General features: G+C 66.2%; 54 protein-coding genes and 2 tRNA genes (1 of these 56 cut by a window edge). 27 read left to right on the top strand and 29 right to left on the bottom strand.

The features are described from left to right. The 5 genes from AB4061_RS36650 to AB4061_RS36630 form a co-directional block, all read left to right on the top strand. A protein-coding gene (locus AB4061_RS36650) for a sterol desaturase family protein (RefSeq protein ID WP_441641021.1) crosses the window boundary here: on the top strand, nucleotides 1-587 show its 3' portion. It extends 322 nt beyond the left edge of the window; the window shows 587 of its 909 coding nt (coding positions 323-909); the start codon falls outside the window, past its left edge; its stop codon occupies nucleotides 585-587. 19 nt (nucleotides 588-606) lie between these two features. Beyond that, a complete protein-coding gene (locus tag AB4061_RS36645; protein ID WP_441641020.1) occupies nucleotides 607-1,695 on the top strand; it encodes a sensor histidine kinase in 1,089 nt (362 codons plus the stop codon). Between the two features lie 31 nt (nucleotides 1,696-1,726). Then, nucleotides 1,727-2,545: a LytR/AlgR family response regulator transcription factor gene (locus AB4061_RS36640; RefSeq protein ID WP_441641019.1), complete on the top strand. Its 819-nt coding sequence runs from the start codon at nucleotides 1,727-1,729 to the stop codon at nucleotides 2,543-2,545. A 219-nt stretch (nucleotides 2,546-2,764) separates the two neighbouring features. Continuing rightward, entirely contained in the window at nucleotides 2,765-3,040 is a 276-nt protein-coding gene (locus tag AB4061_RS36635) for a hypothetical protein (protein WP_441641018.1), read from the top strand. A gap of 79 nt (nucleotides 3,041-3,119) precedes the next feature. Then, nucleotides 3,120-3,359, top strand: coding sequence for a hypothetical protein (locus tag AB4061_RS36630; protein ID WP_441641017.1), 240 nt, complete (start codon nucleotides 3,120-3,122; stop codon nucleotides 3,357-3,359). Between the two features lie 53 nt (nucleotides 3,360-3,412). Here AB4061_RS36630 and AB4061_RS36625 read toward each other — a convergent pair whose 3' ends face one another. From AB4061_RS36625 to AB4061_RS36605, 5 genes are read right to left on the bottom strand one after another with little or no spacing between them, the layout of a single operon-like run. Further along, entirely contained in the window at nucleotides 3,413-3,997 is a 585-nt protein-coding gene (locus AB4061_RS36625; protein ID WP_441641016.1) for a glycerol-3-phosphate responsive antiterminator, read from the bottom strand. Nucleotides 3,998-4,002: 5 nt separating this feature from the next. Continuing rightward, nucleotides 4,003-5,565: an FAD-binding oxidoreductase gene (locus AB4061_RS36620; protein WP_441641015.1), complete on the bottom strand. Its 1,563-nt coding sequence runs from the start codon at nucleotides 5,563-5,565 to the stop codon at nucleotides 4,003-4,005. Beyond that, entirely contained in the window at nucleotides 5,562-7,241 is a 1,680-nt protein-coding gene (locus AB4061_RS36615; protein WP_441641014.1) for an FAD-dependent oxidoreductase, read from the bottom strand. The genes AB4061_RS36620 and AB4061_RS36615 overlap by 4 nt, the downstream gene beginning before the upstream one ends. 22 nt (nucleotides 7,242-7,263) lie before the next feature. Further along, nucleotides 7,264-8,787 carry an FGGY family carbohydrate kinase gene (locus AB4061_RS36610; protein WP_441641013.1) on the bottom strand — a complete coding sequence of 508 codons (1,524 nt, stop codon included), beginning with the start codon at nucleotides 8,785-8,787 and terminating at the stop codon, nucleotides 7,264-7,266. Further along, the gene (locus AB4061_RS36605; protein WP_441641012.1) at nucleotides 8,784-10,244 is read right to left on the bottom strand and encodes an MFS transporter; all 1,461 of its coding nucleotides are present in this window, start codon (nucleotides 10,242-10,244) and stop codon (nucleotides 8,784-8,786) included. Before AB4061_RS36605 ends, AB4061_RS36610 begins: the two co-directional genes overlap by 4 nt. Nucleotides 10,245-10,591: 347 nt before the next feature. On the opposite strand from AB4061_RS36605, the gene AB4061_RS36600 reads away from it, so the two are divergent. The 4 genes from AB4061_RS36600 to AB4061_RS36585 all read left to right on the top strand — a co-directional run bounded on the left by AB4061_RS36600 (nucleotide 10,592) and on the right by AB4061_RS36585 (nucleotide 14,099). Continuing rightward, on the top strand, nucleotides 10,592-11,728 hold the full coding sequence (locus tag AB4061_RS36600) for a zinc-binding dehydrogenase (RefSeq protein WP_441641011.1): 1,137 nt from the start codon (nucleotides 10,592-10,594) through the stop codon (nucleotides 11,726-11,728). 78 nt (nucleotides 11,729-11,806) lie between these two features. Then, on the top strand, nucleotides 11,807-11,947 hold the full coding sequence (locus AB4061_RS36595) for a hypothetical protein (protein ID WP_441641010.1): 141 nt from the start codon (nucleotides 11,807-11,809) through the stop codon (nucleotides 11,945-11,947). Nucleotides 11,948-12,047: 100 nt separating this feature from the next. Next, nucleotides 12,048-13,208, top strand: coding sequence for an ABC transporter substrate-binding protein (locus tag AB4061_RS36590; RefSeq protein ID WP_441641032.1), 1,161 nt, complete (start codon nucleotides 12,048-12,050; stop codon nucleotides 13,206-13,208). 21 nt (nucleotides 13,209-13,229) lie between these two features. Next, entirely contained in the window at nucleotides 13,230-14,099 is an 870-nt protein-coding gene (locus tag AB4061_RS36585; protein ID WP_441641009.1) for an NAD(P)-dependent oxidoreductase, read from the top strand. A 34-nt stretch (nucleotides 14,100-14,133) separates the two neighbouring features. Here the strand turns inward: AB4061_RS36585 and AB4061_RS36580 are convergent, their stop codons facing one another. Further along, entirely contained in the window at nucleotides 14,134-15,072 is a 939-nt protein-coding gene (locus AB4061_RS36580) for an alpha/beta hydrolase (RefSeq protein WP_441641008.1), read from the bottom strand. Nucleotides 15,073-15,424: 352 nt separating this feature from the next. On the opposite strand from AB4061_RS36580, the gene AB4061_RS36575 reads away from it, so the two are divergent. Next, nucleotides 15,425-15,509: transfer RNA gene (locus tag AB4061_RS36575), tRNA-Leu, on the top strand. 89 nt (nucleotides 15,510-15,598) lie between these two features. Here AB4061_RS36575 and AB4061_RS36570 read toward each other — a convergent pair. From AB4061_RS36570 to AB4061_RS36555, 4 genes are all read right to left on the bottom strand, one after another. Further along, on the bottom strand, nucleotides 15,599-16,504 hold the full coding sequence (locus AB4061_RS36570) for an adenylate/guanylate cyclase domain-containing protein (protein WP_441641031.1): 906 nt from the start codon (nucleotides 16,502-16,504) through the stop codon (nucleotides 15,599-15,601). 74 nt (nucleotides 16,505-16,578) lie between these two features. Continuing rightward, nucleotides 16,579-17,613, bottom strand: coding sequence for a patatin-like phospholipase family protein (locus AB4061_RS36565; protein ID WP_441641007.1), 1,035 nt, complete (start codon nucleotides 17,611-17,613; stop codon nucleotides 16,579-16,581). A gap of 257 nt (nucleotides 17,614-17,870) precedes the next feature. Beyond that, nucleotides 17,871-18,749, bottom strand: coding sequence for a LysR substrate-binding domain-containing protein (locus tag AB4061_RS36560; RefSeq protein WP_441641006.1), 879 nt, complete (start codon nucleotides 18,747-18,749; stop codon nucleotides 17,871-17,873). Between the two features lie 75 nt (nucleotides 18,750-18,824). Continuing rightward, on the bottom strand, nucleotides 18,825-19,085 hold the full coding sequence (locus tag AB4061_RS36555; RefSeq protein ID WP_441641005.1) for a hypothetical protein: 261 nt from the start codon (nucleotides 19,083-19,085) through the stop codon (nucleotides 18,825-18,827). Nucleotides 19,086-19,192: 107 nt separating this feature from the next. Between AB4061_RS36555 and AB4061_RS36550 the strand changes: the two genes are divergently transcribed. Both AB4061_RS36550 and cls read left to right on the top strand, forming a co-directional pair. Further along, nucleotides 19,193-19,357, top strand: coding sequence for a hypothetical protein (locus AB4061_RS36550; RefSeq protein ID WP_441641004.1), 165 nt, complete (start codon nucleotides 19,193-19,195; stop codon nucleotides 19,355-19,357). 110 nt (nucleotides 19,358-19,467) lie between these two features. Then, the gene (gene cls / locus AB4061_RS36545) at nucleotides 19,468-20,976 is read left to right on the top strand and encodes a cardiolipin synthase (RefSeq protein WP_441641003.1); all 1,509 of its coding nucleotides are present in this window, start codon (nucleotides 19,468-19,470) and stop codon (nucleotides 20,974-20,976) included. An 860-nt stretch (nucleotides 20,977-21,836) separates the two neighbouring features. On the opposite strand, the gene AB4061_RS36540 is transcribed toward cls, so the two are convergent. Both AB4061_RS36540 and AB4061_RS36535 read right to left on the bottom strand, forming a co-directional pair. Further along, nucleotides 21,837-22,463 (bottom strand): LysE family translocator, encoded by a 627-nt coding sequence (locus AB4061_RS36540; RefSeq protein ID WP_441641002.1) that lies wholly within the window; start codon nucleotides 22,461-22,463, stop codon nucleotides 21,837-21,839. 158 nt (nucleotides 22,464-22,621) lie between these two features. Further along, entirely contained in the window at nucleotides 22,622-23,398 is a 777-nt protein-coding gene (locus tag AB4061_RS36535) for an IclR family transcriptional regulator (protein ID WP_441641001.1), read from the bottom strand. A 97-nt stretch (nucleotides 23,399-23,495) separates the two neighbouring features. Here AB4061_RS36535 and AB4061_RS36530 point away from each other — a divergent pair, with 97 nt between their 5' ends. From AB4061_RS36530 to AB4061_RS36495, 8 genes are all read left to right on the top strand, one after another. After that, nucleotides 23,496-24,476: a tripartite tricarboxylate transporter substrate binding protein gene (locus AB4061_RS36530; RefSeq protein WP_441641000.1), complete on the top strand. Its 981-nt coding sequence runs from the start codon at nucleotides 23,496-23,498 to the stop codon at nucleotides 24,474-24,476. A gap of 106 nt (nucleotides 24,477-24,582) precedes the next feature. Then, nucleotides 24,583-25,266 (top strand): RraA family protein, encoded by a 684-nt coding sequence (locus tag AB4061_RS36525; protein WP_441640999.1) that lies wholly within the window; start codon nucleotides 24,583-24,585, stop codon nucleotides 25,264-25,266. Beyond that, nucleotides 25,263-26,198 carry an NAD(P)-dependent oxidoreductase gene (locus AB4061_RS36520; RefSeq protein ID WP_441640998.1) on the top strand — a complete coding sequence of 312 codons (936 nt, stop codon included), beginning with the start codon at nucleotides 25,263-25,265 and terminating at the stop codon, nucleotides 26,196-26,198. Before AB4061_RS36525 ends, AB4061_RS36520 begins: the two co-directional genes overlap by 4 nt. 88 nt (nucleotides 26,199-26,286) lie before the next feature. After that, the gene (locus tag AB4061_RS36515; protein ID WP_441640997.1) at nucleotides 26,287-27,270 is read left to right on the top strand and encodes a Bug family tripartite tricarboxylate transporter substrate binding protein; all 984 of its coding nucleotides are present in this window, start codon (nucleotides 26,287-26,289) and stop codon (nucleotides 27,268-27,270) included. Between the two features lies 1 nt (nucleotide 27,271). Continuing rightward, nucleotides 27,272-28,273, top strand: a complete 1,002-nt coding sequence (locus AB4061_RS36510; protein ID WP_441640996.1) for a Bug family tripartite tricarboxylate transporter substrate binding protein — start codon at nucleotides 27,272-27,274, stop codon at nucleotides 28,271-28,273. 36 nt (nucleotides 28,274-28,309) lie between these two features. Further along, entirely contained in the window at nucleotides 28,310-29,248 is a 939-nt protein-coding gene (locus AB4061_RS36505) for an SMP-30/gluconolactonase/LRE family protein (protein WP_441640995.1), read from the top strand. Continuing rightward, nucleotides 29,245-30,306, top strand: a complete 1,062-nt coding sequence (locus AB4061_RS36500; RefSeq protein ID WP_441640994.1) for a cyclase family protein — start codon at nucleotides 29,245-29,247, stop codon at nucleotides 30,304-30,306. Before AB4061_RS36505 ends, AB4061_RS36500 begins: the two co-directional genes overlap by 4 nt. Nucleotides 30,307-30,356: 50 nt before the next feature. Further along, on the top strand, nucleotides 30,357-31,337 hold the full coding sequence (locus AB4061_RS36495; RefSeq protein WP_441640993.1) for a tripartite tricarboxylate transporter substrate binding protein: 981 nt from the start codon (nucleotides 30,357-30,359) through the stop codon (nucleotides 31,335-31,337). A 131-nt stretch (nucleotides 31,338-31,468) separates the two neighbouring features. Here the strand turns inward: AB4061_RS36495 and AB4061_RS36490 are convergent. Together AB4061_RS36490 and AB4061_RS36485 are read right to left on the bottom strand one after the other, a co-directional pair. Next, a tRNA-Met gene (locus AB4061_RS36490) sits at nucleotides 31,469-31,544 on the bottom strand. Between the two features lie 269 nt (nucleotides 31,545-31,813). Further along, complete coding sequence (locus tag AB4061_RS36485; RefSeq protein WP_150986120.1) at nucleotides 31,814-32,053, bottom strand: hypothetical protein; 240 nt, start codon at nucleotides 32,051-32,053, stop codon at nucleotides 31,814-31,816. A 157-nt stretch (nucleotides 32,054-32,210) separates the two neighbouring features. On the opposite strand from AB4061_RS36485, the gene AB4061_RS36480 reads away from it, so the two are divergent. Then, complete coding sequence (locus AB4061_RS36480; RefSeq protein ID WP_441640992.1) at nucleotides 32,211-33,017, top strand: 5'-3' exonuclease; 807 nt, start codon at nucleotides 32,211-32,213, stop codon at nucleotides 33,015-33,017. A gap of 153 nt (nucleotides 33,018-33,170) precedes the next feature. Here the strand turns inward: AB4061_RS36480 and AB4061_RS36475 are convergent, their stop codons facing one another. Further along, on the bottom strand, nucleotides 33,171-34,394 hold the full coding sequence (locus AB4061_RS36475) for an MFS transporter (RefSeq protein WP_441640991.1): 1,224 nt from the start codon (nucleotides 34,392-34,394) through the stop codon (nucleotides 33,171-33,173). Beyond that, complete coding sequence (locus AB4061_RS36470) at nucleotides 34,391-35,548, bottom strand: serine hydrolase domain-containing protein (protein ID WP_441640990.1); 1,158 nt, start codon at nucleotides 35,546-35,548, stop codon at nucleotides 34,391-34,393. The genes AB4061_RS36475 and AB4061_RS36470 overlap by 4 nt, the downstream gene beginning before the upstream one ends. Before the next feature lie 150 nt (nucleotides 35,549-35,698). Between AB4061_RS36470 and AB4061_RS36465 the strand changes: the two genes are divergently transcribed. Continuing rightward, the gene (locus AB4061_RS36465; protein WP_441640989.1) at nucleotides 35,699-36,610 is read left to right on the top strand and encodes a LysR family transcriptional regulator; all 912 of its coding nucleotides are present in this window, start codon (nucleotides 35,699-35,701) and stop codon (nucleotides 36,608-36,610) included. A 39-nt stretch (nucleotides 36,611-36,649) separates the two neighbouring features. Here AB4061_RS36465 and AB4061_RS36460 read toward each other — a convergent pair whose 3' ends face one another. Further along, complete coding sequence (locus AB4061_RS36460; protein ID WP_441640988.1) at nucleotides 36,650-37,519, bottom strand: LysR family transcriptional regulator; 870 nt, start codon at nucleotides 37,517-37,519, stop codon at nucleotides 36,650-36,652. Between the two features lie 95 nt (nucleotides 37,520-37,614). On the opposite strand from AB4061_RS36460, the gene AB4061_RS36455 reads away from it, so the two are divergent. The 4 genes from AB4061_RS36455 (at nucleotide 37,615) to AB4061_RS36440 (ending at nucleotide 43,185) form a co-directional block, all read left to right on the top strand. Then, entirely contained in the window at nucleotides 37,615-38,496 is an 882-nt protein-coding gene (locus AB4061_RS36455) for an HpcH/HpaI aldolase/citrate lyase family protein (protein WP_441640987.1), read from the top strand. A 121-nt stretch (nucleotides 38,497-38,617) separates the two neighbouring features. Next, entirely contained in the window at nucleotides 38,618-39,586 is a 969-nt protein-coding gene (locus tag AB4061_RS36450; RefSeq protein ID WP_441641030.1) for a tripartite tricarboxylate transporter substrate binding protein, read from the top strand. A gap of 70 nt (nucleotides 39,587-39,656) precedes the next feature. Further along, nucleotides 39,657-40,850 carry a CaiB/BaiF CoA transferase family protein gene (locus AB4061_RS36445; RefSeq protein WP_441640986.1) on the top strand — a complete coding sequence of 398 codons (1,194 nt, stop codon included), beginning with the start codon at nucleotides 39,657-39,659 and terminating at the stop codon, nucleotides 40,848-40,850. 211 nt (nucleotides 40,851-41,061) lie between these two features. Continuing rightward, nucleotides 41,062-43,185 carry a TonB-dependent receptor gene (locus AB4061_RS36440; RefSeq protein ID WP_441640985.1) on the top strand — a complete coding sequence of 708 codons (2,124 nt, stop codon included), beginning with the start codon at nucleotides 41,062-41,064 and terminating at the stop codon, nucleotides 43,183-43,185. Here AB4061_RS36440 and AB4061_RS36435 read toward each other — a convergent pair. The 9 genes from AB4061_RS36435 to AB4061_RS36395 form a co-directional block, all read right to left on the bottom strand. Continuing rightward, nucleotides 43,169-44,608 carry a PepSY-associated TM helix domain-containing protein gene (locus tag AB4061_RS36435; RefSeq protein WP_441640984.1) on the bottom strand — a complete coding sequence of 480 codons (1,440 nt, stop codon included), beginning with the start codon at nucleotides 44,606-44,608 and terminating at the stop codon, nucleotides 43,169-43,171. The two genes, AB4061_RS36440 and AB4061_RS36435, sit on opposite strands and share 17 nt — an antisense overlap. 205 nt (nucleotides 44,609-44,813) lie before the next feature. Continuing rightward, nucleotides 44,814-45,188, bottom strand: a complete 375-nt coding sequence (locus AB4061_RS36430) for a DUF2946 domain-containing protein (protein WP_441640983.1) — start codon at nucleotides 45,186-45,188, stop codon at nucleotides 44,814-44,816. Nucleotides 45,189-45,561: 373 nt separating this feature from the next. Further along, nucleotides 45,562-46,014 (bottom strand): hypothetical protein, encoded by a 453-nt coding sequence (locus AB4061_RS36425; RefSeq protein WP_441640982.1) that lies wholly within the window; start codon nucleotides 46,012-46,014, stop codon nucleotides 45,562-45,564. 67 nt (nucleotides 46,015-46,081) lie between these two features. After that, nucleotides 46,082-46,453: a type II toxin-antitoxin system VapC family toxin gene (locus tag AB4061_RS36420; protein ID WP_441640981.1), complete on the bottom strand. Its 372-nt coding sequence runs from the start codon at nucleotides 46,451-46,453 to the stop codon at nucleotides 46,082-46,084. After that, entirely contained in the window at nucleotides 46,450-46,647 is a 198-nt protein-coding gene (locus AB4061_RS36415; RefSeq protein WP_150986132.1) for a type II toxin-antitoxin system VapB family antitoxin, read from the bottom strand. Before AB4061_RS36415 ends, AB4061_RS36420 begins: the two co-directional genes overlap by 4 nt. 225 nt (nucleotides 46,648-46,872) lie before the next feature. Beyond that, nucleotides 46,873-47,682, bottom strand: coding sequence for a YbaY family lipoprotein (locus tag AB4061_RS36410; RefSeq protein ID WP_441640980.1), 810 nt, complete (start codon nucleotides 47,680-47,682; stop codon nucleotides 46,873-46,875). Between the two features lie 77 nt (nucleotides 47,683-47,759). After that, nucleotides 47,760-48,383, bottom strand: a complete 624-nt coding sequence (locus AB4061_RS36405) for a DsbC family protein (RefSeq protein ID WP_441640979.1) — start codon at nucleotides 48,381-48,383, stop codon at nucleotides 47,760-47,762. A 19-nt stretch (nucleotides 48,384-48,402) separates the two neighbouring features. Continuing rightward, nucleotides 48,403-48,939 (bottom strand): DUF1697 domain-containing protein, encoded by a 537-nt coding sequence (locus AB4061_RS36400; RefSeq protein WP_441640978.1) that lies wholly within the window; start codon nucleotides 48,937-48,939, stop codon nucleotides 48,403-48,405. Nucleotides 48,940-49,092: 153 nt separating this feature from the next. After that, nucleotides 49,093-50,487, bottom strand: coding sequence for an aminotransferase-like domain-containing protein (locus AB4061_RS36395; protein WP_441640977.1), 1,395 nt, complete (start codon nucleotides 50,485-50,487; stop codon nucleotides 49,093-49,095). A gap of 93 nt (nucleotides 50,488-50,580) precedes the next feature. On the opposite strand from AB4061_RS36395, the gene AB4061_RS36390 reads away from it, so the two are divergent. Beyond that, complete coding sequence (locus tag AB4061_RS36390; RefSeq protein WP_441640976.1) at nucleotides 50,581-51,792, top strand: MFS transporter; 1,212 nt, start codon at nucleotides 50,581-50,583, stop codon at nucleotides 51,790-51,792. Nucleotides 51,793-51,851: 59 nt separating this feature from the next. Here the strand turns inward: AB4061_RS36390 and AB4061_RS36385 are convergent, their stop codons facing one another. The 3 genes from AB4061_RS36385 to AB4061_RS36375 form a co-directional block, all read right to left on the bottom strand. Then, complete coding sequence (locus AB4061_RS36385) at nucleotides 51,852-53,252, bottom strand: FAD-binding oxidoreductase (RefSeq protein WP_441641029.1); 1,401 nt, start codon at nucleotides 53,250-53,252, stop codon at nucleotides 51,852-51,854. Between the two features lie 112 nt (nucleotides 53,253-53,364). Beyond that, nucleotides 53,365-54,168: a 4-hydroxy-2-oxoheptanedioate aldolase gene (gene hpaI / locus AB4061_RS36380; protein ID WP_441640975.1), complete on the bottom strand. Its 804-nt coding sequence runs from the start codon at nucleotides 54,166-54,168 to the stop codon at nucleotides 53,365-53,367. Between the two features lie 46 nt (nucleotides 54,169-54,214). Further along, a complete protein-coding gene (locus AB4061_RS36375) occupies nucleotides 54,215-55,699 on the bottom strand; it encodes an NAD-dependent succinate-semialdehyde dehydrogenase (RefSeq protein WP_441640974.1) in 1,485 nt (494 codons plus the stop codon). Nucleotides 55,700-55,918: the final 219 nt, after the last annotated feature.

The raw sequence follows: 55,918 nt of genomic DNA, 5'->3' as shown, positions 1-55,918 counted from the left end.
GGAGCAACCACGCGGTGCACCACTCGCCGAACCAGCTGAACCTGTCGGCGGCGTTTCGCATCGGGGTTCTCGGCAAGCTGACCGGCACGGCACTGTTCTTCTTGCCGCTGGCCTGGATTGGCTTTGAGCCGCAAATCGTGTTTGCCGTGTTGTCGCTGAACCTGCTCTATCAGTTCTGGATTCATGCGACGTGGATTCCGCGCTTGGGCTGGCTGGAGGGGATCTTCAATACGCCTTCGGCGCACCGGGTGCATCACGCGTCCAACCTTGAGTACCTGGATGCGAACTATGGCGGTGTGCTGGTGGTGTTCGATCGCTTGTTTGGCACCTACGTGAAGGAGCGCGAGGACCTGCCCTGCCGGTATGGCCTTGTGCATCCGATCGAGAGCGCGAACCCGTTGCGGATCGAGTTCACGCAGTGGATGCATCTGCTGCGCGACCTGGCGGGGGCGCGCAGCTTGCGCGCGTTCCTTGGGTACTTGCTCATGCCGCCGGGCTGGACGCCGCATGGCGAGGGCAGCACCACGGCGGAACTGCGCGCGCGGCGCCCGCAGGCTGAGATGTCCCGGGGCGTTGCTGGTGGCTGAAATCCGGCCACAGCCCATCATGCGCCATCCCGCCAAGGCACTGGCCTGGCTGTTTCGCGAACTGCGGATTGGCGTGCCCGTGGCGCTCGGTGCCGCCGGCTTCTTCTCCGTCGTGTTCCGCGAGCCGTTTGGCATGAACCTGGCCTATGCCCTGTGCATCACGATGTTGATACAGGCGCTGGTGAAGCTGGGCCGCTATGGCCTCACGCGCCGGCTGCCCGATGGCTCGCCGGGCGCTTCCACCACGCAGCGGCGCTGGCCGGACTGGAAGTGGATGTTTCCGTGGATCGTCGTGTCCGGCGTAGCGGGCTATTTTGGCGGGCATGCGATTGCCGACCTGCTCACCGGTAGCCACGGCACGCCGTCGGATCTGATGCGCAATCCGCGCGCCCTGCTGCTTAGCATGACGGTGGCGCTGGTGCTGGCGCTCGGCATCTCTTACTTCCACTATGCACGCGGGCGCATGGCGGCTGCGGACGCGCGGGCGCAGGCGGCCATGCGCAGCGCCGCGGAGAATCAGCTGCGCTTGCTGGAGTCGCAGCTGGAGCCGCACATGCTGTTCAATACGCTGGGCAACCTGCGCGTGATGATCGGGCAGGATCCGCAGCGCGCGCAAGAGATGCTGAACCAGGTGATCTCGTTCTTGCGCGCCACGCTGCAGGCGTCGCGCTCCGGCTCGCATCCGCTGTCATGCGAGTTCGATCGCATCGCCGACTACCTGGCGCTGATGCAGGTGCGCATGGGCGCGCGGCTGCAGGTCGAGCTGGACCTGCCCGCCGGCCTGGCCAACCTGCCCGTGCCGCCGCTGCTGCTGCAGCCACTGGTTGAGAACGCCATCAAGCACGGGCTGGAGCCCATCGTCGCGGGCGGCTGGATCAAGGTGACAGCCCGCCGCGAAGGCAGCACGCTGGTGCTTGGCGTGCGCGACACCGGCGCGGGCTTGAGCGAGCTGCCGCCCGGCTCGGATTGCTTTGGCACATCGCAGGTGCGCGAACGGCTCGCCCAGCTCTACGGCAAAGCGGCAAGCTTCGAGCTGCTGCGTGCTGGCGATGACGGCGATGACAGCGGCGGCGGCACGCTGGCCGTCGTGCGCCTTCCGCTATCCTGATTCACTGCCGCCCCCTCCCCATATCGCCTCCATGCGAACCACTGCCCTGATCGCCGAAGACGAAGCGCTGCTGGCCGCGGACCTCCAGGCGGAGCTGGCCCGCTTGTGGCCGGCGCTGAACATCGTCGCGACGGTAGGCGACGGCGAGGCCGCCGTGGCACAGGCGCTCGCGTTGCAGCCCGATCTGCTGTTCCTGGATATCCGCATGCCGGGCATGAGCGGACTGGAGGCAGCGCAGACCCTGGCCGAGGACTGGCCCGACTCGGCCAAGCCGTTCCCGCTGATCGTCTTCGTGACGGCTTACGACAATTACGCCTTGCACGCATTCGAGCATGCGGCCGTCGACTACGTGCTAAAGCCCGTGCAGGCCGACCGCCTGGCAAAGACCTGCGCGCGCCTGCAAGCCACGTTGCAACAGCGTGCGGCCCCGCAGGCCGCCCCGCCATCGCTGGACGCCGCCATGGATCAGTTGCGCGCGCTGCTTGCCGTCGGCATGTCCGCGCCGCCAGCCGCGCCGGCGGCCAGCCCATTGCAGGTGATCCAGGCCAGCGCCGGCAATACCATCACGATGGTGCCGATTGACGAGGTGCTGTATTTCGAGGCCGCGGACAAGTATGTGCGGGTGGTCACCGCGCAGCGCGAGCACCTGATTCGCATGTCGCTGCGGGAGCTGCAGATGCGGATCGACCCGGCGTGCTTCTGGCAGGTCCACCGCAGCACCATCGTACGCTGCACGGCCATTGCCAGCGCGCTGCGCGATGACAGCGGCAAGCTCACCCTGACCTTGCGCGACCGGCCGGAAAAGCTGGGGGTCAGCCGGCTTTATGCGGACGCGTTCAAGGGGATGTAGGCGCCACGGTGTCGCGCAAGTCACGGGCAACAATCCTGCGCAGGTGTCTGCGCGCCGCCGACGCTTGCCCGGCGTGTTGGCGCGGCACCATCGTTTTCTACCGGATTTATGCCCGCCCGCGCACACTGCGCGGCACCGGGCCATGGCATGCCGTGTGCGTGGTGAAGGGGGAGCGTCGAGCCCGGCGCTCCTCCATCACACCCCACTCAGGAGAAGACCATGTCCACCCTATCCATCGGAAACCTGCCTCGCCTCAGCGAGCTTGAGCAGGCCACCCGGATTGCCATGACCGGCGGCACCGGTGTCTACCCCATGCCCATGATCATCCGCAGGGATCCCGGCTATGGCGAGTTTCCGAAGCTGCCCGGCATGCCGGAATTGCCGGAATTGCCGGAAATGCCCGCGATCCCGAACTCGTTCCCGTGCGGCTCGCCGATCTATCACGGGCCGGCAATAGGACCCGGCTCCGGCGAGCCGAAGATCTTTCCACTCTGACCCCGCCCCTTTTTCGTCACGAACGTCACGAGATCCAACGGCACGCAAGAGGCCGAACCTTGCTTTCAAGGAGCACGCCATGCACAACAAATTTGCCATTGCCACCCTCACCGCCGCCGCGCTTGCAGCGGCTTTGCTCGCCGGCGCCGCCCAGGCCGCGAGCCCACAGGACCATACCCTCTACGGTGACCGCTACGGCTACAACTTCCGGGCCGGCAAAGTGGACCCCTACACCGACGGTGGCCGCGCCGGCAAGTTCGACGCGTTCGGCGAAGGCGCTCGCCAGGTTGACCCGTACACCGACGGCGGCCGGGGCTGAGTGGCGCCCGGCGAGCGAAAGCACGCACAGGCGTGCTTTCGCTCGATCAGGCTTCAGGACTTCAGCTCAGAAGGCTTCAGGTTCCACAGCTTGCTGTCGCTGGTGGACACCGCCACGGCGCCTTCCCGGATCGCACTGCGGATGTCGTCCTTGTTGCAGACGAACCCCGAAGTGACGATGGGCGGCAGCGCCTTGCGGTCCTGGGTGGAAAGATGCGCGAGCATGGGCGCGGGCATCAGCTGCACCAGGTTGGGATCGCTCTGCTCCAGCGCCTTGACGCTGCGCGGCCAGGTCGAACGGTCGGTCACGAACACCTTCTGCATGGTGATCAGGCCGGCCCGGTTGGCGCGCTGGATGGTGGCCACCCGGGTCGAAACGAGACTGGTCACCCCGATATCGGCGAGATATTCGACGCCGCCCTTGTCCTGCGACAGCCCTTCGCAGCTGTCGATATTGACGATGACGTACTTGCCGGCCTTGGTCAGCGTGGCCACCACGGGCTGCAGCTTGCGCAGCTCCACGTTGGCAACGATGCAGACCTCGGCGTGGCTCTCGATCAGGATATCGGCCTGCTCGACACCGAAGAGCGTCGCGATGACCGGGTGCCGCGTCAGGCGTGCCCCGAGTGACTTATCCATGATGCTTACCGATCCGGGTCGTAGGGCAGCGCGTCCGTCAGGCCGAGCTTTCCGGGGTTGAGGATGTTCTTGGGATCCAGCGCTTGTTTGACCGCCATCAGCACCGCAAAGGCGCTGCCCAGCGATTCGCGCATATAAGGCGCGCGCAGCAGCCCGATGCCGTGGTGGTGGCTCAACGCGGCATTGTATTTGATCAACACCGCGTTGGCGGCATCCCAGGCCTGGCGATACCACTTCGCCCGGTTCTCCACCTCGACCTCGCCGCGCAGCGAGAAGTACAAGCAGGCGCCGTCCACATAGGCATGCGACTGGTGCGCCGAGCCAGCGAGCGTGCCAGGCACGGCGTTGATGGCGTTGACCACGTCCGTGTAGATGGCGGGCAGGTCGCTCCAGGGGCCGGACATCTCCAGCGTGTCGGCGACAAAGCCGGGGCTGCGCTTGAAGCCTTCCGCGCTCTTGCCGGTCAGGTAGCGCGTATCCAGCCAGCGCTCGAAGATCGCTTCGCTGTCCAGCGCACTACCGAGCGCCTTGCACACGCCTTCGCTGATGGCCATCACGGCATCGACCATCTCGCGCGCGCCTTCGTCGGCGATCAGCAGCACGTTGGTGTCGGGCAGGTTGAACTGCACGCGGCTCTCGAGCTCGTCGTACAGGCGCAGGGCTGCGGGATTGGCGCCGCGCTGCATGATCTCGCGGCAGGCTTGCAGGCCGATGGCGAAGGTCTTGAAGCCATAGGCGATGGCGCGGCCGTAGTCCGGCAGCCGATGCAGCTTGAGGCGCACGCGCACGATCACGCCGAGCGTGCCTTCCGAGCCGATGAACAGTTGCTGCAGGTCCGAGCCGAGCGCCGCGCGCGAGTAGCCGCCCACGCTGATCAGGCTGCCGTCGGCCAGCACCACATCCATGCCGAAGACCATGTCCTCGATCTTGCCGTAGCGCGTCGAAAGCTGCCCGGCGCCGCGGCACGCCACCCAGCCGCCCACGGTGCTGATGGCGAAGGACGACGGCCAGTGGCCCATGGTCATGCCATAGTCCTTCTGGATGGTCTGCTCGAACACGTCGCCGAACAGGCCGGCTTCCACCTCGACGATCTGGCTTTCCCTGTCGAAGTCCAGCACCTTGTTCAGCGCGCACACGTCCAGCACGATGCCACCGCGTACCGGCAGCGCGGCGCCGGTGACGTTGCTGCGGCCCGCCGACACCGTCAACGGGATCGCCGCCGCGTGCGCGATCCGCATGACGGCCTGGATCTGCCCGATCGTGGACACGCGCACGATGACGGCCTGCGGCGTGGCCGGCCGGCCGGCGGTCTCGGTCATCATGGAGCCGGCCCACCAGTCGCGCGTCCTGGCCACCACGCTGGCGGTATCGGTCAGCACCTCATCGGCCACGCCGCGCAGCGCATCGATGTGCGCGGCATCCACGGCGACGGCATTGCGCTGCAGGCCGGGCCCGCCGGGCATGGAGGAGGGTTCCTTGATGGTGGCCGCATAGGCCGGCGGCGTGTGCGCGCCGACGACGTAGTTGCCACGGTTGTAGCCGCGCTTGATGGCTTCCTTGCTGATCATTGTGCATCTCCCAGTAGAACGGATTTTTCATGTGCGACGGCAGCCAGGTAATCATTGACCTGCTGCGCCACCTCGGATTCGGACAGGCCGAGCTCGGCCTGCAGGATTGCGCCCACGCGGGACGCGGCGCGCGCCGAGGCATCGCGCGCCATTAGGCGGGCGCGGATGCGGCGCGAGAGCACGTCGTCCACGCTCCCCGCCAGCTCGTGGCGCGCGGCGTAGACGATCTCGGCTTCGGTATAGGGAAGCCCTTCGACAATCGGTGCCTGCAGGCGCGCATCGGCTTGCAGGATGTCGCTGACGAAACGGGCTTCCGTGCCATAACGCTCGCCCAGGTGGGCGGACAAGCCGCCGGAAGCCACGATGGCCTGCGCGTCGTATCCCGCGGCACCCAGCAGGTACGCGGATTTGGTTTGGCATCGGTTGCGCTGGCCAATCACTTTCTGGGCCGCGTCGACGGTTTGCTCCGCCATGTGCCGGGAGGTGGTCAGCTTGCCCCCGACGATGGTGACGAGGCCATCGGCGGCGGTGTGGATCTCATGGTTGCGCTTGATCTCCAGCGTCTTGCCCCCCGGCGGCGCCACCAGCGGCCTGCAGCCCGCGATGCTGCCCAGCACGTCTTCGGCCTGCAGGTCCGTCTTCAGCGCCCAGCGCGCGCCGTCCAGCAGGAAGTCGAGTTCCTCGCGGGTGCAGCAAACGTTGTCGAGATCGCCCTCGTAATCTTCGTCCGTGGTGCCCAGGTAGGAGACGTTGCCCCAGCGCGTGATGGTGGCGCGGCGGTTGCGCCCCGGCACGGGGATGGTCACGGTGCAGTCGTTGCGGACCTTGAGCCAGGGAATGGCCACATGCACGCCCTTGGCAGGGCGGATATGCAGCGTCTTTTCCTCGCCCTTCTTGCGGCCGGTCCAGTCACGCAGCCACACGCCAGTGGCCATGACGACGACGCCGGCCCTGGCGCGGATCTCTCGATCCCCGGCATGAATGATGGCGCCGTCGACCTTGCCGTGACCGTTGCGCGTGATCTCCACCACCTTCGCGTGGTTGGCCACTGCCGCGCCGTGAAAGGCCGCAGTGCGGGCGATGTTCAGCGTGAGCCGGGCATCGTCCACGCGCGCATCGAAGTACATGAAGCCGCCGAGCAGGTTCTCCTCGTTGAAGGTCGGGCAATGCGACAGCACCTCGGCCTTGGTGAGCTTTTGATGCAGGATGCCTTCGCGCCAGCCGCCGGCCAGGTCGTAGGTCCAGAGTAGGCTCTCGAATGCCTTGGCCAGGCGCTTGTCGAACACGCCGTCCTTCTCCATCACGGGAAACAGGAACGGCAGGCGCTGCACCAGATGCCGCGCATTCCTGCGCAGGCGTTGGCGCTCCAGCAGGGAATGGCGCACCAGGCCGAGATTGCCCTGCTCGATGTAACGCAACCCGCCATGCACCATCTTGGAGGACTTGGACGACGTACCGGAGGCGAAATCGTTCTTCTCCACCAAGGCAACGCGATAGCCGCGCAGGCTGGCATCCAGCGCGGCATAGGCGCCGGTCACGCCGCCGCCGACGATGAGGATGTCGAAGGTCTCGCTGCCGAGGCGATCGAGCTGCGCCTGGCGCACCAGGCGCAGCGGTTCGGTGGATGTCATCCGGGCGCGGTCCCGGCTGGGACTTCTGGATGGAAAAACCATCATGTTTCGGCGATCTCCTGGCAGGTCAGTGGTGATGGAAGGATTGCGCGTGGCGCAGCTCGGACGCCACCCGTGCGTGCCAGAGCGCGCGGCGCTCGCCACGCTGGTCGGCACCCAGGCGTGGCTCGAACACGGCATCGGTTTCATTGGTCGCGCGGGCGTCCTGCAGCGAGTCCCACAGCAGCCCCGACGAGCCCGCGAAGAAGGCGATGCCGCGCAAGCTGGCGCGATCGGTCTCGCGCATGCGCCGGATCGGCATGCCGGTCAGGTCCGCCTGGATCTGCAGCAGCGCGTCGCTGCCGGAGAGGCCGCCACCGACGATGAGTTCGGCCACGGGCACGCCGGCGACTTCCTCGTTGGCCTCCATGCAGGACGACACCGCATGCGCGATGCCTTCCAGGATGGCGTAGGCCACCTCGGCCTGCGTGCTTGCGATGGAGATGCCCGTCAGCGACGCGCGGGCTTCGGGCTGCATCTGCGGGACGCGCAGCCCGGTGAGCGCGGGCAGGAAGGTCACGCCGCGCGCGGAGCCGACGGTGGCGGCCAGCGCGCTGATCTGCTTCGCGCTCTCGAACCAGCGCAGCTTCTCGCAAACCCAATTCAGTGCGGAGCCCGTGGTGGCGACGAAGGTCTCCACGGAAAGATGCGACACATCGTGCTGCCGGCGCGCGGTCATGGTCAGGGTGCCGTCGTACAGGCCGGCCTTGGCCGGCGGCTGCGGCCCGATCACCAGGTCCACGAAGCTGCCGGTGCCGTGCACGCACATCGACTGCCCGCGCTCCAGGCATCCGAGCCCCGCGGCGCCGGCAAGCTGGTCGCCCGCGCAAGCGAGAATCGGCACGTCGATGCCCAGCAGCTCGGCGCGCGTGCGCCCGAAATCGTCGGCGTCCTGGCGCAGCGCGGGCAGCAGCGTGTGCGGGAATTCCAGCGCATCGAGCCAGCCAAGGTGATAGCGGTGCCCGGCCAGCACGTAGGCGCTGGCGGAGGTGGCGTTAGTCGGCGTGGTCACGCAGGCGCGCTCGGTCGACAGATGCCAGAGCAGCCAGGTGTCGATGGTGCCGAACGCCAGGCTGCCCGCGCGGAACGCCTCGGCCACCTCGGGCGTGTCCCGCAAATGGCGCGCGGCCCAGAGGTAGGGAGAACGCACGCCGACCGGGCGCCCGACCTGCTCGAGCAGCGTCTTGTCCCAGGCCGGCGCCAGCGCGCTGAGCTCGCTGACATAGCGCGTGTCCTGCCAGACCATGGCGGGCACGATCGCCCGCCCGCTGCGGGTATCCCACAGCACCGCGGTGGCACGCTGCGTGGCAATGCCCAGCGCGACAATGCGCAACTGCTCTTGCTGCGCGCGTGCGATGGTGGCGCGGCAGACGGCGATCGTCTTTTCCAGTATCGCGTTGGCATCTTGCTCGACCACGCCGGGCCGTGGCGCGTCCACCTGCAGCGTCGTGTATTCGAGGCACGAGACATGGCCGTCGGCGGCAACCACGGCCGCCCGCGTGCCGGACGTGCCTTCGTCGATGGCGAGTATGACGTTGCTGTTGGTCTTCATCGTTGGGATTTCTCTATCGCCGGGTTGAGGAACGCCGGGGCCGGCGCCTCGTCGCCGCTGAATTGCGGAGCGTCGGCTTCGTTGTCAGGATGGATGGCGGTGCGCGTCGGGTCCCACTTGATGGCAAAGCAGATGATGCTGGCCGTCAGCGGCACGATCGAGAGGATGAGAAAGGTCGTCTCCAGGCCGTATTTCTCCCGGAAGAGCGGGAAGATCAACAGGCCCAGTGCGGCGCCGGTTGAGCCCAGCGCGCCGATGATGCCGTTGGCCCCCGCGCGCAGTTCGCTGCGAAACGACAGCGACGAAAGGCTCTTGCCGTTGGCGCCGGGACCGCCTGAATGGAAAAGGATGAACAGCGACGGCACGATCACCGCCACCCAGATCGGCATCTTGCCGTTGAACAGGCCGAGGATCAGCAGCATGACAAAAACGGCGGCGAAACCAAAGGCGGAAGCACGGCGCAAACCCAGCTTGCGCCCGATCAGCGGCGACATGAAGCCACCAAGGATGCCAAAGACGTTGAAGACCAGCGCACCCACCGTGGCGTAGACAAAGTCCTTGCCGAACAGCGCCGCGCTGATCAGCGGCAGATACCAGCCGACCGCGAAGTACTGGATGGATTGCCCGATCTGCACCGTCGCCGCAAGAACGGTGCGCGGCAGATACACACCGCGAAAGATCAGCAGCACATTGGCCAGCCCGCGCTTTGCCTGGTTCAGCACGGGCAGGCGCTCTCCCACCGGCGCGGCGGCGAAGGGCCGGCCATAGATGCGCGTCATTGCCTTGGCGGCGTCGACCAGGCGCTCCTTGCGCGCCAGCCAGATCGGGCTCTCCACCAGGAACGCAAGCTGCAGCACCAGGATGCCAAGCCCGAAGATGGCGGTGGCGGCCACGGAGTAGCGCCAGATGGCGTCGCCCACATTCCACGAATGGAACAGCAACGCCAGCAGCAAATTGCTGCAGACCGCGGTGTACCACATGCCCTGCCAGGTATTGAGCCGGCTCTTCAGCCTGACCGGCGTGAACTCGGCCAGCACGGCCATGGCGATGGCAAAGTCGATGCCGTAGGCCGCGCCGACAAAGAAGCGCCCGACTAGGATCACTTCGAAGCCAGGCGCGAACACCACCAGCAGCGCGCCAATCACCGCCAGGAATTTCGCGATGATCAGCGGGCGAATGCGGCCCCACCGGTCCGCCATCCATCCGCCGATGGGATTGAAGGCGATAGCCACCCACGAAGCAAAGGATGTCAGCAGCGCAACCTGTGAAGCGGCAAGCTGCAGGTTGCGCGTCATGGGCCCGAGCCCGGCGCTCAATGCCGAATTGGAAAATGCGTCGAGGAACAGTCCTCCCAGCGCAAGCCACCAGATGAGGCCGGCTCTACCTTTTATGCTTGGGCAGGAATCAATAAATGCGATGACATCATCGATGCCACGGATCTTGATCGTGGATTGCACAGCGGTCTCCTTGTTTTATTTCTGTAAGAGGCCGCAGCAAGCTGCACGCAGGAAGAGACCATCTTACAGATGGTCTCTTATCTAGATCTGCAGGCAAACTTTAGGTTGAAAGATTCGGGGTGTCAAGCAGGGGAAGCGCGGGGCCGAGCACACATGGATCCGCCTCTATCAGCGCGATGCATGACGGTCTGTCGGCAGGCGCATGACCTGAGTATCCGGCCCAGTACGCGTTTCACAGGAACTTGCTACATTGCTGACTGCTCGGCAAGAGCGGCCCCACATTGCCGCCTGGCCCATCTCACACCGTACACCGCACACCGCACACCGACAGATCAAGGAGACATCGAATGCGCACCGGCCTTCAACTTCGTTCGCAAATCAAGAGCAGCGGTGAACTCGAGCTGTCGCTAGACAGCATCGACACGCCGCACCCCGGCCCGGATGAAGTCCTCATCCGCATTGAAGCCTCTCCCCTCAACCCGTCCGATCTCGGCCTGCTGTTCGGTGCGGCCGACATGAGCACGGCCAAGGCCAGCGGCACGGCAGAGCGCCCCGTGGTCACCGCGCGCGTCCCGGAAGGGGCGATGCGCAGCATGGCCGGCCGCATGGATGCGTCCATGCCGGTTGGCAATGAGGGCGCGGGCGTGGTCGTCGATGCAGGCTCGTCCCCTGCGGCGCAAGCGTTGCTGGGCAAGACCGTGGCTGCCATCGGCGGCGCGATGTACTCGCAGTACCGCTGCATTCCCGCGGACCAGTGCCTGGTCCTGCCCGAAGGCGCCACGCCCGCCGATGGCGCGTCGTCATTCGTCAACCCGCTCACCGCGCTGGGCATGGTCGAGACCATGCGGCGCGAAGGGCATAGCGCCCTGGTGCACACCGCCGCGGCCTCCAACCTGGGCCAGATGCTCAACCAGATCTGCCTCAAGGATGGCATCAAGCTGGTGAACATCGTGCGCAAGCAAGAGCAGGCGGACCTGCTCAAGGCACAAGGCGCGGTCTACGTCTGCAACGCCGCGTCGCCCACGTTCATGCAGGACCTCACCGAGGCACTCGTCGCTACCGGCGCAACGATCGCGTTCGACGCCACGGGCGGCGGCAAGCTCGCCGGCCAGATCCTCACCTGCATGGAAGCGGCCTTGAACAAGACCGCGCGCGAATACAGCCGCTATGGCTCGACCACCCACAAGCAGGTCTACCTCTACGGCGGCCTGGACACCAGCCCGACCGAGTTCACCCGCAGCTTCGGCATGGCGTGGGGCATGGGCGGCTGGCTGCTGTTCCCGTTCCTGCAGAAGATCGGGCGCGAGCGGGCCAACGAACTCAAGCAACGCGTGGTGGCGGAGCTGAAAACCACCTTCGCCAGCCATTACTCGAAGGAAATCTCGCTGGCCGAGGTGCTGGACCTGGACGTGATCGCCGTCTACAACAAGCGCGCGACGGGCGAGAAGTACCTGATCAACCCGAACAAGGGCCTGGCAGGGTAAGTCATCCCGGGGCGCCCTGCGCGCCCGCAGTGTCAAGTATCAGCCGCTGCGCCGCGGCCGGCGGCGCTGGTCGGCTGCATGGATCCTGGCAACTCGGCCACGGCTCTGTCCGGCGGCGCCAAGTACGGCTATCGCCTGCTGGCAGTCATGGCCGCGTCCAGTCTCGTCACCATGCTCCTACAATGGATCCCCGAGCGCGTTCAAGGCGTGGACCGGTAGTGCGCCGGGCGCGCATCGGCGAGTCGAGAGCGGTAGCTGGCCGCTGCCGATTTACACAACAAGAAACACAGAGGAGAGACAACCCGTGCCCCACCCGTTCGTGCGCACCGCCCTGCCGTGCGCCGCCCTTCTGCTCGCTTGCCTCAACGCCCTCCCCGCCCACGCCGACATCCGCGTGGGCATCGACGTTTCCACCACCGGCCCCGCCGCCTCCATCGGCATCCCGTCCAAGAACACCGTCATGATGTGGCCGCAGACCCTGGGCGGCCAGCGCGCGCAGTACGTGATCCTGGACGATGGCTCCGACCCGGCCGCGGCCGTGCGCAATGTGCGCAAGCTGATCTCCGAGGACAAGGTGGATGTGGTGGTGGGCCCCAACATCACGCCCACCGCCATTGCTGCGCTGGACGCCGTGGCGGAAGGCGAGACGCCGATGGTGGCCCTGGCTGCGTCGGCTGCCATCATCGAGCCGCAGTCGGACCCCAAGCGGCGCTGGGCGTTCAAGATGCCGCAAAACGATTCGCATATGGCTACGGTCCTTACCGAGTACATGAGCAACCACGGCATCAAGACTGTCGGCTTCATCGGTTTCAACGATGCCTACGGCGAGAGCTGGTGGCGCGAGTTCTCCAAGCTGGCGGACATGCGCAAGCTCAAGGTGGTGGCCAACGAGCGCTTCTCGCGCACCGATACTTCGGTAACCGGGCAGGTGCTCAAGCTGATGGCTGCCACCCCGGATGCGATCCTGATTGCCGGCGCGGGCACGCCGTCGGTATTGCCGCAGAAGACCCTTGCCGAGCGCGGCTACAAGGGCAAGGTGTATCAGACGCACGGCATCGCCACCTGGGATTTCCTGCGGGTAGGCGGCAAGGACGTGGAAGGCACGCTGTTCCCGACCGGGCCGGTGGTGGTGGCGCGGCAGTTGCCGGATGGCCATCCGGTAAAGAAGGTGGCGCTGGATTTCGTGACGCGCTATGAGACGAAGTACGGCGTGGACAGCATCACGCAATTCGCCGGCGATGCCTGGGGCGCGTGGATGCTGCTGGACGATGCTGCGCGCCGTGCCGGCAAGAGCGGCACGCAGCCGGGCACGCGCGAGTTCCGCCACGCCATGCGCGATGCACTGGAGACGACCACCAACCTGACCATTCCCAATGGGGTGATGAACCTGAGCGCGAAGGACCATCAAGGCTTTGACCAGCGCTCGCGCGTGATGGGCGTGATCCGCGACGGCAAGTTTGCCTACGCGTCAGACAAGTAAGGATATGCAAGGATATTTGAGATGAGCAATACAACGATTGGCTTTATCGGCCTTGGCGCCATGGGCACGCCGATGGTGCGCCACCTGCTCGCCGGCGGCCACGCCGTGCGCGCCTATGTACGCCGCCCCGAGGCCGCCGACGCGGCCCGCGCGCTTGGCGCCGTGCCCTGCACCACGCCGGCGCAAGCCGCGCGCGGCGCCTCGGTGGTGTTTACCAATGTCACGTCATCGGAAGACGTGCAGGCCGTGCTGCTGGGCGAGCACGGCGTGATCGAAGGTGCGGCGCCGGGCACCATCTGCATCGACCACAGCACCATCTCGCCCATCGTCACCCGCGAGATTGCCGCCAGGCTGGCCGAGCACGGCATCGAAGCGCTGGACTGCCCGGTCTCCGGCGGCACGATTGGCGCCGAGGCCGCCAGCCTCACCATCATGGTGGGCGGCAAGGCCGAGATGCTGGAGCGCGTGCGGCCGCTGCTCGCGCTGCTCGGCAAGACCATCACCCACATCGGCGATCACGGCGCAGGGCAAGTCGCCAAGCTGTGCAACCAGATCGCGCAGGTGGTCAATATCGAAGGCATCGCCGAAGCCATGCGCTTCGCGCAGGCGCAGCAGGTAGACAGCGGCCGCGTGCTGCAAGCCATGGCCACCGGCATGGCCGGCAGCCGCATGCTGGACATGATGGGACCGAAGATGGTCGCCCACGACTTTGCGCCCGGTATCGAAGCGCGGCTGCACGACAAGGACTTCGGCCTGGCCGCGGAGATTGCGCGCCAGCTCGGGCTGGAGCTGCCGGCCATGCAAGCCACCTCGCGCCAGCTCGGCACGCTGATGGAAAAGGGCTGGGGCAAGGACGATACGTCGTCGTTGCTGCGGGTGCTGGAGGGCTGAATGGCCGAAGAGTGGCCCCAAAAAAAAGGCGGGGCTAAGCCACCCCCATCATCCGCCGCACAGCCAGCAGCAACGGGCTGTCCCTGTCGGCGAAATCATCCATCACGTTGAAATGGTGCCTGGCGGGCATCGGCACATGCGCCGCACCGGGCGCCTGCGCGTTGGCGGGCCAGCCAGCGCGCAGCAGATCGGTCTGCCGATGGTATTCGCCCGGCTCCAGCCCGCCCACCGCGGTAACCAGCGGTGCATCCGTGGCCGGCGGCAGGAAGGCCGGCGAGAGCCGCTCAACATCACGCGCCGATAGCTTCAGGTCGACCTGCAGGAAGTCCGCCCGGCGCAGCGGCTCCAGGTCATGCAGCCCGCTGACCGAGACCACGCCCTTGACCAGGTCGGCGGGCAGATCGCCGCCTACGCGCGGCCATAGCGTGGTGAGCATCATCGCGGCCATGTGGCCGCCGACGGAATGCCCGGCCACGAAGATGCGCGACCTGTCATGGCCAAGCCGGCCGGACTCCCGGTACAGCCAGGCCACGCTGCGCACGGCCTGCAGCACGATGGTCTCCACCGTCACCGCCGGGCACAGCGAGTAATTGATCACCGCCACCGACACGCCGCAGTGCGGCAGCGCATTGGCCACCAGGCTGTGGTCGCGCTTGTCCAGCGCGCGCCAGTAGCCGCCGTGGAGGAACACCAGCAGCGGCGGCGGCCCATCGGCAGTGCCCGGTTCGGCCGGTTCGGCCGGAAAGTAATCGAGCCGCTCGTCCGCTGCGTGCGGGCCGGGCTCGGCACCGGCGTAGCTCAGGTCCTCCAGCCAGCCGGCGCGCTTGCGCACCTGCAGCGACAGCGCCGCCCAGCGGGCCATGTGGGCAGCGTTGTCGGGCACGTTGGCCCGGTTGTTGTATTCGCGCGCATAGAAGGTGGGATCCTGCGACGGCAGCCGTGCAAGACTGGCGAGGGAGGGCTGGGCTGACATGTGGCTCCGGGGTGGATGTGAGAAACCGGGCGGCGCCACGGCTGCAAGCATGCTAGCGAGTTCGCATAGCGCCAGATATCGACAACTTCCCGGATGTCGGGCCGCTGCGGCAAGCCTGGGAGCGCCCGCCACCCTTCGCCGGCTTCATCCGCTGTACCGCCCGGAGGCCGCCTGAATCCTGCAATCGTAGCCTGGCGACGCGGGCCAAGCGGGCGCGCCAGGGTTGCGGATGGGACGCGTTGGGGCCGCGCTACCGGAGCCAGTTGTGGCCTGGCAAGATTTGCGGCATAATTCCCGGCTCAGCACCGTGCTGGTACGCCGGACTCCCGGCAAATCCGCCAGCACCCACTCAGCCCGGGTGGTGAAACAGGTAGACGCAGGGGACTCAAAATCCCCCGCCGCAAGGCGTGTCGGTTCGAGTCCGACCCCGGGCACCACTATATTTCCCAAAATACAAGTCGATACGCCCAAGGGCGAGCGCAGCTTCACCGCACGTTGAGATTCCGTACAGCGTGTTGGCCCGAAACTAAGCCGGAAAGAACTCGACCCGCTCCCCGGCGCCAGCCATCGACTGCCCGAACGTAATCCAGCCGTGCCCTCTCAGCGCGACTTCATCGCGGCGCAGGATGATTTCGCCATCGCCGTCGATGGCGACATGCGTACCGTTCGCGCTTCGGTCGATCAGCATGTACTTCCCGGCGCGGAACTCGATCATTGCGTGGAACCGCGATGTCTGCGGATCGGCAACGACGATCGTCATCGCGGCGTCGCGCCCTATCGTGACCAGCGGCGAGGCGCCGTTCATGCGGACCTCCATCTCCCGATACCGCAGCGTTAGCAGCGCGGGGCGGATCGCGCGCTGGCTTACGTCGGCGAGAATGGTCATGTCGGCGTTCTGCTGCCATATCGCTTCGAACAACTCCACGGGCACGTCCTTGCCGCGCACGTGTATCGGGTAGAGGTAGCGCATCGCCTGGCGCAGGATTTCCGGCAGATGCGCCACGGCGTCCTTGCTGGTAATGATCTGCCCCTGCGATGCGAGCTTGGAGAGGCGCGCGGCAAGGTTCACCGTGTCGCCGAACACGTCGCCCGAGGCATCATGCAGGAGCGGGCCGTGGTGAAAGCCGATATGGATCGACATGGGGATGCCGGATACGGGCGGCAGCGCTGCAATCGCCATTTGCATGTCGAGTGCAGCCTGCATGGCATTTTCGGCAGTGGGAAACACCGCCATGACTTCATCGCCGATGGTCTTCACCACGCGGCCTTGCTGCGCCGACGAACAGGACTTCATCAGGGCGATGCACTGCCCGATTGCACCGAAGGCGGCCGCGTTGCCTGCCTTTTCATACAGCTTGGTGCTGCTGCTGATATCCGCGAACAGTACGGAACCGTCACCGTCGGACATCGCAGGCATCGATTCCCGGTCCATATGCACCTCAACCTGTTCGCTCGCCGCCCGCCTCGCGCGGCGCCCTGCACTGATGGTAGTACGCGGCCGAATGCTCAAAGAAATGTTTCAGCGATATCGATCGATGAGCGCTGGCCGAGTGCCTCGAAGTTTGCCGCGAGCCAGGCGTCGGCCCGCTCGCGCCCGAGCGTGAACAGGCCGCGCAGGAAGGCCCAGTCCGCGTTGAACTTGCTGGGCGCGCCCAGCCGTGCCATCTCGGCTTCGGCATCGATGCTGTGGATCAGCATGCGGCGGTAGCGTGACGGGTCGAGCGCGCCTTCGTCGATCAGCCGGGTGATGAACTCGATGGCGCGCATCTCGCGCATCAACGAGGAGTTGAAGCTGAGCGTGTTGATACGGTCCAGGATTTCGCGTGCCGTGACAGGCACCTGGGGAATGTGGATCGGGTTGAGGCGGATGATCAGCACATCGCGGCTGTCGGTCTCATAGATCAGCGGATAGATCGGCGGGTTGCCCATGTAACCGCCGTCCCAGTAATACTCGCCGTCGATCTCCACAGCCTGGAACAGCGTCGGCAGGCAGGCCGAAGCCATCACGGCCTTGGCGCAGACCTCGCCAGTGCTGAACACGCGGATGCGTCCGCGCAGCACGTTGGTTGCGCACAGGAACAGCTTGACGCTCTTGCTGCGGCGCAGCACCTCGAAATCGATGGTCTCATCCAGGATGTTCTGCAGCGGGTTGAGGTTGCAAGGATTGAGCTGGTAAGGCGAGTAGAAGCGCGTGAGATGGTCGAACACCATCCACGCCGGCGACATCTCCATATTGCCGCCGGCACCCATCAACCGGTCCAGCCAGGTAGGTTGCAGGGGACTCAGCTTCGCGCAGTCGGACACCTTGCGCCAGCACGTCTCCAGGGCCTGCCGCGCGCCCTCCGGCCCACCGCTTGCCAGGCCGTAGGCGAGCACGGTGGCGTTGACGGCACCGGCGCTGGTGCCGCTGATGCCGTCGATGCCGATGCGCTTGTCTTCCAGCAGCCGGTCCAGCACGCCCCAGCTGAATGCCCCATGGGTGCCGCCGCCTTGCAATGCGATATTGATGTGGCGGATCGCGGGTGGATGCGTGGCTTGCATGGTGGCCTCCTGTTTGCGTGCCTTGGTGATGCTTCTGCCCCTGCGTGCCTGGGGCTCGGCCCGTGCTGGCCTTCCGGCTCCCTTTGGTTGCAGCGTAGTGCATGCGGGCGAACAATCGGCTCACACTGGCTCAATCCGGCGCATTGCCCGCCTTCGCCGTCCATCGAGCGGACAGAAAGCGCCCAGTTCTGTTCACCCTCTGCAGACCTGCAGACCTGCAGACCTGCGTGGCGATGCGAACAGTTGTGGCCGGGGCGCTACCCCTGTCCCTCCCCCACCAGCGCCTTGATCCACTCATGCACCACCCGCACCTCCGGCGAGGCCTCGAACCGCTCCGACACCATCAGATAGTACGAATGCGCCGATGACAAGCTGACCGGCGACAACCGCACCAGTTGCCCGGACTTGAGCAGATGCAGCAGCAGCGAGCGGCGTCCGTATGCGATGCCCTGCCCGCGCATGGCGGCGTCCAGCATCAGGCCGGTGTCGGTGAAGGTGGTCACCCGGTGGCTACGCGGCATCGGCAGGCCGGCTTCCTGGAACCAGGGTTCCCAGGCGTGGCGGCTGTGCGAGAGCAGCATCGCCTCACCGAACAACTTGGGCAGGGCGCGCTGCCTGAGGGTGGCCAGATAGGACGGTGCCGCCACCGGAAACCATTCGTCGTGGCCAAGGTCCAGATGCGGCTCGACCGGCTTGGCACGGGCAAAGCGCAGCGCGATGTCCGCCTCGCCGTGACGCGGCACCACCATCTGGCTCGTGGGGTTGAGCTCGATGGCGATCTGCGTATGGCAGCGCTGAAAATCCGCCAGCGCAGGCACGACTCGGAAACGGGCAAAGGAGGGGAGGACGCTGACGCGCACTGTGCGGGCGGCGCCATCCATCTGGCCAAAGGCTTCGCCCAGCACGGACAACGCTTGGCGCACGGATACCAGCAGGCGTTCGGCATCTGGCGTGGGGGTCACCGTGCGGGTGGTCCGCACAAACAGCACCATCCCGCATAGTTGCTCCAGCTCCCGGATGCGGTGGCTGACCGTGCTGTGGGCGAGGCTAAGCGCCTCGGCAGCCTTGTGGAAACTCCGCAACCGGGCTACGGCGTCAAAGGCGAGCAGCAGCGGAATCGGCGGGATGTGCTTCATAAGGGAGTGCGCGGGGCGGCCGCTGGCTTGGCGCCGGTTGGGAATGGCTGGATCGAAGCGCAGCGCGATGCGCGATCATAGCGCACGCGCGGTGCGCCAGGCCCAGCCGAGCATGCCGGCGAACGCCAGCGGGCCCCACACGAACATCAATTCGCCCAGGTCAGGCACCAGCGCGCGATGCGGCAGCACGGCATGGCCCGCGCGCGCCCAGTCGGCGGCCAGAAGGGTCAGGCACGCTGCCTGCAGCAGGATGCTGCGGCCGGCGCGCTCCATGCCAAGCGCCGCCGCGGCGGCCAGGGGCACAAGGCCGAAAGTCAGGGCGGAAATCATGGGCATCTGCCATCTCGCTATTGGTGGAATGGTGGAATGGTGGAATGGTGGAATGCCGCCACTGTAGATCCGGATCGGCCGTGCTTTGATGAAAGATGCGGCCCGATTGTGCGATGCACTCGACCAATGCATTGCGCTTGCGCTCCTCAACCCGCGTTGACGCCGAATCGGACTACGTGAAAATCGGCCGTTCGATCCGCAAGCTGTTCGAGGAGTACGTGGAGCGGTACAACGAGGCCACGGGCAGCAAGGCGCGCAAGGACGTGACGAAGAAGTAAGCCAGCGGCTTGTGACGGGCAGATGCGGCATGGCCCGGCATCTGCCTGACAGGCGCTTCCACGCGCGGCTCTGGTATGGTGGGCGATCCGCCACACCGCCGCCGAGCCGCATGTCCCCTTCCCTTCTCGCTACCGCCCTGCCTGCGTCCTGGTTCGCCGCACTGCAAAGCGCCATGCCGGCGGGTATTTCCTGGTGGTGGCCGTCGCTGTTCACACTGGCGGAATGGGCGATCCGCCTGGCCATGCTGGTCTATGTGCCGCAGCGCCGCGCCCCGGCGGCGGCGCGCACCTGGCTGCTGCTGATCTTCTTCCTGCCATGGCTGGGGCTGGTGCTCTATGCGCTGTTCGGCCGCATCTACTATCCCAAGTCGCGCCGCCTGAAGCTGGCCCGCATCAACCAGGGCATCGCAAACGTCCGTGACCGGGTGGCGCGCTTCGCGCCATTGCAGCCGCTGCCCGCAGCCGTCGCCGCCGATGCGGCCGGCCTGATCGAGCGGCTCGGCTCCTACTCGCCGATGCGCGGCAATGCCGTGGCGCTGCTCGACGACTATGACGCGACGGTAGCCGCGATGATTGCCGATATCGACGGCGCCCGGCGCCAGGTCCATCTGCTGGTCTATATCTACGCCGCGGACGCAACCGGCCGCGCCTTTACCGACGCCCTGCTGCGGGCGAGCGCGCGGGGCGTGCGCTGCCGCCTGCTGGTGGATGCGCTGGGCGCGCGCGCCGGCTGGCGCATGTTTGCCGATACGCTGCGCGACGGTGGCGTGGAGGTGGTGCAGGCCCTGCCCATGCGCTCGCTGATGGCGGTGCTCAAAGGCAAGAGCGCGCGCTTCGACCTGCGCAATCACCGCAAGATCATGGTGGTGGATGGCAGCATTGGCTACATCGGCTCGCAAAACGTGATCGACGCCGAGTCGATGCCCGGGCTACCCAATGAAGAACTGGTGGCGCGCGTGACCGGGCCTGTGGTGGCGGAGTTGCAAGCGGTCTTCCTGGCCGACCGCTACCTGGAGACAGGCGACAGCAACTTCGACCTCGACAGCTTCCCACCCATGGAGGCGCAAGGCCCGCACATCGCGCAGATGCTGCCCAGCGGCCCTGGCTACGGCACGCAGAACGCGCAGATGGCGCTGATCAGCATGATCCACCGCGCGCGCAGCGAAGTGGTCATCACCACGCCCTACTTCGTGCCGGATGAATCCTTCCTGCAAGCGCTGCACCTGGCCTGCTACCGTGGCGTGGCGGTGCACCTGGTGCTGTCGCAACGGATCGACCAGCGCTTTACGCAGGCCGCGCAGGAGGCTTACTTCGGCGTGCTGCTGGACTCGGGGGTGCAGATCCACTTGTATCGCCCCGCCTTCCTGCATGCCAAGCACGTCACCATTGACGATGAAGTTGCCATGGTGGGATCGACCAATATGGATATCCGGTCGTTTGCGCTCAATGCGGAAGCCGCGCTGGTGATCTATGACCGCGACGTGGTGGCGCGCATGCGGCGGATCCAGCAGCGGTATCTGGCTAATAGTGAGACGGTGGTGCGGGCGGTTTGGCAACGGCGGCCGCTGCATACGCGGACTTGGCAGAATCTTTGCCGGTTGGCGGATTCGTTGCTGTAGGTTTAGTTGGCTAGGGGTGACGTCGGTAGCCCCGCTGACGCGGGGGGAGGCGTTTGTTGGGCGGGGTTTTCATGCTTCTAGCTGCTGTCGCGGCTGTACGGGGTTGGCCGTTTACACACGTGTGAGATGTCACTTTTCTTTACTCGTAAAGAAAAGTGACCAAAAGAAAGCGATCCTTGCAGGAGGCTGGCTTGTCGGGGTTGCGTAGYCCGGTGGTTTCGTCGTCAGGCCCCGGGTTTTAATRGCCTCATGCCGTTACCGRTTTGAATGGCCACGATCCTGCGGRTGGCGCTGGTTTCGTGGTGAGGCTGCTCGGTAGCGGCATCCCTGCTCATTCATCTATCACGATATATCACGCCGTGATGGTTTCGTGGTGGGGTGGGCGCGGCGGAAGAATTCTTTGGCCTTTCGATTCGGTGCCACCGCGCCCACGACGGAAACGGGACGCTTGCAACTTCGTGGCCGCCTGCACCGCGAGCGACAGACGGCTTGAAGTTCGTGGTGGGCGCTACCGGGGGGGCACCACGCATCCCTGGGCATATGCAGGGTCGTGGTGATCTAAACTGGTAACGGCACGAGTCCATTAGCACCCGGGGCCGTACGACGAAACCATCGGGATTCCCAATGACGCCACGCCAGCCTCCTGCAAGGATCGCTTTCTCTTGGTTACTTCTCTTTACGAGTAAAGAGAAGTGACATCTCACACGTTCCAAAACGGCCAACACCGTACAGCCGCGACAGCAGCTAGAAGTAGTAAAACCCCGCCCACAACGCACCCCCCCGCGTCAGCGGGCCACAAGCAATACACATCGCACACTCCCCCCACTGAAGCATCAAAACTCCGAACTCCCAGCTCCGCCCTACATCCTCGACGACGCCAGCCGCGCGGCCAGCCCCAGGAACACCACCCCCGCAAACCAGTTCAGCGCGCGCTGCGCGCGTGCCGAGCGCAGCAGCAGGGCGCCGAACATGGCCGAGCAGTAGGCGATGACCGAAAAGACCAGCAGGGTGGCGATGATAAACACCACGCCGAGCACCATGATCTGCAGCCCGATATGGCCACGGTCCGGCGCGACGAACTGCGGCAGGAACGCAAGGAAGAAGATCACCACCTTGGGGTTGGTCAGGTTCATCACCACGCCCCGGCGGTACATATGCCCCACGCCAGCCTTGTCGCCGCTGCCCTGGCGCATCGCGCCCACCGGGGCGCGGAACGCCTGCCACGCAAGATAGGCCAGGTATAGCGCGCCGGCGATCTTGAGCACCATGAATGCGAGCTTGGACGCGGCGAACAGCGCGGCCAGGCCAAAGGCGACCGCGGCTGTATGCACCAGCAGCCCGGTGCACAGGCCAAGCACCACGACCATGCCCGCGCGGGGCCCCCGCATGGCGGATTGCAGCAGCACAAAGACATTGTCCGGGCCCGGCGTCAGTCCAAGCACCACGGCGATGCCAAAGAATGGCAATAGTGTCTCGAGCGGGGGCATGCGCTTCACTCCTTTGCTTCAGCGGATATCGCGTTGTCGGGTTAGGCCCGGTATCGGAAAAAATCGGGCAAGAGGCATGGCCGGAGCATCCGGCGCGCCATCCGCATATTGCCAGCCAGACGGCGTTTTGTGCCAGCCAGACGTGCAGGCAGGCCCGGTCAGGGGTGCCAGGTCGCCGGACTGCCCGAGGCGGCCTCCGGCGCCGGCCGATGGCTTCCCGCCATCGCATACGAGAGCTGGTTGGCCGCATCCATGACGGTCTGTGCCAGCGCGAGCAGCCTTTGCTCGCTCAGGCGAGAGGACGGGCCGGAGATGCACGCCGACCCGAGCAGCTTCCAGTGCAGGCCAAACACCGGCGCYGACACGCTGGAGACTTCCGGCTCGCGCTCGCCCATCGACAGGTGATAGCCCCGCCGCCGGATCGATTCATAAGGCTCGCCCGGCTCCCCGGAAAATGCCAGGATGACGCGCCCCGGCGCGCCGCTGTCCAGCGGCAGCGCTGAGCCGATGCGCACATGGTGCCGGATGGCTTGCGGCCCTTCCACGCGCACCAGGCACATGCGCTGCTGGCCCTCGCGCACGTAGAACGACGCGCTTTCCCCGGTCCTGATGGTCAGTTCCCGCAGTACCGGCTCCACCACTTCGTGCACATTGAAGGTGGCCTGGTAGCACGCACCCAGCCAGCCGGCGGCGCGCCCGAGCCGCCAGCTGCCGTCCTCCTTCTGGACCAGGTAGTCGTCGCTTGCCAGCGTGCGCGCGAGGCGCAGCACGGTGGTCTTGTGAAAGCCGGTGCGGCGGCTGAGCTCGGCCAGTGTGAGTTGCGCGTCGCTGACACCGAAGGCTTCCAGGACGCGCAGCGCCCGCCGTACCGCGATGACGCCGCCGCCGGCGTCGTCAGCCGCCTCGCCGGCGATGGGGGAATTGGAGGAGTCCATGGTGTGGAATGGGTTGCGTACAGTGAAACCGTATTGTACTGCGTGCAACGACCATCCAGAATCCGTTCCAACAAATAACGAGATCTGGAGACAAGCAATGACGCTGCTGCGCCGCGGCCTGACCACCGCCATCCTTTGCGCCCTGGCCTTTCCGGCCCTGGCGCAGGCTCAAGCTCAAGCCTATCCCGCCAAGCCCATCCGCGTGATCGTGCCGTTCCCGGCCGGCGGCGGCACGGACATCATTGCCCGCGAGGTCACCAACAAGGTAGCGATGGCCCAGGGCTGGCGCTTCGTGGTGGACAACAAGCCGGGCTCCGGCGGCAACCTCGGCGTGGATGCCGCGGCCAAGGCCAGCGGCGACGGCTACACCATCGTGCTCGGCCAGACCAGCAACCTGGCCATCAACCCCACGCTCTACCGCAAGCTGCCCTACGACGTGGCGAAGGACCTCACGCCGGTGGGCCTGGTGGCCAGCGCGCCGCTGGTGCTGGTGACCAACGTGGATTCGCCCTACAAGACGCTGGCCGATGTGGTGGCCGCCAGCAAGGCGCGTCCGGGCACCATCAACGTGGCCTCGCCGGGCAACGGCACCGTGGCGCACCTGACCAGCGAGCTGTTCCAGAAGACGGCCGGCATCAAGCTCACCCACGTGCCATACAAGGGCGCGGCCCAAGCCGTCAACGACCTGATCGGCGGGCAGGTGCAGTTGTACCTGTCGTCGGTGCCGACGCTGATCGGCCATATCCGCAACGGCAAGATGCGCGCGCTGGCTGTCACCTCGGCCAAGCGCATGGGCGACCTGCCCAACGTGCCCACCATTGCCGAGTCCGGCTACGGCGGGTTTGAGGCCGTGACGTGGTTCGGCTTCGTGGCGCCCGCCGCCACGCCCAAGGACATCGTGGCGCGCCTGAACGCCGAGTTCAACAAGGCGCTGCAGGTGCCCGACCTGAAGAAGAAACTGAACGACCAGGGCGCCGACGTATTGGGCGGCACCCCCGAGCAGTTCGGCGCCCTGATGAAGAAGGACACCGTGCGCTGGTCGGCCGCCGTCAAGGCATCCGGCGCACAGGTCGACTGATTCCCGCACCCGTCGCCCACCCTCTCTATCCGCTTACCCGTTACCGCTTACCGCTTACCGGTTACCCCCTTACCCGTTGCCACCCCCGAATCCACGGAGCCATGCCATGAGCCTGCCCAACATCGTCAAATCCTTCGACCGCGTACCCGCCGACATCGTCGCCCAGGCCGCGAAATTCCAGCCTGCGATCCTGGCCGACGTGGCCGGCCGCCGGGGCGCGCTGCACGGCCGCATCAGGGCGTTGCGCCCGCACATGAAGCTGGCCGGCACGGCCTTCACGGTGGAGGTGCGCCCCGGCGACAACCTGATGATCCATGCCGCGATGGCGCTGGCCCAGCCCGGCGACGTGCTGGTGATCGACGGCAAGGGTGACCAGAGCAGCGCGCTGATGGGCACCATCATGATGAATGCATGCCGCCAGCGCGGCATCGCCGGCGTGGTGATCGACGGCGCGGTGCGCGACAGCCTGGAAATCGACGAAATGGATTACCCGGTGTTCTCGGTGGGCACCAACCCCAACGGCCCGACCAAGGAAGTGGGCGGGCGCATCGGCCACCCGGTCTCGGTCGGCGGCGTCACGGTCAACCCTGGCGACTTCATCTGTGGCGACGCCGATGGCCTGGTGGTGGTCGAGCGTGAAAAGATCGCATCGCTGCTGCCGCTCGCCGAGCACAAGGAAGCCGCCGAAGCCCGCCGCATCGCGCAGATCAAGGAAGGCAAGACCAGCGCCCCGTGGCTGCTCGCTTCGCTTGTTACCGCCGGCGTGCTGAAAGAGGGAGAGACGCTGTGAGCACCAAGCCAGCCATCCTCGTCACCGCGGCCGACCTCGCGCCACAAGCCGAGGCATTGCTCGGCGATTTTGAGATCGTCTACGCCGGCAAGACGCCCCAGGCCGCCGATCTGGTGGCGCTGGCGCAGCGCCACAACCCGGTCGGCATCATCGTGCGCTACGGCGCCGTGACACCGGAGATCATGGACGCCGCGCCGGCCCTGAAGGTCATCTCCAAGCACGGCAGCGGCACCGACACCATCGACAAGCCCGCTGCCGCCGCGCGTGGCATCGAGGTCACGGCCGCGGTTGGCGCCAACGCGGCCGCCGTGGCGGAACAGGCCCTGGCCCTGCTGCTGGGCTGCGCCAAATCCTTGGTGCAACTCAACGAACGCATGCATGCCGGCCATTGGGACAAGGCCACGCACAAAAGCGTCGAGCTGGCGGGCCGCACCATTGGCCTGATCGGCCTCGGCGCCATTGGACGGCGCTTTGCCAGGATGTGCGATGCGATGGACATGCGCGTGATCGGTTTCGATCCGTTCGCTGCCGATCTGCCCGGCTACATCGAGCCGGTGGACCTGGACGCGATCTGGCGCGAGTCCGACGCGATCTCGCTGCACTGCCCGCTGACCCCCGAGAACAGGGCGATGATCAACGCCCAAACGCTGGCGCGCTGCAAGCCGGGCGTGATGCTGGTCAACACCGCGCGCGGCGGGCTGATCGACGAACCTGCGTTGCTGGCTGCGGTGCGGTCCGGGCAGGTGGCCGTGGCGGGGCTGGACAGCTTCGCGGTCGAGCCGATGACGGTGCCGCATATCTTCCACGGCCAGCCTGGCTTTCTGCTCAGCCCGCATATTGGTGGCGTGACCAGCGCTGCTTACGTGAACATGGGCGTGGCGGCGGCGCAGAACACGCTAGGCGTGCTGGCCGCGCTGAACGAAGCCGGCTAAGCGGGCCAAAGTCGCGCGCTGCGACGACAGCTGGGCAAGACGCACGAAACAGCGATTGGCCCCAGGAAACAAACAGCAGGAGACAACCATGAACACCAGATCAACCCGTGCATCGGTTCCGTGCCGCTGCGCGCTGGCAGCGATCGCCTTCATCGCCATGTCGGCGCACGCGCAGACCTGGCCTGAAAAGCCCGTCAGGATCGTCGTCCCTTACCCCCCGGGCGGCGCCGTCGACGCAGTCACCCGCAAGATGGCCCAGCGCCTCACCGAGCAAACCGGCCAGAGCTTCGTCGTTGAAAACAAGGCTGGCGCCACCGGCACCATCGGCACCACGCAAGTGGCGCGCGCCCCGGCCGACGGCTACACGCTGCTCGCCAACGACACTACGTATTCCTTGTTGCCGCATATTTTCAAGAAGTTGCCGTTCGACTACGCCAACGACTTGCAGCCGGTGGCCGCCTTCGTGTTCGCGCCGATGGCCGTGGCGGTCAAGGCAGACGGCAAGTTCAAGACGATGAGCGACCTGATCGCCGCGGCCCGCGCCGGCGATGGCAAGGTGAGCTATGGATCGGGCGGCGCCGGCACCACGCCGCACTTTGCCAGCGAAGCCCTGGGCGTGGCCACTGGCGCGCACTTCATGCACGTGCCGTTCAAGGGGGCGGGCGAGGCCACGCTGGCGCTGCTCGGCGGCACGGTGGACTATCAGATTGCTTCCACGCCCGGCGTCATCGGGCAGGTCAAAGGCGGCAGCCTGCGCCTGCTGGCGGTGAGCGGCGACAAGCGCCTTGCTGCGCTGCCCAATGTGCCGACCTTTGCCGAGGCGGGTGTCAAGGGCTATGGTGTCGTCAACTTCACCGGCCTGTGGGCACCCAAGGGCACGCCGCCGAAGGTGCTGGAGCGCCTTCAAAAAGAAGTGGCGGCTGCCATGGCCTCTCAGGACATGAAGACCTTCGCCGAAGGCATTGGCGCGAATCCGGGCTACTGGGATGCGCCGGCGTTCTCCAGGCAGCTCGCCGAGCGCACGGCATTCTGGGGCAAGATAGCGGCCAACACTGCGTTTGAAAAGCAATGACATGACGCTACAGCACATTTCCATTCGACGCCGCATCCCGGCATGCAGCCTGCTGCTGGCCGTGGGCGCTCTGGCATTGCCATCCGGGGTGAGCGCGCAAGCGCAGGCGTGGCCGGCCAGGCCGCTGCGGCTGGTGGTCGGCTTTTCCGCCGGAGGCCCGACCGATGTGGTGGCGCGCGGTTTCGCCGCGCAAGCGGGCAAAGGGCTGGGGCAGCCGATGGTGGTGGACAACAAGCCCGGTGCCAATACCATCATCGCGGCGCAAGCCGTAGCCAACGCCACGGACGGCCACACGTTGCTGATGGCAGCCACCAACCACACCATGATCCCGGCGCTTTACAGCACCCGCGTCAACTTCGACGCGATCAGGTCGTTCAAGCCGGTCTGCGTGGTCGCTGTTGCCCCCACGGTGCTGGTGGTCGGGCCTTCGTTGCAGGTCAGGACGTTGGGCGAGTTCCTGCAGAAGGCCAAGGCAAAGCCGTTGTCAGTCACCTATGGCACACCTGGCGTCGGCAGCTCGGTGCACTTCGCCAGCGAGCTGTTCGCGCGCGAGGCAGGGATACGCATGACCGCCGTCCCATACAAAGGGGCGGCGCAGGTGGTCAATGACCTGATGGCGGGGCAGGTGGATGCTTCGTTCGCGTCGCTCGGCTCCGTCTTGCCGCAGATCAAGGCGGGCAGGCTGACCGCATTGGCGATCGCCAGTCCGGCACGCTCCGCGCAGTTGCCGGACGTGCCCACCTTCGAGCAGGCCGGCGTGAAGGGCTATGCCGCCGACGCGTGGTACGGCGTCCTCGCGCCGGCAAGCATGCCGGACGCGCACGTGCGCATGCTCGAGCGCGAGGTGCAGGCCTACCTGGCCGCGCCCGGCACCACGGGGAAGCTGCGCGCGCTCGGGCTGGAGCCCGAGGCACTATGCGGCGAAGAGTTTGCCCGGCAGATCCGCCGTGAAGTCGCCACTTATAGCCAGATCGCCCAGGAGCTTGGGCTCAAGGCCGATTGATTTCGAGTCAACCTCATCGCGCGCTGCGCCATTGCCATGTTCTTGCTGAATCCCCCGGAAGTCCGTGAGCTGGATACTTTCACCCGCATGCCGATGCGATACCGCCAGCCCAGGCGCACGGTCTGGGCCGACGCCAATCAGGGTGGGCGCGAGATCGACGCCTTCCTGGAGGGGCCGGTGTTTGACGGCGCCGGCAATCTCTACGTCACCGACATCCCCTACGGCCGCGTCTTTCGTATTGATCCGAAGGGCGACTGGGAACTGGTGGCGCAATGGGACGGCGAGCCCAATGGCATGAAGTTTCTCAGCCCGACGGAACTGCTGGTGACGGACTACCGCAACGGGCTGATGCTGCTCGACACGCGCAGCGGACACGTGGCGCCATACCTGGGCCGCCGCAATACCGAGAGCTTCAAGGGCGTCAACGACCTCACCATCGATACGCAAGGGAACATCTACTTCACGGACCAGGGGCAGACCGGGCTGCACGATCCTACCGGCCGCGTCTATCGCCTGAGTGCCGCTGGCCGTCTGGAGCTGCTGCTGTCCAATGTGCCCAGCCCCAACGGCATCGTGCTGTCCCCCGACGAGAAAGTCCTGTTCGTGGCGGTGACCCGTGGCAATTGCGTATGGCGCATGCCGATCCTCGCCGATGGCGGCGTCTCCAAGGCGGGCCAGTTCTTTACGTCATACGGCCCGAGCGGCCCGGACGGGCTGGCCATGGATGCCTGCGGCCGGCTGCTGGTGGCGAACCCGGGGCTGGGCTACGTCTGGGTGCTGAACCACCGCGCCGAGCCGCTGCAGGTGCTGCGTGGCCCCGCCGGGCATTCCCTGACCAATCTCGCCTTTGGCGGCGCGGCCGGCAAGACGCTGTTCGTGACGGACTCCACGGCGGGTGACATCCTGCGCATCGACATGGATGTGGCGGGGCTGCCGATTGGCCCAAGCAAGATTGCGGCGGGAGACAAGGCATGACGCGACGCTGGAAGCATAGCCCGGAGGGCAGCCACTGGGGCGAGTTCGGAGATGACGACCAACGCGGCCGGATGAACCTGGTGGACGAGGCCAAGGTGCTGCAAGGCATCGCCGAAGTGAAGGAGGGGAGGACGTTCTGCCTGTCCTTGCCGCTGGACCTGCCGGGCGGCTCGGCGATGAATCCGCGCCGGCAGCCGCCGCGCCGCTTCTCGGTCCTGCGGGACGGCAAGAGCGCCGGGCAGCAGGGATTCTGCTGGTCGTACGCATCCGAGGACCCGAGCATCACCGATGTGGTCAACGACGATGTGGTGCTCATGAGCCTGCAGTACTCCACGCAGTGGGACAGCCTGGCGCACGTTGGCAGCCACTTCGATGCCGATGGCGACGGTGTGCCGGAGGCGGTTTTCTACAACGGCTTCAAGGCGGGAGAGCACATCCGGCCTGGCCATGAAGTCAGCAGCGCCGAGCCCTGGGCGCGCTACCAGGATCCGGTGGCGCAAGCGCTCAGCATCGCCGTGCTGGCGGAGCATGGGGCGCAAGGCCGTGGCGTGATGCTGGACCTCGAACACCATATTGGCCGCAAGCGCCATGCCGTCGGGTACGACGAGCTGATGCGCATCCTCGATGCCGACAGCATCCAGGTGGRGGCCGGCGACATGGTCTGTATCCACACCGGCTTTGCCGACATGCTGCTGGCGATGAACGGCAACCCGGACGTCAAGCGCCTGCATGACAGTGGCAGCGGCCTCGATGGCTACGACAGCAAGCTGCTGAACTGGATTGTCGACACCAGGCTGGCTTGCCTGCTGGCGGACAACCCGGCGGTCGAGCTGGTGGTGCCGAAGCCGCTGACGCCGTCGCCGATCCGCGGCCCGCGCCTGCCGCTGCACGCGCATTGCCTGTTCAAGAACGGCATTCATCTCGGCGAGCTGTGGTACCTGACGCCGCTGGCGCGCTGGCTGCGCGCGCACGGCCGCAGCCGCTTCCTGCTGACCGCGCCGCCGCTGCGCCTGCCCGGCGCGGTTGGCTCGCCGGCGACGCCGATTGCCACGGTCTAGCCGGCCGCGTTACTGAATTCAACGCATTGCAAATCGACGGAGTCGAACACATGCACAAGAAGTTTGTCGCCAAGGGGCTGATAGTGGTCCTGCCGCTGTTCGGGACTACGGTCACCGCCAATGCCAACGCCGCTGGCTATCCGGACCATCCCATTCGCCTGGTGGTGCCTTACCCGGCCGGCGGTGCGGCGGACACCGTGGCGCGGATCCTGGCCGCTCCGCTTGGCGCGAAGCTTGGGCAGACGGTGGTGGTCGACAATCGTCCGGGTGCCAGCGGCGTCATTGGCGCAGGCGCGGTAGCGAAGGCGGCGGCCGACGGCTACACGCTGCTGCTCGACGCTACCGCCCACTCGGTCAACCCCAGCCTGCAGCCCCGGCTGCCGTATGACACCAACAAGGACTTCGTCCCCGTTTCGCTCGTCGTGCTGGTGCCGAATCTTCTCGTGGTGCCGCCGAATTCGCCGTTCAACAAGCCCCAGGACCTGATTGCCGCCGCCAAGGCAAAACCCGGCAAGCTGAGCTATGCGTCCGCCGGCCCGGGAACCGCCCAGCATCTCGCGGCGGCCTTGTTCAGCCAGCAGTCCGGGCTGAACCTGCTCCACGTGCCTTACAAGGGTGGCGCGCCGGCGCTGAGCGACCTGATGGGCGGCCAGGTGGACCTGATGTTCAGCAACATGGCGGCCTCGTACCCGCTCGTCAAAGGCCAGAAGCTGAAGGTGCTTGCCACCACGGGGACCAAGCGCGCTCCCGCGCTGCCAGATACGCCCACCGTGGCGGAGTCCGGGCTGGCGGGCTACCAGGTCTACGAATGGAACGGGCTCTTCGCACCCGCCGGCACGCCGCCGGCGATCGTGGACCGGCTTAGCGGCCTGGTGCGGCAAATCCTCCAGTCGCCAGCGGTGAGGCAACGCTTGCTTGCCATCGGCGCTGAGCCGGCCGGCTCCACCCCGGCAGAGTTCAGGCGTTTCGTCGATAGCGAAACAGCGCAATGGGCGCAGGTCATCAAGGACGGGAGTATCAAGCCTGAATAGGCGCCGGAAAGTGCAGGGCGCGGCCCGACATCCCGCCGGACCCATTTGCCCCTCGGCATGCCACCGCGCCTCCAGCGCCGTGCCAACGCAAAAAAGCCCGTGCGGCGTGAACCGTACGGGCTTTCAGAATCTGGTTGCGGGGGCAGGACTTGAACCTGCGACCTTCGGGTTATGAGCCCGACGAGCTGCCAACTGCTCCACCCCGCGGGCCGAAATATACGCGGGTTGGTGCGTCATGGATAGTCCTGATTGGGATTATTTTCAGAAATGGTCTCGGCGGATTGCCAGAATCAATGCAGATGCTGCAAGAATGAGCGCGGCATTCGCGCTTTGTCGGGCATCCGAGCGGTGGCCGATCCCGTCGTCAAGCCACGTATTCGCCGCACGCGCAGCATCAACGGACACGATTGCCCGTGAGATCGGCGGTGCACATGCACCAAATCCTGGCGCCGGCCTGGCAGCAACCACCCCCGCTCTTACCCTCCGGCGGCATCCTTCGGCGCCGGAGCCAGGCGGAACTGCGCGGACAAGTCGGCCTCGGCGCCAAGCTGGGCATCGGTCTGCACGACGCCTTTCGCGGCGAGCTTCGTGAGTGTCCGCGCTGCCTGGATCGGGCTGACGCCCGTGGCCTTTGCGACCTGATATGCATCCATCGGGGTGCCCGTCTTTTGCAGGGCGTCGATTACTGCCTGGCGAGTGTCGTGATTGTTGTTCATTTCCGGGCGTAGGTTGAGTCTGCTCAGACTAGACGAGGTGGACCGCCGGCGCAACCCCGCATTCTTGCTGATTCCCCCGCCCGAAAAGGTTGCGCGACGGGCGTCGCACGTCAGAATAGAGGGTCTGACTGCACGCATCGCAAGAATCGCAAGAACAATGAAGCACACACTACTGCTGATCGACGGCCTGAACATCCTGCGCCGGGTCTATGAAGCCAACCCGGCCGAAGACATCCCGACCAAGGTTGAGGGTGCCGTGCTTTCGGCGCTGGCCTCGTTCCGCCGGGCCTTGACCGACTGCAAGCCCACGCACGCGCTGGCGGCGTTTGATACGGGCGGCAAGACCTGGCGGCACGCGCTCTATCCCCAGTACCGCCAGCACCGCAAGCCCATGGACCCGGAACTGGCGGAGGTCCTGCCTGACTTCCGGCTGACGCTGACGGAAGTGCTCGGGCTGCAGACCGTCATGATCGACGGCTACGAGGCCGACGACATCATCGCCACGGCCTTTTATCGCTGGACCGCGAGCAAGGAGGGGCAGGTGATCCCGGTGAGCACGGACAAGGACGTGCTGCAGCTGATTGCCGACGGCGCCATTGTGCGCAACCACTTTGCCACCGCGAAGAACGGGGAGCCGTCCTGGTTCGATGAACGCTACGTCATGGATAAGTTCGGCGTGGGCAGCCACCAGCTTGCCGACTATCTCGCGCTGCTGGGGGATAGCACGGACGATATCCCCGGTGTCGAGAAGGTCGGGGCCAAGACCGCGGCCAAGCTCCTGCAGCGCTACGGCGACCTGGAGGGCGTGCTTGCCAACGCCGCCGAGGAAAAAGGCGTGGTCGGCAAGAACCTGGCGGAACAGGCACATCTGGCCCGGCTCTCCCGCCAGTTGCTCTCGCTGAAGACCGATGCCCAGCTTGGCCTGACGTGGAACATGCTGCGGGTGGGCGAATCGGCTGAGTAGTGGTTGAGTCGTGGTTGAGTCGTGGTTGGGGAGTGGCTGGGTAGCGGCACCTGGCGTTCCTGGCGGTGCCCATGGTCGGCGCCTTTACGCATCGACCCGGCCAAGGCGATCGCGATCAAGGCATACCTGCTGCTGCTTCTTGCATTTTTGGTTTTAGGTTTTAGCCGCCATGACGCTGGCGCGGCCCGGCTTGCGGTCGAACAGCAGCAGCTTCAGCGCCATGCACAGCGTTGCCAAAGCGGCGAACAGCCAGCCGCCCCACAACGCGCCCGTCATGCCCGCTGCGGTGATGCACCAGCCGCCCACCGCCGAGCCGGACACCACGCCCAGGTTGGCGGCCGAGATATAGAGGCTGGTCGCGAACTCCGGGGCTTCCGGCGCAGCGGATGCCAGCCACATCTGGCTGACGATCAGGCCGCTGGTATGCGCGGCGCCCCATAGCAGGCAGACCGCGATCATCGGGACAAACGAGGCATTGCCGCAGGCGTAGAGCACAAGGTAGGCACCACCCAGAACCGCCGGGTGCAGCAGCGCGGTCCGCGCCAGGTTCTTGCCCAGCAACCGGCCGGCGATCAGGTTGCCCGCCACGCCGCCGATACCGAACACCACCAGCAGCGCGCTGATAGCCTCGCCACCCATGCCGGCCTCGCGCGCGAGGTACTCGGCCGCATAGCTGTAGACCGAGAACATCGTGGCGAAGACGAACACGGTTGCGATCAGGTTGAGCCACAGCGTCGGTTTGCGCAGGATGGCCGAGGGCCGGCTGGCGGATGCGGCCTGCGCGGGTGCGGGCCGCTGCGCCGCATCCGGCAGCATGGCCTGCAGGCCGATTCCCGCCGCCGCGTTGACGGCGGCGCAGAACAGGAAGGAGGCTTCATAGGAAAAGCGCGCCGCAATCCACGCGGTGAGCGGCACGCCCAGCACCAGGCCCATGCTGGTGCCCACGAAGGCCATCGCCGTGGCGTGCGTGGCTCGCTCCTTCGGGTACAGCGACACGGCCGCCGCGAATGCCAGCGAGAAGAACACCGGGTGCAGCAGCGCGGGGACGATGCGCAGCGCCATCAGCCCGGCAAAGCTCGGCGCCCACGCCGACAGCACGCTGCAAGCGGCGAACACGAACAGCGAGCCCGCCAGCACCTTGCGCCGGGCATAGCGCGACAGCCACAGCACCATGAATGGCCCGCACACGGCCACCACCAGCGCGAACAGGCCGACCAGCCAGCCTGCCCGGGCCACCGTGACCCCGTAGCGCGCGACGATGGCGGGCAGGATGCCGACCACGCCGAACTCGATGGCGTAAAGGCCAAACAGGCCGAGCGCGATAAAGAACAGGGAGCGGCCAGCATCGATGCCCTTCATGGGTGCCACATGGCTCATTGCGCCACCGCCTCTTGCCCATAGACGGCGTCGCGCAGGTCCATCACGAAGCGGCCGGACATGCCTTCGTACAGGGTGTTGGTGAACGCGGCCACGCTCAGGCCCCGGGCGCGGTCGACGAACCAGGAGTGCCCGTAGGCGCCGCCCCAGCGCCAGGTGCCGGCCGACTCCGGCGAGCCGGCCGCAGCCGGATCGTACAGCACCGAGAAGCCCAGGCCGAAGCCGGTGCCCGGCGCATCGGGCGGGCCCCATGCGCCGGTCTGGTTGCGGCCCATTTCATCGACCCAGGCAGCGGGCATCAATGGCTCGCCGCCCTGGCGCAGGGTTTCCAGCAAGCGAAGGAAATCGCCGGCGCTGCCAACCATGCCGGCGCCGCCGGAGGGGAAGGCACTGGTATCCAATGCGCGCGCCGGCGCGTAGTGGATGCCAGCCGTGCCGTCAACGACAGGGACCACATCGCGCGCGCGCATGCGGCGCGGCACCGGCGTGTCGTTGATGTAGGCGGTGGCCAGGCGCCCGGCATCGGCCGCGGCAAAGCCGGTGTCGACCATGCCCAGCGGACCCGTGACCAGCGCGTGCACCGCGTCGGCCAGCGGCGCGTCGCAAACGCGTTCGATCACGGCGCCAAGCACGTCCGTGGCCAGCGAATAGCCCCAGGCGGTGCCCGGCTTGTAGAGCAAGGGCACGCTGGCGATGCGGCGCAGGTTTTCCGCGAGCGTAATGCCCGGCTGGTCCATGCCGTCCGACACGCCTGCGCGGGCATAGGGCCCGTGCTCGTCGGCTTCGAAGAAGCGGTAGCCCAGCCCGGCGGTATGGGTCATCAGTTGCCGCACGGTGATGATGGCGGGGCTGCTGTCGGCCAGCCGCGGCGTGAAATCCGGCAACCAGCGGGTCACGGCCTCGTCGAGTCCCAGCCGGCCTTGCGCCAGCAGCGCCATCGCCGCGGCCGACACGATGGGTTTGGACACCGACGCCAGGCGGAACAGCGTGTCGGCGTGCATCGGGAGGGCGGCTTCGCGGTCGGCCATGCCGGCGGCGCGGCGGTGGATCACTTCGCCATGGCGGGAAACCAGCACTACGGCGCCGACCAGGCGGTGGTCGGCAATGGCTTGTTCGATGACCGCGTCGACGCGGGCGGGCAGGAGGGCGGACATGCGTGTTTTCCTTCGTCGCAAGAATGTTGAGGGGACCAGGCGAACGATAAGAAACATTTGACTCGGGAAAAAGTAGGCTAGAGTTCCTGGTTATCCGGACAAGGTTGTCCGTAATCGAGGATCGAGGTGCCTGGCATGAGGGGAAAGCCGATGGACAGCCTGAGTGGCTTTACCGTGTTTGTGCAGGTCGCCGAGACCCGCAGCTTCGTGGCCGCCGGCCGCCTGATGGGCGTGTCTGCGTCGGCCGTGGGCAAGAGCGTGGCCAGACTGGAAGAAAAGCTCGGCGCGCGGCTGTTTCACCGCAGCACGCGCAGCATCACCCTGACGGCGGAAGGCGCGCAGTTCCTGGAGCGCAGCCGCCGCATCCTGGCCGAGATCGAGGCGGCGGAGCAGGAGCTGTCGCACGCAGCCGAAGCGCCGCGCGGGCGCTTGCGCGTCAGCCTGCCGCTGGTGAGTTCGCTGGTGCTGCCGGTGCTGGGCGACTTCATGCGGCAGTACCCCGAGATCGAGCTGGACCTGGATTTCACCGACCGCATGGTGGACGTGATCGAAGAGGGTTTCGATGCCGTGGTGCGCACAGGCGAGCCAAGCGACTCCCGGCTATCGGCGCGGCGCCTTGGCGCGTTCCGGATCCTGCTGGTGGCATCGCCGGCGTATCTCGCGCAGCGCGGGGAGCCCCGGCAGCCCGCGGACCTGGCCGGGCATGCCTGCCTGCAATACCGCTTCCCGAACAGCGGCAAGCTGGAAGCCTGGCCGCTGCGCCGCGCAGCCGTTGATCCGGAGTTGAACCTGCCCACCTCGATGATCTGCAACAACATCGAGACCCGCGTGAGCTTCGCGTTGCAGGGCCTCGGCATCGCCTGCCTGCCGGACTTTGCCATCCGCGAGGCGCTGGCCGACGGCCGGTTGCGCACCGTGCTGGACGACTACGTGGACCGTAGCGGCACCTTCCGCGTGCTGTGGCCGGCCAGCCGGCACCCGTCGCCCAAGCTGCGCGTGTTCATCGACTTCCTGGGCGAACGGGTGTTTCCGGGCGGCGCGGATCATTCCCATTCCGTATGAGCATCGGCGGATCGGCGCGGGATCGGCGCCAGCAAGCGCTCAGGCGGCCGCCTGCCGCGCGTGCCGCAACAACGAGAGGATCAACGGCGTGCGGGGCGAGGCGCGTTGCCACAAGATGCCGAACCGGCGCGGCTCGGTCGCTTGGGGCAGCGTCAACTTGGCGATGCGCAGGCCTGCCGTCAGCGGCGACGCGATGTCGGGCACGAGAGACACACCCAGGCCCCGGTCGACCATCATGGCGATCGCCACCAGCGAGCTGAGCTCGAACCGCTCGTGCGCGGTGATGCCGGCTCGCCGCAGGTACCGGTCGGCCTGCTTGCCGCCGCCCACGCTGCGGTCGTAGCGGATCAGCGGCTCGGTGCGCAGCAGGTCATGCGGATCGCGCCGGGCCAGCCGGGCGGGCGCCAGCACAACCAGCGGTTCCTCGCGCAGCAGCTCCCACACGATGGTCTTGGGCAGCGCGAAGGGCGGGTGCAGGCAGACGGCCGCATCCAGCTCCGCGTTTTTCACGGCGTCGTACAGCGCCGCCGATTTGTCCGACTGGATAAACACGGAGACACCCGGATGCTCCGCGGCGAATCCGGCGAGCGTTTCCGGCAACAGGCTGTGCAGCGCAGTGTTGATCGTGCCCAGGCGCAGTTCGCGCGGTGCCTGCGCCTCATTCACCCAATCCCGCAATTGGTTGAAGTCCCGCAGCAGGGCGCGGGCGCGTTCGGCCAGCCGTGCGCCCGACTCGGTCGGCGCCACGGTGCGGCCGGCCCGGCCCAGCAAGGCAGTGCCCAGCTCCCGCTCCAGGACGTGGATCTGCTGCGCGATGGCGGCGGGCGTCACGTTGAGCCGCCGGGCGGCTTGCGCGAGGGAGCCGGTATCCATGACGACCAGGAACGCGTTGAGGTAGGCTGTCTCCATACATTCTCTATCGATTAAAGAAAGACATAGATAGTTTATCTTTGTTCTGGCGTGACCCACACTGGCGTACTCCAAAGCCACTGGTTCACGTTGCCATGAGAAGCAAACTGTTCGTCCCCGGCTCCCGCCCGGAATTGTTCGACAAGGCCTTGGCCAGCGCCGCGGACGGGCTCTCGTTCGACCTCGAGGACGCGGTGGCGCAGGAGCGCAAGCCGCAAGCGCGCGAGGCACTGCGCGAGCTGCTGCGCTCGGGCCAGGCCCGCGCCAGCGGCAAGACGCTGATCGTGCGGGTCAACGCGCTGGACACCCCTCACTTTGCGGCCGACGTGGCCGCCGTGGTGCAGCCCGGCCTGGACCTGATCAACCTGCCCAAGCCCGAGAGCGCCGACGACGTGCGCCGCGCCGCCGCCGCCATCGAGCAGGCGGAACGCGCCAACGGGTTTGCGCATGGCGTGGGCAGCCCGGTCCGCCTGCTGCTCAACATCGAAACGCCCAAGGCGCTGCGCCTGGCCGGCGAATTGGCCGCGGCCCACCCGCGCGTGGCTGGCTTGCAGCTTGGCCTGGGCGACCTGTTCGAGCCGCTGGGCATTGCTAGGTGCGAAAGCGCGGCGATCCAGCAAGCCATGTACGCGGTGCGCATGGCAGCCGGCGAGGCCGGCGTGTTCGCCTACGACACGGTGTTTGCCAACATCAAGGATGAAGCCGGGTTCCGCGCCGAGGCCGAGCTGTCGCGCCGCATGGGCTTTCTTGGCAAGAGCTGCATCCATCCCAGCCAGGTCCCGCTGGCCAACCAGGCCTTCCGCCCGAGCGACGAGGAGATCGGGCATGCGGCACGGGTACTGGAGGCCGCGCGCGATGCGATGGCCAGGGGCGTGGGCGCCTACGTGGTGGACGGAAAGATGATCGACCCGCCGTTCGTGAAGCGGGCGGAAGCCATCGTGGCTACCGCCAGGCGCCTTGGATTGCTGCCTGCCTGATTCCGCCGGGGTCCGCAGCCAGGATCCGCAGCCAGGATCGGGCTGCACCGCATGGGGCAAACAAAAAACAGAAGGAGACATCTTGAAAACACCATCCGTATCCGTATCCGTATCCGTATCCATTTTCCGTAGCGTGGCGCTGGCCGCCACGGCCAGCGCCTGTCTGGTATCCGGCGCGGCGTTCGCGCAGGGCGGCTATCCGAGCAAGCCCATCACCATCGTCGTGCCCTATCCGCCGGGCGGCTCCAACGACATCTTCGCGCGCATCGTCGCCAAGGAGATCGGCGAGGAGCTCAAGCAACCCGTGGTCATCGACAACCGGCCCGGCGCCAGCGGCAATACCGGTACGGGCATCGTGGCCAAGTCCGCCCCGGACGGGTACACGCTGGTTGCGGTGTCGTCCAGCATGACGACCAACGCCGCGGTGCAGGCCAAGCTGCCGTTCGATGCGGTCAAGAGCTTCGTGCCGGTGGCGATGTTTGCGCAAGGGCCGTTCATCGTCGCGGTCAACAATGCGTTTCCCGCCAGGACGCCGCAGGAACTGATCGCGGCAATCCGCGCCAGGCCGGGCAAGTACAACTACGCCTCAAGCGGGCCGGGCAGCGTCAACCAGTTCGGCACCGAGCTGCTCAAGGCCAGGGCCGGGAACCTGTTCATCACGCATATCCCGTATCGCGGCATGGGTCCCGCCGTCACCGACCTGATCGGCGACCAGACACAGCTGCTGATCTCCAGCGGCCCCTCGTTGCTGCCGATGGTGCGCGCCGGCAAGGTGCGCGCTGTTGGCATCACCAGCCTCAAGCCGAGCCCGATCGCGCCGGATCTCACGCCCATGTCCAGCGCGGTGCCGGGCTATGAGTTCGAGCTCTGGTGGGGCCTGCTGGCGCCGGCCGGCACGCCGCCGGCGATCATCAACCAGCTCAACACCGCCGTCAACACCATCTTGTCCAAGCCTGAGATCAAAGCGGCCTTCCTGAAGGAGGGCGCCGAAGCCAGGCCCGTCACGCCGGCCCAGTTCGCCGCCACCATCGCGCAGGACGTGGAACGGTGGAAGACGCTCGCCAAGCGCCAGAACATCGTCGTGGACTGATGCCAGCCCACCCTGCCTCTATTGCCCCTACTGCCTCTATGGCCTCTACTGCCTGTTTCCGGAGATCTCCATGCGTTCCCCCTCTGATGACCGCGCCGCGCCGCTGAGCGCGCGCACCGGCAAGCCAGGCCCGCTGTCCGGCCTGCGCGTGCTGGACCTGAGTGCCTACATCGCTGGCCCCTATGGTTGCTCGCTGCTGGCCGACCAGGGCGCCGAGGTCATCAAGATCGAGCCGCCCGCCGGCGACAACCTGCGCAAGTACCCTTCCTCGCTGGAGGCCGAGAGCCGCGCCTTCCTGGGCGTCAACCGCAGCAAGCTGGGCGTGGTGCTCGACCTCAAGCAAGCCGGCGATCTGCAGCGGCTGATGGCGCTGGTGCGCACCGCCGACGTGCTGGTGCACAACTTCCGGCCCACCGTGCCGCCCAGGCTGGGCATTGCTTACGAACAGCTCAAGCTGGTCAACCCGCGCCTGATCTATTGCGCCGTGACCGGCTATGGGGAAGACGGCCCGCTCAAGGACAAGGCTGGCTACGACCAGGTCTTGCAGACCATGACCGGCATGTGCACGCTGCAGGGCAAGCAGGGCGGCGCGCCAGAGATTCTCTATGGCTCGGTGGTCGACTACTACGGCTCGGCGCTGGTCGCCGGCGGCGTCGCGTCCGCACTCTACGAGCGTGAGAGAAGCGGCGAAGGCCAGTATGTCGGCATCTCGCTCTTGCGCGCGGCGCTGACCATGCAATCGGCCCGCATGGTCTGGGCGGACAACGAACCCAGGGAGGTTGGCCGCGACATGCGCTCAGGCGGCATCACCGGCATTCATCCGACCAAGGAAGGCTATCTCTACATCTCCGCCAACACGCCGCATTTCTGGGCGGCGCTTTGCGAGAAAACCGGCCTGGCGGAACTCGCCACCGAGCGCTACGACAGCGTGCGCAAGCGCGCGCTGCATCAGGATGAGATCGTCCCCACGCTGCACCGCGCGCTGGCAACCCGCACCGCGCTGGAATGGGAGGCGCACTTCGGCGAAGCGGTCCCCTGCGCCGCCGCGCGCTCCGTGGAAGACATGTTCGACTTCCCGCAGGTGCAGGCGGAAGGCATGGTGGCCACGTTCGAGCATCCCACCGTGGGCCGGTATCGCRGCTTCACCCGTGCCATCAAGTTCGGGCGCACGCCGGGGCCGGAGCCGTTCGCGGCGCCGGTGCTGGATCAGCATGGGCAGACGGTGAAGGCGGAGGCGGACAGGCTGGTGAGCGAGGGGATGTAGCGGCTCGCGCCGGGCTTCGGGCTTCCATTCATTGGCGAGGCTGTGGCAAATGGCCGCTGCATGGGTGGCGCGGCCACGCATTGCGCCCAATGCGTCGCATTGCCGCATTCCTTTGATGTCAGGCCGCTGGGTAGACTTTCGCGCCTCTAGCGCCACTCGCACGAGTGGCGCTTCGAGCCGACAACTCTCCGGACTCAGCGCGCCTCCATTCATGCTCCCCGCTTCGCTTCGACATCACTGCCTTGCACTCGCCGCCGCAACCGCCGGCTTTCCCGCCTACGCTGAGGACGCAGTTCGCGAAGCGCCCGACCTTGCCCCGGTGACTGTCTCCGCTGCGCCGGAGTCCGCGTTGCGCGGGCAGGCATCCACGGGCTCCAACCTGGGACTTGCGCCCATGCAGACGCCGGCCAGCGTCGACGTCATCCGGCGCGAGCAGCTGGAAGAACGCGGCGACGCATCGCTCGTGGATGCCATCGCCCGCGCGCCGGGGCTGTCCGGCCTCGGCCACCCCGGCAACGGCGGCGCTGCATTGTCGGCGCGCGGCTTCACGGGCTCGACCTCGGTGATGCAGCTCTATGACGGGATTCGCCAGTATGGCGGCATCGGCATCACGTTCCCCTTCGATACCTGGTCGGTCGAGCGCGTCGAAGTGCTGCGCGGCCCGGCTTCGGTGATCTACGGAGAGGGCGCCATCGGCGGCGTGGTCAATGTGGTGCCGAAGAAGCCAGCGCGCGGCCCTATCGAGAATGAAATCCAGGCCGCGCTGGGCACGGAGAATACGCAGCGGCTGGCATTCGGCAGCGGCGGCGCCATCAACGACAAGCTCGCCTACCGGCTCGATGTGAGCGGCAACCGCTCCGACGGATCCGTCGATCTCGGCGACTCCCGGAACCTGTCGCTGTCCGGTGCCATCCAGTGGGACGCCACGCCGGACCTGAGCCTCAAGCTCAGCTATGCCAAAGGCTGGCAGGAGCCGCAGCGCTACTTCGGCGTGCCGCTGGTCAACGGGCAGCAGSACGCGGCGCTGCGGAGCAAGAACTACAACGTTGGCGACAGCCTGCTCAAGTTCGACGACCAGTGGACGGAACTCGCCGCGCAGTGGACACCGAATGCTGATGCCACGGTGCGCTCGCGCCTTTACTACATCGACAGCAAGCGGCACTGGCGCAATGCCGAGTACTACAACTACGTGCCGGCCACGGGGCTGGTCAGCCGCTCGTCCTATACGGAGATCCTGCACGACCAGTGGCAGGTCGGCAATACCACCGATGCCACGCTCCGGCACCGGCTATTTGGCATGAAGAACAGCGTGTCGGTGGGTTTCGACGTCAATCGGGCGTCGTTCACGCATACCAATAACTCGCCTTACTCGGGCACGTCGGCGGTGGATCCCTACGTCTTCGACCGCGGTACGTTTATCAACGTGGCGGGCACCACGCCGCGCTATCGCAACGAAGCGACGCAGTACGCGTTGTTTGCCGAGGATCGCCTTGAGGTGACGCCGCGCTGGTCCGTGCTGGGCGGGTTGCGCTATGACCGCGCCGACCTGTCGCGCCGTGACCTGGTGGCGGGGCAGGCCGCCTTCGACAAGACGCTCTCCCATGTTGGCTGGCGCGCCGGCATGGTCTACAACCTGACGCCGGACCTCGCCGTGTATGCGCAGTACGCCGAGGCGGCCGATCCGGTCAGTGCCTTGCTGATGCTGACGCCGGCCAACAGCAACTTCGACGTCTCCACCGGCCGCCAGGTCGAAGTCGGCGTCAAGCAGGGCTTCTGGCAGGGCAAGGGCGAGCTGACGCTGGCCGCCTATCGGATCGTCAAGAAGAACCTGGTGACGCGTGACGTTGCCAATCCTGCGGCCAGCGTGCAGGTGGGGCAGCAGTCGTCGAAAGGGCTGGAAGCCACCTTCGGGCTGGCGTTTCTCTCCGGCTGGCGCGTGGATGCCAATGCCGCGTTGCTGCAGGCGCGCTATGACGATTTCACGGAATCCGTGGGGGGCGCAGCGGTTTCCCGTAGTGGCAATGTGCCCACGGACGTGCCCGAGCGGCTGGCCAACGTCTGGGTGACGTGGCGCTTTCTCCCGGCATGGACCGCCGGYGCAGGCCTGCGCTACGTGGGCCGGCGCTTCGCCGACCGCGCCAATTCACTCGAGATGCCGGCCTATACGACCACCGACCTGTCGCTCCAGTGGCGCGCGCGCCGGGACACGACGCTGGCGCTGCGCGGGTTCAATGTCTTCGACAAGCACTACGTCACCACCGCCTACTACAACGCCACGCAATGGCTGCAAGGATCCGGCCGGCGGGTCGAGCTGAGCGTCAACTACCGCTTCTGAGCGGACTGGCTGCGTCTGGCGCGGCCGGCCGCACGGTGGCCGGCCGTGCGAACCAGCGATCCAGCAGCCAGACCATCACCAGCGTGGCGCCCATCATCGGGAACACCGCGCCCAGCAGACCCAGGCCGATCACCCATGCCCGCATGGGCGGGAGCGTGCGCGGGAATGACGGTGCGGCCAGGGCGCGCGCGGGCCGGCGCTTGAGCCACATCACGAGGCCCGTCACGGCGAGCATCATCAGGCCCAGCGAAATCACCGTGCACGCAATCTGGTTGRCCAAGCCGAAATAGCGGCCCATGTGCAGGGACGTGCCGTAGGAGATGGCCTGCGCCACCGGGCCGTAGTCGCTGTAGCGAATGTCCTTGAGCACCTTGCCGGTGTACTGGTCGATATGCAGCGTGCGTTCCACCTTGGGATCCGCGGGGAAATAGGACGCAGTGAACACGCCGGTGGCGGACTTCGGCAGCACGAGCTGGTAGCCGCTCGAGACACCGTTTTCGGCCACGATCGCCACGGCGCGGTCCAGGCTGATCGCGGCAGCACCCACTGCCGGCGCCGAGCCGGACGGAACCTTGGCCATGCCGACCGCCCAGGGGACCGCAGCGAGGGGAAGCGCATCCATGCTGGCCGCGCCCGGCGTCGACCAGACCCCTGCGTCGCCCCATGCGCCGGCCGGATTGCCCAGCCGCGCCGCAGTCGCGATCGCCTTGAATTGCTTGCCCCACGATGCGGTCCAGGGCAATCCGGACAACACGAACGCCACGGCGCCGATCGCCATCCAGGCGCCGATGACCAGGTGGACTTCCTTCCACCAGCCGCGCCCGCCGGCGGCCTTGCCGATCACGAAGGCTTTGCCGCCTTTGTCGCCCAGCCGCGGCCACCACATCGCGACGCCCGTGGCAATCATCACCAGCGACCAGCATGCCGCCAGCTCCATCAGCAGCTCCCCGGTCTTGCCCAGCAGCAGCGCGCGATGCAGCATGCGCACCTGCTTCATCAAGCGGTCCTCCACACTCAAGCTGCCGAGAAAATTGCCGGTGTACGGGTCCAGGTACAGGCTTTCGCTCTTGCCCGACGGCAGCCGAAACACAAACTCGGCACTGGCGCGCGGGGACGAATCGACGGTGTACGTTGTCGCGACGGCCCCTTCGGGCGCCTGGGCCCAGGCCCGGTCCAGCAGGGCCTGGGCGGGAAGCTTCGCGCCCACGGCCTCCACGCGCAGCAAGTGCGGATAGAGCTGCGATTCGATCTGCGGCTGGAAGCAGTAGATCGTGCCGGTGATCGCCAGGACGACCAGGAAGGGCGCAACGAAGAGCCCGGCGTAGAAGTGCCACCGCCAGAGCATGCGATAAGACGCCGCTGCGGCCGGCGAGGGCAGGGTGGCTTGCGTGGGCATGGGCGGCCGTTCGAGAGGCTTGGACATGGCGGGATTCGTCAAAGGGTGTACTTCAGGCTCAGGTAGAACGTGCGCTGCGGGAAGGGGCCTCGGCCAGCGTGCCGATGGTGCCAAGGATGACTAGGGGCAGCAGCGTGCGCATGATTGGGATTGGGTCTACCTCAAATCGTTGTCCGGCGTCCGCGGGCAGGTGCGCGCGGACGCCACGATCACGCCAAAGGGCGTGTGTTGCTTACAGACTGGATTGAGGTAGAGCCGGAGGGTCCCTGGGGCGTCCTGAAGGAAAGGCCCCGAGTGGCGTGAAGCGGGTGACCAGCACGTGCGCCGTGGCGGCCACCAGCAGCGGGATCGCCGATAGCGCCGCAGGCGCAAGGGCAGGCAGCGGCACATGATCCGCCAGCAGATCGCAATAGCCGCAGGCATTCAGCGCGCTGCCCGGCATGCCATGGGGCGCATCGCCCGGGTGGGCGGCCGAGCAGATGACGGCTTCGGGATCGCTGGCTTGGGCCGCGGCCACGAACTGGCTGACTGCCGGCGCAAGCACAATGAGCCACATGGCGATCAGGCCAAGCCATGCGGTCAAGCGGATGCGGCGGATAAGCGTCATTGTTATATGCAAGCGGGCGCGGCGCAGTCTACCCCAGCCAAGGCGCGGTGCGATCAGGCAGGCTGCGCGTCATTTTGACACAGGCAAGGACCGAGATATGCGCCGCGGGCCACGGGAGGTTGGCGCGATTCCCTTCAGAAGTGGCCCGGTTTTGGCGCGATTGTGGCGCGATTGTGGCGCGATAACCGAAATCGCGCCACTGTGAGCATCCGCGCTATTCCGACGCGCAATGGCAAAGAGGCTGTGCCAATGCGCCTGGTAAGGTATTTGTACAAGAAACTCGCCTAGCAGATATGCGGCTTTCCAAATAGCTGTCCTTGGCGCTCGCGCCAGGACAGCGATGCCAACCTCAGTCCGATGCCGTTTTTTCCGCTCACGGAGTCAGGCACATTCGCGCAAACTCTCTGCAATCGTCGTCCGCGGCGGGATGTTGCAGCACCGCGCCAAGGGCATCCACAAAGGCCGCAACTGTTGGGCCGCCTTGCTCCTCGCGCTCAGCTTCGTCCATGCGCATCATGCGGTCCAGGAACGCGACCACTTGCGTGCTCGGCTGCCGCTTTAGTGACGCCAGCAACTGCGCTGCATAGACGCCGACCGGCTGGCGCTCGATCAGCGACCCGAAGGGGCCAGGGCCACCATAATCCAGCTCGGGATACTTTTCGATCAGGGCCAATATGCGCGCCAGGACTTGTTGATAGTCTTGGCTTTCCAGCGCGCCGAGGTGTTCGTAGACGCAATCGATGACAATCCATTTGTCACCCTGTGCGYGAGCCTCTGCGGCCGCCTTGTCGATGCTGGAAAAAATGGAATCGAGATCTGGATTCATTGTTACGTTCCGGATTAGTAGGTCAGAAAGTAGGTCGGAAATGGTCCTCGAAGGGGGGAGCCGGTGGCTAGTGCGCTGGCCGAGCGGCTAGTCCCAGGCGATCCGCGACGGCCAGTAGGCGCTGGTCGCGCGTCCATAAGGCACTCCCGGGCGTCAGCCGCGTGGCGGCCAACAGATGCGCGTCGACATAGCCAATACCCAGTCCATGCAGCGCCTGGTCGCCAATCATCCGGTCGACTTCGTCGTCTGTTGCCACCACCGCGCGCGGCAGGTCGCGCAGCGCGCCTAGCACCAGATCACGCTGCCGCAGGCTTCCCAGGGCGATCTCGCCTATCACGAACGGGTGGGCCAAGACGCGATTGGCTTCAAGCAAGGCGGCTAGCGCCGCATCGCCGGCACGCAGGTGGTCAATCCAGACCGAGGTGTCGACGAGGATCACACTGGCTCCGACCGGCGGCGTGCCGCCGGCTCCAAGGCGGGTTCAGTGCCCCCGAGACGACTCAGGCGGCGCGCGCTTTCGCGCTCGATCAGCGCACGCAGCGCTTCGCGAACGAGGGAGGATTTCTCGGACAAGCCGGTCAGGGCTTGGGCTTTGGCCAGCAAGTCATCATCCAAAGCAAGCGTGGTGCGCATGGCAACCTCCGTTGTCGGTTGACATCAATTTTAGCATCAGATGATGCGGAAAAACGTGTCTCACGACCTCCGGTCAGGCCCGTATTCGCTGCGAGGCGGGCGCAGTCCCCTGCGCGTAAGCCAGGACTGGACGTCAGCCTGCCCAATTTCCCCGTCGGAAAATCGTCAAAAATCGCAAATTCAACAAAATATCACGACCCCGAGCTTTTCGATAGACAGCCCCTACTAGCGCAACGCTACAGCCTCGAAGCGCGCCATCACGGCATTGTCGGCGCCGAGCAGATCGAGCTGGCGGCCCGCGATGCGGTAGCGCCGTACCGTTTCCAGGGCGTGCAGGAACTGCGTTTCCTGGGCCATGCCCTGTGCGCAGGCCATCATGGTGCCCGCCAGGCCTTTGAATTGAAGCTGGTCGCCATCGGCTTCATAGCCGCCCATCAGGCTGTTACAGCCGCCATTGCCTGACAGCCGCGCCTCGTTTGTGGCAAGGATCAGGTGCGGTTCGCGCTGGCGCTCCGCCACGCGCACCGGCGCATCGCCCAGCCGCGTGAGCTTCCAGTAGGTTCCGCGCAACGGGCTGTCTGGCACCTGGGCAGTCGGCTTTCCCGATGGCTTCGCCTCGCCCCTGGAAGCCGATACCAGCTGCAACTGGAGTGGCGCGTTGTTGCCATCGAGCACCGGGGCATGCGTGTCGGTGGTGAACAGCAACCGGCCATGCTGTCGGATCACCGCCCGCACGGCGTAGCGATGGCCAGGCTCGATCGCCTGGTCCCGGTAGGCAACCCCAAAATGAAAGGGCGGCTGGCCTGCCGGATCCAGCGCGGACCGGCCGATGACCTCGGCAGGTGCGTCGGCGCGCGATACATCTTGCAGTGTGACTTCGAACACGGCATCGGGAGGCAGCGCAATACGCTCACGATAAGTCGCCGTGCCCGTCACGACACCGGCCAGCGCAGGTAGCGCCAGGGTGGCAGCGAATGCGGCAAGGGTTTGGCGTACGGGGTGCTTCCACATGGTCTTGTCCGTTCTTAGGTTCATTGGGTTGGATCGTGAAGCTTTCACGCCATCACGCCTTCACGACCAGGCGGTTTGCCAGGTCAGGAAACTACGGTTGACTAGATGCCAAGCCGCTCTTTGAGTGCTTCGGTAGTCAGCGCCCCCGAAAACGTCAACATCTCGCCCCCCGGGCCCTGAAATACGGCGAATGGCACGCTGTCCAGATTCAACCGTAGAAAGTACTCGGTGTTGGCCTTGACCTGGCTCACGGCGTTTTCCGGGGCCTGTGCGGCGGAGACCTCAAGCCCTCCCTTGCGCGCATCGATCAAGGCTTCATGATTGTCCATCTCCTTGACGGCGTTCTGGCTACCGAGCAGGTAGGCACTCTGCAGCGCGGATTTTTCCGGGGTCAGCAGTCCGACCGGGATCCAGATGAAGTGCGCGGACGACAGCAGTGGCTTCGCAGCCTTCCAGAGCTCACCGCAATGGGGGCACTGCGGATCAAAGAAGATATAGACCTTCCTGGCGCTGAGCAAATTGCCGGCATTGAAACCGTGCGTGTTGCTTGCCACGGAATCGATCGACAGCGTGACAGCCGGCTGCTGGGCGACGCTGGCCGGCGCGGGATTCGCGTCGACCTTGGCTTTCTCTCCGCAACCATAAATCTGGACGATCAGCGCTGCGCAGATCGGCAGCAGTAGTGTTCTTTTCATATATAGCCGGCTCCGGTTGGCTAAATCCATTCAGACCAGGTGGGGTTGCTTAGCGTTCATTTGCACCGAGCGCAATGAGCTTCGAGATCGTATTGAAATTACGGGTCGTCGCGGCCACCTTGAGCTTTCTCTCGATGAAATTGTTGTTGGCCTTCAGGTCGCTGTATTTCGTGGCGCACAACACGTACGCCATGTCACCGACCACCTGTACCTGGTCTGGTGCATGTTCAAGCGCATGGAACGCTTCCAGCAACGCATTTTCCGGCCTGGCTGAAAGCAGCGTGAAATAGAGCTTGGCGGGATTGGCGCCCTTGAACGGGTTGTTTTCCATCGCTTCATTGAAGTACGGTGCCGACCTTGCCAGGACTTTGATTTCGCCGCCAAACCGTTCCTTGATGACATCGTGAACCAGATCCTCGATGGCGGACTGATTCAGGTTCGTGGAGGCAATGACGTTGCCACTCTGGATGTAGGTTCTCACGTTGCGCAGGCCCGCTTCTTCCAGTGCAGCGCGCAGCGGTGCCATGAGCACCTTGTTCTTTCCCGTCGGCGTCAGACCGCGCAACAGAATGATTTTTGTCTTCATGGTCCTACATCATCGTGAAGGCTATTGGCTGCCAAACGCCAAGTATAGATGGGGAACCAGCTTGGCCAGGGTCAGAGAAGTTCCACAACCATAGCCACGAGCCACGAGCCACCGTTGACCGTAGATGCACGCGCGCTATCATCGCGGTCTGCGTCATGGGCTCGGGCGCGCGTTCCTGGCCGTCTGCAACGCGTCACCCTGGCGTGGTCCGTTCAACGTCTGCGCCACGGCCAGGAGTCCGGCTTCCAGTTGCCGGATTGTGGCAGGCGCCGCCATGGCGATTCTTATCGTACGGCTTGCCGGCATATCAGGCGCGGCAAAGGCGGCCAGGGGTGTGATTGTCACACCTTGCCGTGCCAACGCAATGACGAGGTCATCAGGTCTCCAGTGTTTCGGCAGGTCGAGCAACAGATGAAAGCTGGTGTGGTGCGCCTTGATGGGCCACGCCCCGAGGATGCGCCGCGCGAGGTCTTGCCGCAAGCGCGCCTCGTCGCGCTTCGCCACGATCCAGTGCGCCAGCGTGCCATCCCGCATCCATGCGGTGGCCAGTGCGGCGGTCATGGCGCTCGCGGACCACAACGTGGCGCGAAGTCCCTCATGGAGCCGGTCCCTGAGCCGTTCGGGTGCGACCATATAGCCCACTCGCAACCCTGGGGCCGCGCTCTTCGACAGGCTGTGAATTTCGATCACGCAATCTGGCGCCAGGCTGCGCAGCGTTGGCGGAGGCGAAGCTTCGAGAAAGCCGTACACGCTGTCATCGACCAGTAGCAAGCCGTGGCGACGCGCAACCTCGATCAAGGCGAGCCTGCGCGCGAGCGGCATCACGCTCCCGGTGGGATTGTGAACCGTGGGCATCGTGTAGACGATGCGCACCCGGCCTGCATGCTTGCGGCAAACCGCATCGAGGGACTCCGGCACGATGCCGTCGTCGTCGATGGGTACGCCGACCAAGGGGATGCCCAGCAGTTTCGCCGCGCTCTTGAAACCGGGGTAGGTCAGGGATTCCACGGCAACCAGATCGCGCCGCGTGACAAGGCTTGCCAGAATGACGCTCAGGGCGTGCTGGCTGCCGCCACAGACCATGATGCCCGCGGCATCGATCGGCGCGCTGGCGGTGGAGAACCATTTTGCCGCCATCTCCCTGTCTTCGCGACGCCCCGGATGCGGGTGATAGTCGAGCAGGGTCGACAGGTCCCCCTTGTCGGAGAGATTGCGCAGCGCATGACGCAACTGTGCGGCTTGCTCAGGCAGGACCGGATAGTTGAACGCCAGGTCGATCAGGCCGGGCTCGCGTTCGCTGATTTGAGAGAACTCGGCAGCGGCCTGTGTCTCTATTGTGCGGACAAAGGTACCCCGCCCAACTTCGCCAATCGCCAGTCCGCGCTCAATGAGCTCCCGATAAACACGGGCGGCGGTCGCGGCGGCGATGCCATGTTCGTCCGCGTAATCGCGATGGGCCATCAACCGGCTGCCCGCTTCGAGCGAGCCATCCTGTATCAGCGACGCAAGTCTTTCAACGTGTTCCAGGTATCGCGCAGGGGCTGCCATCGTTTCTTGGATTGATATTAGTGCAATGAAATTATTGCACTAATATCCACGGGGGGCAATACTAAGCTCCCTCGATCCCTTGCCCACGAACCCATGCTTGATCCCCTGGTCCGTTCCACCGCGAAGGCGGGCCCATGGCCCGTCCGGGTGGTGGCCCTGACACTGTTCCTGATTACCGGTGCGGTGAATCTGCAAGCGCCGCTTTACACGACTTACGCACGGGCAAGCCAGATGGGCGCTGGGGCGCAGACGCTTGCCTTCGCTTGTTATGTGGCCGGATTGGTGCCCACGCTGATTTTCCTTGGCGGGCTATCGGATCGCGTGGGGCGGAAATTGCCTTTGATCGGCGCACTGCTGCTGACATCATCGGCAACCGCGTTGCCGATGATGTGGCCCCGGCTAGAGGCGCTGGCCGCGGCACGCGGATTGTGCGGCATCGCGACCGGACTGATGGCTGGCAGCGGCACACAGTTCCTTGTCGAATTGATCGGGCCGCGGCCAGCGGCGGCTGCGCGGGCCGCGCGCATCGTCGCGGCGGCCACCTCGCTGGGCTTCGGCTGCGGCGCGCTGGCGACCGGCCTCTGTCTCCTGGCGGCGCCGTCTCAACAGACCCCCGTGACCTATGGTGCTTACCTACTTTGCGCCGCTTGCGGGGTGGCTTTGCTCGCCATGATCCGGGAGCCATCGTTCCCGCGTTCGTCGGCGTGGCTTCGCATGCCCGTCTTTCCCAGGCAGACGCTCATCTATAGCGTTGCGATTCTCATTGCCTGGTCGGCGGTCGGGATGGTGATTGCTCTGGTCCCGGTGGCGCTCGCCGCGCATGGGCACGATGCGTGGACGGGGTTTTCCACTTTCTTCGTGATTTCAACCGGACTCGTTGTCCAGCCCGTGGCGCGCAAGCTAACGCCTCCGCGGTCGTTGCGCCTGGGCATGCTGCTCGTACCCTGCGGCTTCACCGTATTGATCGCGGGCGTTGTCTTCTCGTCGCTGCCGTTGCTGCTGTCAGGCGCGATGCTCGCGAGCGCGGCTTGCTACGGCTTTACCTATCTTGCAGGCCTCGCCGCGAATTCAACCTGTTCCACCGACGCCAACCGGGCTCGGGCAACTTCCGGCTATTTCCTCTTCGCGTATTTCGGATTCAGCGTGCCGGTCATCGCGAGCGGTGCGCTGGCGGATCGGGTCGGCGTGCATTCGGCGCTTTGGATCTTCGACGGCGTAATCATTGTGGCGACCGTTTTGCTCGCGCTTTTCATGGCCAGCCCGCACGGGAAGCGGCGGATGATCAATGAGAGCGTTTCGCATTGATGGGCCGCCGCTTCCCGTTTCCCGCTTCCCGTTTCCCGCTTCCCGTTTCCCGCTTTACGTCAGTCCAGCCTTGGCAGCATCTTGGCGGGATTGAGCAGGTTCTTCGGATCCAGCGCCCGCTTGACCTGCCACATCAGCTCCAGCTCCACCGGCGATTTGTAGCGCTTCAGGTCGTCGCGCTTGGCGACGCCAATGCCGTGCTCGGCGGAGATCGAGCCGTTTTCCGCGTGAGCCAGCGTGTCCACCGCCTCGGAGATCGGCGCGTACCACTGGCCGAGGAAGTCCGCGGCGCTGCGGTCCTTGGGGCGCAGCGGGTTGAAGTGCACGTTGCCGTCGCCCATATGGCCGTAGATCACCATGCGCGCGGCGGGCTCCAGTGCCAGCACCTTGGCCGAGGCGTCGCCGATAAACGCGGCGATGCGCGACAGCGGCACCGACACATCGCACTTGATGCTGCCGCCGGTGCGGGTCTGCGCGTCCGAGATTTCCTCGCGGATGCGCCAGAAGCGCTGGGCGTCGGCCAGGCTGGCGGCCACCGCGGCGTCCAGCACCAGTTCTTGCGCCAGCCCGGCTTCGAGGATTTCCATCAGCGTGGCGTTGAGGCTTTCGTCGCTGCCGCCGGAGGTCAGCTCGATCAGCACCATCCAGTCGTGCCGCGCGGGCAGCGGCGAGGCTACGTCGCCCAGGTATTCGAGCACCAGTTCCAGCGCGGGCGCCGAGATCAGCTCGAACGCGGTGACGGCCTGGCCGCCATGCTGCTTGGCCACGCCGAGCAGGCGCACGGCGGCTTCGGGGCTTTGCACGGCCACGAAGGCCACGGCATTGGCGCGCGGCTGCGGCATCAGCTTGAGCACGGCCGCCGTGATGATGCCGAGCGTGCCTTCCGAGCCGACGAAGAGTTGCTTGAGGTCGTAGCCGGTGTTGTCCTTGCGCAGGCCGCGCAGCGACGAGTAGATGCGGCCATCGGGCAGCACGGCCTCGATGCCCAGCACCAGGTCGCGCATATTGCCGTAGCGCAGCACGGCGGTGCCGCCTGCGTTGGTGGCCAGGTTGCCGCCAATCTGGCAGGAACCTTCCGAGCCGATGCGCAGCGGGAACAAGCGCTGCTCCTGCTCGGCCGCGGCGCGGGCCGCGTTGAGCGTGACGCCGGCCTGCACCGTCATGGTGTCGTTGATGGTGTCCACGGCCAGCACGCGGTTCATGCGGCCCAGGCTGAGCAGCACCGCGGTGCCGCTGTCGTCGGGCACCGCGCCGCCCATCAGCGAGGTATTGCCGCCTTGCGGCACCACCGGCACATCATGCGCGTGGCACCAGGCCATGACCTGGCTGACCTGTTCGGTGGTGGAGGGCATGACCACCACCTGGGCCTTGCCGCGATAGATGCGGCGGTAATCCGTGACGTAGGACTCGGTGTCGGCGTCGCCGCTCAGGCAGGCGCCGGCGCCGACGATGGCTTGCATGGCGGCCAGGGTGGCGCTGGTGGCGACGGTGGCAGGGGCGGTGTGGGAATCAGTCGGCATGTTGGCGTGCTTTGTCGTGTTCGGTCGTGTTCTGGGATTGCGGTGGCGGGCATCAGTATGCGGCAGATGGCCCTGCCGCGGGCGCGGCGCCGGTGCCGATGAAGTCCGCGGCCAGCCGGCGTGCCGCGCCGGCATAGAGCAGCACATCCACGCCTGTCGCCACGAAGGTGCAGCCCAGGTCCAGGTAGCGGCGCGCCAGCTTGGGGTCGGAGGTCAGCGTGCCCGCGGCCTTGCCGCTGGCGACGATGGTGCGCATGGCGCCTTCGATGGCGGCCTGCACCTCGGGGTGGCCCGGGTTGCCGCGATGGCCCATGGAGGCGGCCAGGTCGGCGGGGCCGATAAAGACGCCGTCGACGCCGTCGACAGCGCAGATGGCTTCCAGGTTCGCCAGTGCCTTCACGGTTTCGGCCTGCACCAGCAGGCAGATCTCATCGTCGGCCACGTCCAGGTAGTCGGCGCGCGCGCTCCACTGCGAGGCACGGCCCACGGCGCTGCCCACACCGCGAATGCCCTGCGGTGGGTAGCGGGTGGCGCATACCAGCGCGGCGGCTTGCTCGGCGGTATCCACCATCGGCACCAGCAGGTTCTTCGCGCCGATATCCAGCAACTGCTTGATCAGCGGGACTTCGCCGGCTACGCACCGCACCACCGGTTGCGAGCGGTACGGGGCGATCGCCTGCAGCGCATTTAGGGTGCCGCGCAGGTCGTTGGGCGCGTGCTCGCCGTCGATCAGCAGCCAGTCGAAGCCGGCCGTGGCCGAGACTTCGGCGAGATAAGGCGATGCCATCGAAAGCCACAGGCCGATCTGCGGCTGGCTGGCCGCCAGCGCGGCCTTGAATGCATTTTGTGCGGGCATGGTGTTCCGAAGAATGTCGTGGGCGTGGATGGGATGCCACCGGGTCTTAGCCGAGCAGTCCCTGGCAAATATATTTGGTGTGCATGTAGTCGTCCAGCCCGTGGCGCGAGCCCTCGCGCCCGTAGCCGGATTCCTTGACGCCGCCGAAGGGCGCGGCCTCCGAGGCGATGGCCCCTTCATTGACGCCGACAATGCCCGTTTCCAGCGCCTGCGCCACGCGCCAGATGCGGCGCACGTCATTGGAGTAGAAGTAGGCGGCCAGGCCGAAGGGCGTGTCGTTGGCGTCGCGGATCACTTCGGCTTCATCGGTGAAGCGGAACACGGCCGCTACCGGGCCAAACGTTTCTTCGCACGACAGCGCCATTTGTGGCGTGGCGTTGGTGAGCACGGTGGGCGCGTAGTAGTGCGGGCCGTCTTCCAGGCGCACGCGTTCGCCGCCGGTCGTCACCACGGCGCCCTTGGCGACGGCGTCCGCCACATGGCGGGCGATCTTTTCCACGGCGCGCGCGTTGATCATGGGACCGATCTGCGACGCGTCATCGGTGGCGGGCCCGACCTGCAGCGCGGCCACACGCAGCGACAGGCGCGCGACGAAATAGTCGTGCACGCCAGCCTGTACGTAGACGCGGTTCGGGCAGACGCAGGTCTGGCCCCCGTTGCGGAACTTGGAGGCCATCAGGCCATCGACGGCGGCATCGACGTCCGCGTCGTCGAACACGATGAACGGCGCATTCCCACCGAGCTCCAGCGACAGTTTCTTCAGCGTGCCGGCGGATTCGCGGGCCAGGTGCTTGCCCACGGGCGTGGAGCCGGTGAAGGTGATCTTGCGCACGCGGCTGTCGGCCAGCCAGGCATCGACCACGGCGGGCGTATTGGCGCGCGAGGCGGTGACGATGTTCAGCACACCGGCAGGCAGGCCGGCTTGCTGCGCCAGGTAGACCAGCGCCAGTGCGGTCAGCGGGGTGTCTTCCGCCGGCTTGGCCACCACCGTGCAGCCGGCGGCCAGCGCGGGCGCGATCTTGCGCGCGATCATGGCGAGCGGGAAGTTCCACGGCGTGATGGCGGCTACCACGCCAACCGGTTCCTTGAGCACCAGCATCTTGCGCCCGGGTACGGACTCGGCGACGATCTCGCCGCTGATGCGGGTGGCTTCCTCTGCGAACCACTCTACGTAGGACGCGCCGTACAGCACTTCGCCGCGGGCTTCCTTGATGGGCTTGCCTTGTTCGGTGGAGATGATCTGGGCCAGGTCTTCCTGGTGTTCGAGGATCAGGGCGTGCCAGCGCTTGATGATCTGCGCGCGGTCGCGGGCGGTGCGGCGGCTCCAGGCGGGGAAGGCTGCTGCTGCGGCATCGGCTGCCTGGATGGCATCCTGGGCGTCGCTGTCGGGCACGCAAGCGAAGACGGTGTTGGTGGCAGGGTTGGTGACATCCAGGCGGTGGCCGGTGTGGGCGGCTGACCACTCTTGGCCGATGAGGTTGCTGGTGCGGAGCAGGGCTGGGTGGGTTAGGGGGAGTGGGGTGGATGTCATGGTTTTGGGCTACGGGAGGGTTGACTGCAACTGCAGCTGCAACTGCTTAAATTCAAGGGCAACTGCAACTGCAGTTTCACCACCCCTGCGGGGCGGCGACCTACTTTTTTGTCTTGCCAAAAAAGTAGGCAAAAAAGGCGCGCCGGATGGGGCGACTACCCCCTCGGGATTCGGCGAAAAGAGCGGCCGGAACCCAAACTCGCATCGCCTTAAGGCGAT

The sequence above is a fragment of the Cupriavidus sp. YAF13 genome (genome assembly GCF_052113425.1).
GTDB lineage: Bacteria > Pseudomonadota > Gammaproteobacteria > Burkholderiales > Burkholderiaceae > Cupriavidus.
This window is presented reverse-complemented; position numbering and strand designations above follow the sequence as displayed.

Coding starts and splice junctions, on each gene's coding strand:
- AB4061_RS36645 (WP_441641020.1), top strand. CDS start 607: ATGCGCCATCCCGCCAAGGCACTGGCCTGGCTGTTTCGCGAACTGCGG.
- AB4061_RS36640 (WP_441641019.1), top strand. CDS start 1,727: ATGCGAACCACTGCCCTGATCGCCGAAGACGAAGCGCTGCTGGCCGCG.
- AB4061_RS36635 (WP_441641018.1), top strand. CDS start 2,765: ATGTCCACCCTATCCATCGGAAACCTGCCTCGCCTCAGCGAGCTTGAG.
- AB4061_RS36630 (WP_441641017.1), top strand. CDS start 3,120: ATGCACAACAAATTTGCCATTGCCACCCTCACCGCCGCCGCGCTTGCA.
- AB4061_RS36625 (WP_441641016.1), bottom strand. CDS start 3,997: ATGGATAAGTCACTCGGGGCACGCCTGACGCGGCACCCGGTCATCGCG.
- AB4061_RS36620 (WP_441641015.1), bottom strand. CDS start 5,565: ATGATCAGCAAGGAAGCCATCAAGCGCGGCTACAACCGTGGCAACTAC.
- AB4061_RS36615 (WP_441641014.1), bottom strand. CDS start 7,241: ATGATGGTTTTTCCATCCAGAAGTCCCAGCCGGGACCGCGCCCGGATG.
- AB4061_RS36610 (WP_441641013.1), bottom strand. CDS start 8,787: ATGAAGACCAACAGCAACGTCATACTCGCCATCGACGAAGGCACGTCC.
- AB4061_RS36600 (WP_441641011.1), top strand. CDS start 10,592: ATGCGCACCGGCCTTCAACTTCGTTCGCAAATCAAGAGCAGCGGTGAA.
- AB4061_RS36595 (WP_441641010.1), top strand. CDS start 11,807: ATGGATCCTGGCAACTCGGCCACGGCTCTGTCCGGCGGCGCCAAGTAC.
- AB4061_RS36585 (WP_441641009.1), top strand. CDS start 13,230: ATGAGCAATACAACGATTGGCTTTATCGGCCTTGGCGCCATGGGCACG.
- AB4061_RS36580 (WP_441641008.1), bottom strand. CDS start 15,072: ATGTCAGCCCAGCCCTCCCTCGCCAGTCTTGCACGGCTGCCGTCGCAG.
- AB4061_RS36570 (WP_441641031.1), bottom strand. CDS start 16,504: ATGGACCGGGAATCGATGCCTGCGATGTCCGACGGTGACGGTTCCGTA.
- AB4061_RS36565 (WP_441641007.1), bottom strand. CDS start 17,613: ATGCAAGCCACGCATCCACCCGCGATCCGCCACATCAATATCGCATTG.
- AB4061_RS36560 (WP_441641006.1), bottom strand. CDS start 18,749: ATGAAGCACATCCCGCCGATTCCGCTGCTGCTCGCCTTTGACGCCGTA.
- AB4061_RS36555 (WP_441641005.1), bottom strand. CDS start 19,085: ATGCCCATGATTTCCGCCCTGACTTTCGGCCTTGTGCCCCTGGCCGCC.
- AB4061_RS36550 (WP_441641004.1), top strand. CDS start 19,193: ATGCACTCGACCAATGCATTGCGCTTGCGCTCCTCAACCCGCGTTGAC.
- cls (WP_441641003.1), top strand. CDS start 19,468: ATGTCCCCTTCCCTTCTCGCTACCGCCCTGCCTGCGTCCTGGTTCGCC.
- AB4061_RS36540 (WP_441641002.1), bottom strand. CDS start 22,463: ATGCCCCCGCTCGAGACACTATTGCCATTCTTTGGCATCGCCGTGGTG.
- AB4061_RS36530 (WP_441641000.1), top strand. CDS start 23,496: ATGACGCTGCTGCGCCGCGGCCTGACCACCGCCATCCTTTGCGCCCTG.
- AB4061_RS36525 (WP_441640999.1), top strand. CDS start 24,583: ATGAGCCTGCCCAACATCGTCAAATCCTTCGACCGCGTACCCGCCGAC.
- AB4061_RS36515 (WP_441640997.1), top strand. CDS start 26,287: ATGAACACCAGATCAACCCGTGCATCGGTTCCGTGCCGCTGCGCGCTG.
- AB4061_RS36510 (WP_441640996.1), top strand. CDS start 27,272: ATGACGCTACAGCACATTTCCATTCGACGCCGCATCCCGGCATGCAGC.
- AB4061_RS36505 (WP_441640995.1), top strand. CDS start 28,310: ATGTTCTTGCTGAATCCCCCGGAAGTCCGTGAGCTGGATACTTTCACC.
- AB4061_RS36495 (WP_441640993.1), top strand. CDS start 30,357: ATGCACAAGAAGTTTGTCGCCAAGGGGCTGATAGTGGTCCTGCCGCTG.
- AB4061_RS36485 (WP_150986120.1), bottom strand. CDS start 32,053: ATGAACAACAATCACGACACTCGCCAGGCAGTAATCGACGCCCTGCAA.
- AB4061_RS36480 (WP_441640992.1), top strand. CDS start 32,211: ATGAAGCACACACTACTGCTGATCGACGGCCTGAACATCCTGCGCCGG.
- AB4061_RS36475 (WP_441640991.1), bottom strand. CDS start 34,394: ATGAGCCATGTGGCACCCATGAAGGGCATCGATGCTGGCCGCTCCCTG.
- AB4061_RS36470 (WP_441640990.1), bottom strand. CDS start 35,548: ATGTCCGCCCTCCTGCCCGCCCGCGTCGACGCGGTCATCGAACAAGCC.
- AB4061_RS36465 (WP_441640989.1), top strand. CDS start 35,699: ATGGACAGCCTGAGTGGCTTTACCGTGTTTGTGCAGGTCGCCGAGACC.
- AB4061_RS36460 (WP_441640988.1), bottom strand. CDS start 37,519: ATGGAGACAGCCTACCTCAACGCGTTCCTGGTCGTCATGGATACCGGC.
- AB4061_RS36455 (WP_441640987.1), top strand. CDS start 37,615: ATGAGAAGCAAACTGTTCGTCCCCGGCTCCCGCCCGGAATTGTTCGAC.
- AB4061_RS36430 (WP_441640983.1), bottom strand. CDS start 45,188: ATGACGCTTATCCGCCGCATCCGCTTGACCGCATGGCTTGGCCTGATC.
- AB4061_RS36415 (WP_150986132.1), bottom strand. CDS start 46,647: ATGCGCACCACGCTTGCTTTGGATGATGACTTGCTGGCCAAAGCCCAA.
- AB4061_RS36410 (WP_441640980.1), bottom strand. CDS start 47,682: ATGAACCTAAGAACGGACAAGACCATGTGGAAGCACCCCGTACGCCAA.
- AB4061_RS36405 (WP_441640979.1), bottom strand. CDS start 48,383: ATGGATTTAGCCAACCGGAGCCGGCTATATATGAAAAGAACACTACTG.
- AB4061_RS36400 (WP_441640978.1), bottom strand. CDS start 48,939: ATGAAGACAAAAATCATTCTGTTGCGCGGTCTGACGCCGACGGGAAAG.
- AB4061_RS36395 (WP_441640977.1), bottom strand. CDS start 50,487: ATGGCAGCCCCTGCGCGATACCTGGAACACGTTGAAAGACTTGCGTCG.
- AB4061_RS36390 (WP_441640976.1), top strand. CDS start 50,581: ATGCTTGATCCCCTGGTCCGTTCCACCGCGAAGGCGGGCCCATGGCCC.
- AB4061_RS36385 (WP_441641029.1), bottom strand. CDS start 53,252: ATGCAAGCCATCGTCGGCGCCGGCGCCTGCCTGAGCGGCGACGCCGAC.
- hpaI (WP_441640975.1), bottom strand. CDS start 54,168: ATGCCCGCACAAAATGCATTCAAGGCCGCGCTGGCGGCCAGCCAGCCG.
- AB4061_RS36375 (WP_441640974.1), bottom strand. CDS start 55,699: ATGACATCCACCCCACTCCCCCTAACCCACCCAGCCCTGCTCCGCACC.